A 56560-nucleotide genomic window follows, 5' to 3' on the forward strand; every position below is an offset into this window, starting at 1 on the left:
TGCGCTTCATCACCGCAGGCAGCGTCGACGACGGCAAGAGCACGCTGATCGGCCGCCTGCTGTACGACAGCAAGGCCGTGCTGTCCGACCAGCTGTCCGCGCTGTCGCGTGCGAAGAACAAGCGCACGGTCGGCGACGAGCTCGACCTCGCGCTGCTGACGGACGGGCTGGAAGCCGAGCGCGAGCAGGGCATCACGATCGACGTCGCCTACCGCTATTTCGCGACCGCGAAGCGCAAGTTCATCATCGCCGACACGCCGGGCCACGAGCAGTACACGCGCAACATGGTGACGGGTGCATCGACCGCGCATGCGGCGATCATCCTGGTCGACGCGACGCGCGTGACGATCGAGAACGGCGTCGCGGAACTGCTGCCGCAAACGAAGCGCCACAGCGCGATCGTGAAGCTGCTCGCACTGCAGCACGTGATCGTCGCGATCAACAAGATGGACCTCGTCGACTACAGCGAAGCACGCTTCAACGAGATCCGCGACGCGTACGTCGCGCTCGCGAATCAGCTCGGCCTGAAGGACGTGCGTTTCGTGCCGGTGTCGGCGCTGAAGGGCGACAACATCGTCGGCGCGAGCGAGCGCATGCCGTGGTACGCGGGCGAGCCGCTGCTCGACGTGCTCGAATCGCTGCCGGTCGAGACGCAGGCGCATGACGCGCTGCGCTTCCCGGTGCAGTGGGTCGCACGTCAGGACGGCAGCTCGGCCGACGATTTCCGCGGCTACATGGGCCGGATCGAATCGGGCGAGGTGAAGGTCGGTGACGAAATCGTCGTGCTGCCGTCGAATCGCACCGCGACGATCGCCGAGATCGTCGCGCCGGTGCCGGGCGGCACGGCGTCGGTTGCGCACGCGTTCGCGGGCCAGACGGTGACGATTCGCCTCGAACAGGACGTCGACGTGTCGCGCGGCGACATGTTCGTCACGACCGCCGAGACGGTCGCGCCGGCGAAGAAGCTCGAGGCGGACCTGTGCTGGTTCGACGAGACGCCGCTGTCGCCGCAGCGCAAGTACCTGCTGAAGCAGACCACGAGCACGGTGTTCGCGAAGATCGGCGCGGTCAAGGAAGTGCTCGACGTGCATACGCTGTCGCACGCGACCGACCGCCAGGAACTGAAGATGAACGACATCGGCCGCGTCGCGCTGACGCTGCAGAAGCCGATCGTCTGCGACACCTACGATGCGCACCCGGGCACGGGCGCGTTCGTACTGATCGACGAGGCGACGCACCACACGGTCGCCGCCGGCATGATTCGGGCGTTCTCGGCGTAACCGGCATAACCGGCGGTCAGCGCCGCCCGCGCGGCGGCGCGGGCCGGCCGCCGTCCGCACGAGCAGGACCCAAGCGAAGCGACAAACATGGGCAAGGTATATCTGATCGGAGCAGGGCCGGGCGCCGCGGACCTCATCACGGTGCGTGGCGCGCGGCTGCTCGAGCAAGCCGACGTCGTGCTGCACGACGCGCTCGTCGAGCCGGCGATGCTCGACTACGCACCGAACGCGCGCAAGATCGCGGTCGGCAAGCGTTGCGGGCAGCGTTCGACCGCGCAGCATTTCATCAACAAGCAGATCGTCGACGCGGCGCGCGAGCACGCGTGCGTGGTGCGCCTGAAGGGCGGCGACCCGATGCTGTTCGGTCGCGCCGAAGAGGAAATGCGCGCGCTCGACGCGGCGGGCATCGACTACGAGGTCGTGCCGGGCATCACCGCGGCGCTGGCCGGCGCGGCGACGCTGAAGCGCTCGCTGACGTTGCGCGGCGTGTCGCGCAGCGTCGCGTTCGCGACGCACAGCCGCGCACCGGGCAGCGACGAGATTCGCGAGGCCGCGCGCGCCGATTCGATCGTCTACTACATGGGCCGAGACAGCGCGCCGGGCATCGCGCAGGAACTGATCGACGCGGGCCGTGCGAGCGCGACGCCGGTGGCGATCGTCGAGGCTTGCAGTACCGCGCGCGAGCGCACGCTGACGCTGACGCTCGGGCAGATGGCGGCGGGCGGGGCGCAGGCGTGGCTCGACCCGGCGGAACCGAGCCTGCTGATGATCGGCGATGCGTTCGCCGAACGCGTGCGGCGCGTGAAAGAGGGCGATGCGTTGCAGGATGCGGCTTGAGTCGAACGCGCGATCCGCAGGCAAAAAAAGCGCCGGCTTCCGAAGCCGGCGCTTTTTTGTTTGGGCTCGCCGCTTCGGCCAGCGATTCGCTTACGCGTCGCGGCCGACCTGGTCGATGCAGTAGCGCGCGATCGCATCGAGCACGCCGTCGTCTTCCCCGACGGCCGTCGCGCAACGGATCTCGACGCCCGGATGCGTGGCCCGGCACGCGTCGACGAGCTGCGGCAGGTCGCGGCGGACATGCCCGCCCTGACCGAAGAACACGGGTACCACGGTGATGCGCGTGCAGCCGGCCGCGACTTGCGCGGCGACGGCCGTATCGAGCGACGGCGTCATCAGTTCGAGAAACGCGAGCGACACGTGCGGAGCAGGGGAGCCGGCCCCGCGCAGCCGCGCGGCGAGCCGCTCGAACGGCTCGGCCCAGCGCGGATCGCGTGCGCCGTGGCCGAACAGGACGATGCCGTGCGAACTCATGTCGAAGCCTCCGTCGTGACGGCGCTCAGTGCCGGTCGACCCACTTGAGCGCGAACAGGCCGAGCGCGAGATAGATGAGGCCCGGCGTCGCCGCGGTCAGCGGTGCGGGCCACGTGTTCAGCGTGCCGATGTGCGAGAACAGCGTGTTGAGCAGCTGGAAGCTCATGCCGAGCATGATGCCGCCGAACACCTTCACGCCGACCACGCCGGCACGCGTGTGCAGGTACGCGAACGGCAGCGACAGTACGAGCATCACGAACACCGCGAACGGGTAGAGCAGCTTGCGCCACAGCGCGATGTCGTAGCGCTGCGTGTCCTGCTGGTTTTCGCGCAAGTGCTGGATGTAGCGGAACAGGTTGATGAGCGACATCCGTTCCGGCGACACGAGCAGCACCGACAGGATCTGCGGCGTCAGGTCCGAGCGCAGCCGGTATTCGGGCAGCGTCACCTGCTGCGACCGGTACACGGGGTTCAGCGCGTCGGCCGGTGCGCCGCCGACCGGCTTGATCGGCGTCAGTTCGGTTTCCGTGACGCCCTTGAGCAGCCAGTGGCCGGGCGGCTCGTAGCGGCCCGTCTGCGCGATCCGCACGTTCTGCAGCTGGAATTTCGAGTCGAACTCGTAGATGCGCACGTTGCTGATCGTCGAGTCGGGCGACAGGCTGCCGACGTTGACGAAGCGCGTGACCTGCTCGCCGTTCTCGCGGGCCGCGAGCGTGTCCTTCACCCACACGCCCGACTGGAAGTTCGACGACACCGACGCGCCGAGCGCCTGCAGCCGCACGCGTTCGGACAACTGGTCGGCGTACGGGCCGACGAATTCGCCGATCAGGTAGGTGATGATCACGAGCGGGACGCCGATCTTCAGCAGCGAGCGCAGCGCCTGGTTGGTCGCGAGGCCCGACACGCGGAAGATCGTGAATTCCGAGTTCGCGGCCATCTGCGCGAATACGTAGATCGCGCTGATGAGCGCGGCGACCGGGATGATCTCGTAGAAGCGCGACGGGGTCTGCAGCGCGACGCGCAGCACCGCGTAGCCGAACTTGTAGTTGCCGTGCCCGACCGAGTTCAGTTCGCTGATCAGGTCGAAGAAGAAGAACAGGCCCGAGAACGCGAACAGGATGAAGATGAACGTGACGTAGATCTGCCGCGCGAAGTATTTTTCATAGAGCCGCATCGATCATGCTCCCGAGCGGCCGAACAGCGCGCGTGTAAACAGCGGACGATTGCGCACGCGCAACCAGAAGATGAACGCGACGATCGCCGCGACGACCAGGTGCAGGCCGACGAGGCCGACGCCGAACGACATCTTGCCCTGCTCGATCTGTGCCTGCACGACGTTCAGCAGGTTCGAGTACGTCAGGTAGATCAGCACGGCCATCACGAGGTTGATCGTGCGGCTGCGGCGCGGGTTCTGGTACGACAGCGGAATGCCGAGCACCATCAGGTTGATCGCGATCAGCGGCAGCCCCGCGCGCCACGCGAATTCCGCGAGGTTGTCGCGCGTCGGGTTGCGCAGCAGGTCCGGTGTCGGCGTGCTGTTGGTGGTCGGCACGTTGGTGACCGGGGTGCTCGTGATCTTCACGCCGTAGCGCTGGAACTCCATGATCTTGAAGTTCGGCTGGCCGGGCGTGCCGTCGTAGCGGCGGCCGTCTTCCAGTACGACGAAGCGATCGCCGTCCTTCGTTTCCGTGTGGCCGGTGTGCGACACGACGACATTGACCTTGCCGTTCTCGGTCGACGTGACGAACACGTTCTGCACCTTGCTCTGGTCCGGCGACATCTTCTCGATGAAGAACACGCGATGGTTCGAGGCTGATTCGCGGAACTGGCCCGGCGCGAGCAGCGAGATCTCGTCGCGCTGCTGGAAGCGCGCCTTGATCAGCTTGCTCTGCTGGTTCGACCACGGCCAGCCGACGAACGCGAAGAACGCGATCAGCAGGACGATCGGCGTGGCGAACACGCCGATCGGCTTGATCAGGCGCGTGAGGCTCACGCCGGATGCAAGCCAGACCACCATTTCGGAGTCCCGGTACCACCGGGTCAGCACGAACAGGATCGACACGAACAGCGTGACGACGAGCATCACGGCGAGGTAGCCGATCACGGTCAGGCCGATCAGCACGAGCACGTCGCGCGGATCGATTTCGCCGGACGCGGCATAGCCGACGATGCGGATCATCATCGTCGTGAGCATGATCGTGAGCAGCACCATGAACACGGCGCCAGCCGTATACGCAAGCTCGCGCTGGAGGGAGCGTTCGAAGATCATTCTTGATGAGAAGAGGGCGGGAGGCTGCGCACGCGTGGTGGAGCGCTCGCGCCGCCACGGGAAAAATAGCGGATAATTGCGGCTTTCATCCTTAGCCCAGATTTTATCCGAGGACAAGCGCGATGGACTTTAGCATAAAAGGCTGTGATTGGAGCAAAGGCGAGGCCAAGGGGTTCCTGACCGGGAAGTCCGACTGCATCGTGCTCGGCATCTTCGAGGCGCAGACTCTCTCGGGCGCGGCGCTCGACATCGACACGGCCACCAAGGGGCTGATCTCGCGCGTGGTGAAGGCCGGCGACATGGACGGCAAGCGCGGCAAGACGCTGTTCCTGCACGAAGTATCGGGCATCGGCGCGTCGCGCGTGCTGCTCGTCGGCCTCGGCAAGCAGGATGCTTTCAATCAGAAAGCCTACAACGATGCAGTGACGGCCGCGTGGCGCGCGCTGCTCGCGACCAAGGTCGGCCAGGTCACGTTCACGCTCGCGCAGCTGCCGGTCGACGAGCGCGGCTCCGACTGGGGCGTGCGTGCGGCGATTCTCGCGCTGCGCAACGAAACCTACCGTTTCACGCAGATGAAGAGCAAGCCGGAACCGGCGTCGCATACGCTCAAGCGCGTCGTGTTCAGCGTCGATCCGGCCGATGAAAAGGCGGCGAAGCTGGCGGTCAAGCAGGCCGTCGCGCTGGCGAACGGGATGGACCTCACGCGCGACCTCGGCAACCTGCCCGGCAACGTGTGCACGCCGACCTATCTCGGCAACACCGCGAAGAAGATCGCGAAGGATTGGGGTCTGAAGGTCGAGGTGCTCGGCCTGAAGCAGATCCAGGCGCTCAAGATGGGCTCGTTCCTGTCGGTCGCGCGTGCGTCGGTCGAGCCGCCGCAGTTCATCGTGCTGCACTACCAGGGCGCCGCCGCGAAGGCCGCGCCGGTCGTGCTGGTCGGCAAGGGCATCACGTTCGACACGGGCGGCATCTCGCTGAAGCCGGGCGAGGGCATGGACGAGATGAAGTACGACATGTGCGGCGCGGGTTCGGTGCTCGGCACGATGCGTGCGGTCGCCGAAATGGGCCTGAAGATCAACGTCGTCGCGATCGTGCCGACCTGCGAGAACATGCCGGGCGGCAACGCGACCAAGCCGGGCGACATCGTCACCAGCATGAAGGGACTGACGATCGAGGTGCTCAACACCGACGCCGAGGGCCGCCTGATCCTGTGCGACGCGCTCACTTATGCGGAGCGCTTCAAGCCGGCTGCGGTGATCGACGTGGCGACGCTCACGGGCGCCTGCGTGATCGCGCTCGGCGCCCACAACAGCGGCCTGTTCTCGAAGGACGACGCACTCGCGGGCGAACTGCTCGATGCATCGCGCGAAGCGAACGATCCGGCGTGGCGCATGCCGCTCGACGACGAGTACCAGGATCAGCTGAAGTCGAATTTTGCGGACATCGCGAACATCGGCGGGCGTCCGGCCGGTGCCGTGACGGCGGCGTGCTTCCTGTCGCGCTTCACCGACAGCTATCCGTGGGCGCACCTGGACATCGCCGGCACCGCATGGAAGGGCGGCGCGGCGAAGGGCGCGACCGGCCGTCCGGTGCCGCTGCTCGCGCAGTTCCTGATCGACCGCGCCGGCCAGTGATGGCAGGTCTCACGACGATGCGGGTACGCGGGCAATGACGCGAATCGATTTCCATTCGAACGTCGGCGATTCGCTCGCATACGCATGCCGGCTGCTGCGCAAGGCCTACCTGGCCGGGCAGCCGGTCGTCGTGCTCGCGGAGCCCGCGCGCCTGCGCGCGCTCGACGAGCGGCTCTGGACGTTCTCGCCGCTCGATTTCATTCCGCACTGCGGCGTCGACAGCGCGCACGCGGCCGGCACGCCGATCGTGCTGGCCGCCGATCTCGACCAGGCGCCGCATCATCATGTGCTGCTGAACCTCGGCGCAGCCGTACCCGCACAGTTCGCCCGCTTCGAGCGTCTGCTCGAAGTGGTCGGCAATGCGCCGGACGAGCTGGCCGCGGGCCGCGACCGCTACCGCTTCTATCGCGATCGCGGCTACGCGCTGAACAACTACAAGCAGGGCAGCTAGCCGAAACCGTCGACGGAGCGTTCCCGTGACACAAGCCGAATCCTCTTCGATCCCGACGCTGACCGACGTGCTGGTGCCGGGCAAGCCGGTGCCGGCGCGTTCGTCAGCGGCCGATGAGCTGCCACACGACGTTGCCGCCGTGCCGGTGCTGACCGACGTGCTGGTATCAGGCCATCCGGCCCTGGCGTCCGCCGCGCCGGAGCAGCCGGGAACCGACCCCGAATTCGTGATCGTCGAGCCGGTGCCGACGCCGGACATCCCGACCGTCGAGTTGCCGGGCGACAGCGATGCGCCGGCGCAACCCGGTGCCGCCGGGCACGTCGTCGCGGAAGAGTCGGCTGCGGCGCAGGCGCCGCTGCGCTCCGCGCTGGCCGCCGACGACGCGCAGCAGGCCGGCGTTGCCGCGATGCCGCGCGATGCTGGCGAAGCGATGCTGTCCCACCACGCGATTGCACCGGCTACCGGCGGGCTGGCTACTGCTCAACTCACCGGCGCGTCGCATCCGGACGCGCAGGCGGCCGCCGCGCTGACGGCGGAGGACACGCAGCATATCGCCGAGCGTCTGCGCAATCGGCTGACGAATTATCTGACCGGGGAAGGGCGCGAGGCCATCGAGGCCCGCTGTCGCGACGCGCTGCACGACCATACGGCCTGGCTCGTCGGCCAGATCACGCGCGAAGTGGCGCTGGCGCTCGAAACCGAAGTGATGGAGTGGGTTCGCGACGCGGTCGACGCGGAGATCGCCCGCCGCCGGACCGGTCATTCAGGCTGAGCGCACCGCACGTTTCGTGCGCAGGAGCCGCGGGCGCGGCTCCAGTCATCGTCGTTGACGATTGCCGGCCGGGTTGCAACGACAAGCGCGGAACGCTGCCGGGCGCAAAGCGCGGCGCGCGGTGCACGCACCCGGTCATCCGGTTCAGCGCAGCGACAGCACCCATTGCGAGAGCGTGTGCGCTTCTGCGCTCGTCAACTGCGTATTGGCGGGCATCGGCACGCCACCCCACACCCCGACGCTGCCTTTCACGATCGATTGCGCGAGGTAATCGACGGCGTCGGCGCGTGCCACGTACTTGCCGGCGATGTCGTGGAACGACGGGCCCATCAGCGGCTTGCCGACCGCATGGCAGGCCATGCAGTTCTTGCGCTGTGCGAGCGCGAACCCGTCGCCGGCCGGGTCGGCGTGTGCCGCCGCCGCGCTGCCGGTCAGCAGCGCGACGAGCAGCGCGCGCAATATCGTCTGTTTCATGCGGTTCTCCGCCGGCGGAGACGGCCGGCTTCACGGTCCGCGCATTATAAAAGCAAAGGGAAAGCGCGTTTTGCGCGTTTCCCCGGCGGCCGTTCGCAATGGGGTCGCATGCCCCGCGCGCCGCATCAGCCGGTGACGGCGCCCTGGTTCGCCGGGCGGGCGAGGGCCGCGAACTTGGCGAGCACGCCGCGCGTGTAGCGCGGCGCCGGCTGCTTCCACGCGGCGCGCCGGCGCGCGAGCTCCGCGTCGTCGACGTTCAGCTGCAGCACCAGCCGGTGCGCATCGATCGTGATCGAGTCGCCTTCCTGCACGAGCGCGATCGTGCCGCCGACGAACGCTTCGGGCGCGACGTGCCCGACCACCATCCCCCAGGTGCCGCCCGAGAAGCGGCCGTCGGTGATGAAGCCGACCGATTCGCCGAGCCCCTTGCCGATGATCGCCGACGTCGGCGCGAGCATTTCCGGCATGCCGGGGCCGCCCTGCGGGCCGAGATAGCGCAGCACCAGCACGTCGCCCGCGCGGATCCGGTCGCCGAGGATCGCGTCCATCGCGCTTTGCTCGTCGTCGAACACGCGCGCCGGGCCCGTGATCACCGGGTTCTTCAGACCGGTGATCTTCGCCACCGCGCCGTCTTCCGCGAGGTTGCCCTTCAGGATCGCGAGATGGCCTTCCTTGTACAGCGCGCGATCGATCGGGAAGATCACCTTCTGGTCCGCGCGCGGCACGCCCGGCACGTCCTTCAATTCGTCGGCGAGCGTGCGGCCGGTGATCGTCATGCAGCCGCCGTGCAGCAGCCCCGCATCGAGCAGGATCCGCAGCACCTGCGGGATGCCGCCGGCGTGGTGCAGGTCGGTCGCGACGTACTGGCCCGACGGTTTCAGGTCGCAGATCACCGGCACGCGCTTGCGGATGCGCTCGAAGTCGTCGATCGTCCAGTCGACCTCGGCCGCGTGCGCGATCGCGAGATAGTGCAGCACCGCGTTGGTCGAGCCGCCGGTCGCCATGATCAGCGATACCGCGTTCTCGATCGACTCCTTGGTGATGATGTCGCGCGGCTTCAGGTCGCGCTTCACGGCCTCGACCAGCACGCGCGCCGATTCGGCGGCCGAGTCGACCTTCTCCTGATCGGGGTTCGCCATCGTCGACGAGTACATCAGCGACATGCCGAGCGCCTCGAACGACGAGCTCATCGTGTTCGCGGTGTACATTCCGCCGCACGACCCCGAGGTCGGGCACGCGTTCTTCTCGACCCCTTCGAAATCTTCCTGCGACATCCGGCCCGCGGTGAACTCGCCGACCGCCTCGAACGACGACACGATCGTCAGGTCGCGGCCCTTCCAGTGGCCGGGGCGGATCGTGCCGCCGTACACGTAGATGCCCGGCACGTTCAGGCGCGCCAGCGCGATCATCCCGCCCGGCATGTTCTTGTCGCAGCCGCCGACCACCACCACGCCGTCCATCCACTGGCCCTGTACGCAGGTCTCGATGCAGTCGGCGATCACTTCGCGCGACACCAGCGAGTACTTCATGCCCTCGGTGCCCATCGACATGCCGTCCGAGATCGTCGGCGTGCCGAAGATCTGCGGGTTGGCATCGGCCGCCTTCACCGCCGCGACGGCCGCGTCGGACAGCCGCTGCAGGCCCGAGTTGCACGGCGTGATCGTCGAGTGGCCGTTCGCGATGCCGATCATCGGCTTGTCGAAATCGTCCTTCTGGTAGCCGAGGGCGTAATACATCGAGCGGTTCGGCGAACGGGCCACGCCTTGCGTGATGTGCTTCGAGCGACGGTTGTACGGCATGGGGGACTCCATCGTTGGATTGGCGACGCCCGCGATCGGCGCACCGGTTCGGATCAATCAAGCATGGAGTTTCCGGTTTGGGATGTCCAATATATTATTTGTCGCTTATTAAGTCATTTTGCGAATGAGTGAAGCATGGCCGATCCGACGCCCGACCTGCGCCAGTGGCGCTATTTCGTGACCGTTGCCGACGAGCGCCATTTCGGCCGCGCGGCCGAGCGCCTGTCGATGACGCAGCCGCCGCTGTCGCAGGCGATCCGGGCGCTGGAGGACGCGCTCGGCGTCGCGCTGTTCGCGCGCACCAAGCGCTCGGTCGCGCTGACGGCGGTCGGTGCGGCGCTGTTGCCCGACGTGCGCCGGCTGCTCGCGTCGGCCGACGCGCTGCCGCCGCTCGCACGGCGCCTCGCGCGCGGCGAAGCCGGTTCGCTGTCGCTCGCGTTCGTGTCGACCGCCGATTACGGGCTGCTGCCGTCGCTGCTGCGCGCGTTCGGCGCGCGTTATCCGCAGGTGCGGCTGCAGCTCGCGGAGGCGACGAGCGACGTGCAGATCGACGAACTCGTCGCGGGCCGCATCGACGCGGGGCTCGTGATTCCGCCGGTGCCGCCGCGCCACGCGGTCGGGCTGTCGTACCTGCCGGTCGTGCGCGAGCCGCTGGTGGTCGCGATGCCGGCGGCCGCGGCGCACGGCGTGTCCGAAGACGAACCCGTGCATCTGGCCGACCTGGCCGCGCTGCCGCTCGTGATCTTCCCGCGTCGTTTGGCGCCCGGCTTTTATGACATCATTACGGGCTGCTACGGCGCGGCGGGGGAAACCCCGCGCATCGGCCAGGAGGCGATCCAGATGCAGACGATCGTCAGCCTCGTGTCGGCCGGCATGGGCGTCGCACTGGTGCCGCAGTCGTTGCGTAACCTGCGGCGTACCGGTGTGGTCTACCGGCCGCTCGCCGGCGACGCGCCGGTCGTCGAAACCGGCCTCGTGTGGCGCACGGGCGACGTCAGCCCCGTGCTCGCCGGCTTCATCGACGTCGTGCGCGCGCAGGGGCTCGCCACGTGACGCGAACGATGGCGCGCCGGCGCCGTCCAATGCGCGGTGCGGCGCCGGTGCGAGCGCCGTACCGCATTCGAAAACTTCATCGCTAACCCATGATCATTCACCCGAATTTCGACCCCGTAGCGATCCACCTCGGGCCGCTGGCCGTGCGCTGGTACGGCCTCATGTATCTCGTCGGCTTCATCGCGGCGATCGTCGTCGGCCGGATCCGCCTGAAGCTGCCGCACGTCGCGGCGCAGGGCTGGACCGCGAAGGACATCGACGACATGATGTTCTACGGCGTGCTCGGCACTGTGCTCGGCGGCCGGCTCGGCTACGTGCTGTTCTACAAGGCCGACTTCTACTTCTCGCATCCTCTCGACGTGTTCAAGGTGTGGGAAGGCGGGATGTCGTTCCACGGCGGCTTCCTCGGCGTGACGCTCGCGATGGCGCTGTTCGCGTGGCAGCGCAAGCGCCACTGGCTGCAAGTCACCGACTTCGTCGCGCCGATGGTGCCGACCGGGCTCGCGGCCGGGCGGCTCGGCAACTTCATCAACGGCGAGCTGTGGGGCCGCGTGACCGATCCGAACGCGCCGTGGGCGATGCTGTTCCCGGGCGCGATGCGCGATGACGCGGCATGGCTGCCGAAGCATCCGGTGCTCGTCGAGAAGTGGCATCTGGCCGACGTGTTCATGCAGTATCAGATGCTGCCGCGCCATCCTTCGCAGCTCTACGAAATCGCGCTCGAAGGCATTGCGCTGTTCTTCGTGCTGTTCTTCTTCTCGCGCAAGCCGCGGCCGATGGGTGCGATCTCCGCGCTGTTCCTGATCGGCTACGGGCTCGCGCGTTTCACGGTCGAATTCGCGCGCGAACCGGACGACTTCCTCGGCCTGCTCGCGCTCGGCCTGTCGATGGGGCAGTGGCTGTCGCTGCCGATGATCCTCGTGGGCGTCGCGTTACTGGTGTGGGCGTATCGCCGTCGCGCGGCGAATGCGGTCGCGTGATGTCGCGGCGTGATGCGGTTGCGTCACGCGCGAGTCGTGTGACGCGTGGTGCGTGATCTCTGATGCGATGCGGACGCGCACGATCGGCGTGCGCGTCGATCGCAGGATCGCAAACGAAAAACGCCGGCCCGAGGGCCGGCGTTTTCACATCTGCCGCGCGTTGCGCGATGCGCGTTACTTCATCTGCACCGAGCCGTTGACCGTAACCGACACGGTCGCCTTGCCGCCTTCGACCGAAATCGGCGCGCTCATCTTCGCGCTGTCCATCGGTGCGGCGGCCATCGCCATCATGCGCGGGTACGGCTGCACGTTGCGGCTGCCGCCGACGTTCACGTCGCGAATCGAGTAGCTGTTGTAGCCGAACGCCTTCGCGGCTTCGTCCGCGCGTGCGCGGAACGACTTGATCGCTTCGGTCGTGAGCTTCTGCTCGGCCGCGCGCTGCGCTTCGGGTGACAGCGAGAACTCGACGTTCGCGATCTGCATCTGGTTCGACAACTGGCCCGCGAGCTTCGACGCCGCCGCGAAATCGCGCGATTCGAGCACGACTTCGGTACGACCGCGCCACGCGGAGATCTTCCCGTCGCGATCGGTGCTCGGATAGACGGAGAACGCGCCGGTGTGCGCGGTGACGCCCGTCACGCCCTTCGTCTGCGCGAGCGCCGCGTCGGCGCGCTGGTTCAGTGCCGACGTCAGGCTGCCCGGGTCTTTCGCCTGCTGTTCGTAGAACAGCGTGATGTGGATGATGTCCTGCGGCACGTCGGCGCTGGCCTGCGACGACAGCGACAGCACGCCTGCCGGCTCCGGGAAGTGCGGGTTCGCGGTCTGTGCGTGCGCGGCGGGCGACGCGAGCGTCAGCGCGACGGGCAGGGCGGCGGCGAGGGCGAGCGACAGCGCGAGTGCGGATTTCTTGGTCATTGTTGGATTCCTTGTGCGAGGGCGCGCAGGCGGATCACGCGTGCGCGACGCGGGCGTACCGCGCGACGAAAAACGGCCGCCGCCCGATCGGGCGACAGCGGTTGCTTAGGCTGCGCGAACGCGCCGCGAGTTCCGTGGCGGTGGCGCGTGTTGACCGGATTTGACCTTTGGCGTCTGCTTGCCGCGCACGCCTACTTCATCAGCTTTTCGGTGATGAAGCGCCACTCGGCACGCGTGACGGGCGTGATCGACAGCCGGTTGCCGCGTGCGAGCACGCGCATGTCGGCGAGTTCGTCGTGTTCGCGCAGCGCGGCGAGCGGCACGAGCGGCGCCTTCTTCACGAAGCGCACGTCGACGAGCAGCCAGCGCGGTGCTTCCTGCATCGACTTCGGATCGTAATACGGGCTTGCCGGATCGAACTGGGTGGGGTCGGGGTAGGGTGTCGACGAGACTTCGGCGAGGCCCGCGATGCCCGGTTCCGGGCAGCTCGAGTGATAGAACAGCACGCCGTCGCCGATCTTCATCGTGTCGCGCATGAAATTGCGCGCCTGATAGTTGCGCACGCCGGTCCACGGCAGCGAGTGCTGCGGCGCGTGCGCGAGATCGTCGATGCTTGCTTCGTCCGGTTCGGACTTCATCAGCCAGTATTGCATGGATCGTGATCGACGCAGAAAGGGCTGCTACAAAAGGAAACGGCATCGGGACTTCCCGATGCCGTTGAATAGGCCCCCGCCTTGGCCGCTAGGCCGGCATCCTGAACCTGGGGTTCAGAATTGGTCGCAGTTAGCAGCACTTCGGGTACATCAGACAGAGTGACGCGCGCGCCCGTGCTACAAATTTCCGCAACCGTGCACATGGCATTGGTTCAAGGAATATATGACCTTGGCGAACCAGGCAGGGAAGCTGACTGAACTGTGTTTCGTTGCGCCAATTTGACCACCGTTGATCGCCGAGATCAAGGGGAATCGACGCATCGATCAAACGTTACTGCGTCTCGTGCTGTGCGAGCACCGCGCCGAGTTGTTCGTTCATCTGGTGCATTGTACGACGGATTTCTTCCGCCGGAAATGCTTCACCGTGACGCACGCTCGTTTGCAGCCGCAGCAATTCGGACGCGAGCGACAGCGCGGCCATTACCGCGATGCGGTCGGTGCCGCGCACCGAGCTGTTCGCGCGGATCTTCGACATTTCGGCGTCGACGCGCGCGACGGCCTCGAGCAGCGCCGCTTCGGTCTCGGCCGAACAGGCGAGCCGATAGGGCTGACCGAGAATCGAGACTTCGATCTGCTTGGTGCTCATGCATGTTCTCCGTGGCTGGCCGCGTCGTCGCTATCCGTGCGCGCCTGCGCATCCAGCAGGTCGAGCTGGTTGTCGGCTTGCTCCGCGCTCTTCGTGCGCGGCAGCTTTTCGAGAATCGCATTCAGTTTGACCTGGGCGTCGTCGATCTTTGCCGACAGCGTGTCGCGCTCGGCCGCGAGCGCATTGCGTTCGTCGCGCAGTTGCGCGAGTTCCGCGCGGACCGTGTCCGCTTCCGCGCGCAATTGCGCGACCTGCTCCTCGAGCGCGAGCCGTTCCGAGTGATAGCGCTTGTTCAGCGAGATCAGACGGCCAATATTTTGAGATAAAGTTTCGAGTTCGTTGAGCATTTGCTGCGTCCTCTAAAGACCCAGCATTTTAGCGCGGAATAACGCGCATTCCGACATCTGTATCGTTTCCAGTCGTAACACCCCGGCTTCTTGCCGCGAATACACGGGTCCGGCACGTGTTCCGCATGCGTCCGGCCGCTTTCTTGACGCTCGCGCGGCCCGCTCCTAAACTGGCGCCGCCTCGGTGCTCGCGCGTGTGTCGCGCGGTTAAACGGGAAGCAGGGCGCGTGCTCCGCCCGGAGTTCGCCAACCTGCGCTGCCCCCGCAACGGTAAGCGGCCGCGTCGCATGACGCAGGCCGGCTCGGGCGCGTTTCGCGTGCAGGTCGCACGCTGGCGCGGGCCACTGCGCGTGATACGCGCGGGAAGGCGAGCCGGTACGCCGCCAGCCCGGATACCGGCCGAGGCGAGGAGCCTGCACGGCTTCATGACGCGCGGCCTGCGGGGAAGCGGGGCGCGCAGTGCTTCACGGGACTTGTCTTCGATGCTGACCCCAATCGTCCGCACGGCGTGCGGCGCACGCCGCGGAATATCGCCTGCCGCCATCGCGCGGAGCGCAACGCACGCCGATTCGTCCGGATCGGCGACGACGCGCGGCACCGCGCCCGGTTGCGTGGCGCGACCCTGCCCCCTTGCTGCCGGACGTCGTGGTTGCCGCACCGAGCGTGCCTGACGGTGACGCAAGCGCGATGGCGATCGACCCGATGCGGCGGCTTCCACTATATTGCGCAGAATGTCGGCCGCGCGAGGATGCGGCTCGACGGATCGCGCGCGTGTCACGTCGGTGCGACCGACACGCGGCCGGCCGCCGCATTGCGGGACCCGAGCGACGAAATGCGGAATCCGGGTGCCGATCGTCGCGCGCGGTATGGGGCGTCGCTGGCCGTGAATCATGCGTTATGCCGCGCATGGCATCCGGGCCGTGCGCGCGACGACATCACCGGGGCACGGTTCGTCCGTGCACGCATCAACCACCTGTTCGACGAGGATGACGAGCTTGCGTATGCCTACGACACGCCGGAGCGCGACGCCGGTGCCGAGCCCGGCCGGCCGTGACGGTCAGCGAAAGCGTCACGCGTCATGCGCGATGCCGTGCGGCGCATGAGCGCCGCGCGTGCCGCCGCGATCTGGGTCGCGCTCGCGGCCGTGGTCGCGTTGCTGTTCGTCGCGTCGCTGTCGATCGGCAGCGTGCCGATGTCGCCGTGGCAGGCGCTCGCGTCGCTCGTGCCGCACGGCGGCGACGCACTGCTCGCCGACATCGTGCGCACGTTGCGGCTGCCGCGTGCGCTCGCGGGCTTCGCGTGCGGCGCGCTGCTCGCGCTGGCCGGTGCGCTGCTGCAGGTGCTGTTGCGCAATCCGCTCGCGGAGCCGTACGTGCTCGGCGTGTCCGGCGGCGCGGCCGGCTTCGCGCTCGTCGCGATGATCGCGGGCGCCGCGTGGTGGCTCGTCGATGCGGCCGCGTTCGCCGGCGCGTTCGTGTCGGTCGCGCTCGTGCTCGGGCTTGCGCGCCGCGAACTGTGGCGCGGCGATGCGCGCGACGCGTCGCCGCGGCTGCTGCTCACGGGGGTCGTGATCGCGGCCGGGTGGGGCGCGCTCGTCACGCTGCTGCTGTCGCTCGCGCCCGAGGCGCGGCTGCGCGGCATCATCTTCTGGCTGACGGGCGATCTGAACGGCGTGACGGCGCCCTGGTTCGCATGGGGCGCGCTGCTGCTCGCCGCCTGCGTCGCGCTGCCGGCCGCGCCGCAGCTCAACGTGCTGCTGCGCGGCGACGCGACCGCGCTCGCGCTCGGCGTGCCGGTCGCGCGGCTGCGCATGCGGATCTACCTCGTCGCGTCGCTGGCCGCCGCGGCCGCGGTGACGACGGCCGGCACGATCGGTTTCGTCGGCCTCGTCGTGCCGCACGCGCTGCGGCTCGCATTCGGCAACGACCAGCGCATGCTGCTGCCCGCCGCGATGCTCGCGGGCGGCGGCGGCGTGATGGCGGCCGACCTGCTCGCGCGCACCGCCATCGCGCCCGCGCAATTGCCGGTCGGCGTGATGACCGCGTTGATCGGTGTGCCGGTGTTCCTGTGGATGTTGCTGAGGAGACCGATGCGATGACGCATGCCGCACCGCACACCGCCGGCGACATGACCTATGCGGCGGTCGACCTCACGCTGAGGGCCGGCGCACGGACCCTGCTCGACGGCTTCACGCAGGTGTTCCGGCCCGGCGAGATCTGGTGCGTCGCGGGGCCGAACGGCGCCGGCAAGACGACGCTGCTCGCGACGCTCGCGGGCCTGCAGCGGCCGGCCGGCGGGCAGGTCGAGATCGACGGCCGGCCGCTCGCCGCCTGGCCGCCCGAACAGCTCGCACGGCGTCGCGCGCTGATGCCGCAGCAATTGCACGACGCATTCAGCGCGACGGTATTCGACACGGTGCTGCTCAACCGCTTTCCGTATCTCGGCGGCTGGGGCTGGGAGCACGAGGGAGACCGCGCGGCCGCGCGCGACGCGCTCGCGACGTTCGGGCTGAGCGCGCTCGCGTCGCGCGACGTGCTGTCGCTGTCGGGCGGCGAGCGGCAGCGTGTCGCGCTGGCCGCGACGCTGTGCCAGGACGCGCCGCTGATGCTGCTCGACGAACCGCTCGCCCATCTCGACCTGCATCACCAGATCGACGGCCTGACCGCGCTGAGCGTTTGGCTCGACGCGGGCCCACGCACGGTGCTGTTCTCGTGCCACGACCTGAATCTCGCGCGGCGTTTCGCGACGCACGCGCTGTTGCTCGACGGCCGCGGCCATGCGTGGGCGGGCCCCGTGCTCGATGTGCTGACGCCGGCGCGCGCGAGCGACGCGTTCGGCTACCCGCTCGTGCTGATCCGCGAGAACGGCCGCGATGCGCTGCTGCCCGCGTGGCCCGAGCGACGATGAATTTCCTTCTTTCGATGCGCGGCAGCGGCCGCACCAACGAGGCAACCTTCCGATGACGAACCCGACCGACTTCCCGCCCGCGATCGCGCCGCTCGACGACACGCTGCGCAAGCGTCTGCAGCATGTGATCGATCACAAGACCAAGCCGCCCGGCAGCCTCGGCCAGCTCGAGGCGCTCGCGCTGCAGATCGGCCTGATCCAGCGCACCGAGCGGCCGCACGTGCAGCGTCCCGTGACGATCGTGTTCGCCGGCGACCACGGGATCGCAGCCGAGGGCGTGAGCCCGTATCCGCAGGCGGTCACCGCGCAGATGGTCGCGAACTTCCTGGCCGGCGGCGCGGCGATCAATGCGTTCTCGGGCGTCGCGCAGAGCGTGCTCGAGATCGTCGATGCGGGCGTCGCGTCGCCGCTGCCGGTGTCCGACCGGCTCGTGTCGCTGCCGGTCGCGCGCGGCACGCGCAACTTCGCGGTCGAACCCGCGATGACGCACGACGAGGCGAAGACGGCGCTCGCCGCGGGTGCCGCGCGCGTGCGCCTGCACGCGTCGCTCGGCACGAACGTGATCGGCTTCGGCGAAATGGGGATCGCGAACACGTCGTCGGCCGCGTGCCTGATGAGCCGTCTGCTCGACGTGCCGATCGATGCGTGCGTCGGGCGCGGCACGGGTCTCGACGACCAGGGGCTCGCGCACAAGCGCGCGGTGCTCGGCCGCGCGCTCGTCCGGCATTCGCACGCGATCGCGCCGCTCGACGTGCTCGCGACGTTCGGCGGCTTCGAGATCGCGATGATGACGGGCGCGTATCTCGCGGCCGCGAGCGAGCGAATGACGATCCTCGTCGACGGCTTCATCGCGACGGCCGCCTTGCTCGTCGCCGAGCGCATCGCGCCCGGCGTGCGCGACTACTGCGTGTTCTCGCATGCGTCGCACGAGGCCGGGCACCGGCGCATGCTCGATCATTTCGGCGCGAAGCCGCTGCTCGCGCTCGATCTGCGGCTCGGCGAAGGCACGGGCGCCGCGCTCGCGCTGCCGCTGGTGCGCGCGGCGGCCGCGTTCCTCACCGAGATGGCGAGCTTCGAATCCGCGGGCGTCGACAATCGTGACGCCTGAACGCGCGCAGGGCGTACGCGCCGAACTGCGCTACTTCTTCGTCGCGCTCGGCTATTTCACGCGCGTGCCGGTGCCGCGCGCGATCGGCTACGCGGCCGGCGATCTCGATCAGGCCGCACGCTACTTCCCGCTGGTCGGCGCGTGCGTCGGCGCCTGGGGCGCGCTCGTCTATCTCGCGGCGCTGCGCGTGCTGCCGGCATCGATCGCGGTCGGGCTGTCGATGGCCGCGACGCTGCTCGCGACCGGCGCATTCCACGAGGATGGCCTGGCCGACAGCTGCGATGCGTTTGGCGGTGGCTACGCGCGCGACGACGTGCTGCGCATCATGCACGATTCGCGCATCGGCACGTTCGGCGCGGCCGCGCTCGTGATCGCGCTCGGCCTGAAATGGCAGGCGCTCGCAGCCATGCCGCCGCTGCGCGCCGCGTGGACGATGATCGCCGCGCATGCGGCGAGCCGCGCGGGGGCCGTGAGCCTGCTGATGTCGCTCGACTACGTCCGGCCGGAAGGCAAGGCAAAACCGGTCGCACGGCGCATGGGCGCGCGCGCGGCCTGCGTCGTGGCCGCATTCGGGTTGCCGTGGCTGTTCTGGCCGGACTGGCGCGCGGGCGTCGCGGCCGTCGTCGCACTCGTGCTCGTGCGCGCATGGGCGGCCCGCTATTTCGTGAAGCGGATCGGCGGTTATACGGGCGACTGTCTCGGCTTCGCGCAGCAGTTGAGCGAGCTGGCGATTTATCTCGTGGTGCTCGCATGGATCTCGTCCTGATTCGCCATCCGGCCGTCGCGGTCGAGCCGGGCGTGTGCTACGGACGCAGCGACGTGCCGCTCGCCGCACCGGCCGAGGCGGGGGCGCGGACCATGCGCGAGCGTCTGGCCGCGCTCGGGGCGCCGTTGCCCGCACAGGTCTGGACGAGCCCGCTGACGCGTTGCGCGTCGGTCGCCGAGCGGCTCGCGCAGGCGTTCGACGTGCCGCTGCGGCGCGACGCGGGCTGGCAGGAAATGGACTTCGGCGCGTGGGAGCTGCAGCGCTGGGACGATATCGATCGCGCCGCGCTCGATGCGTGGGCGGCCGACCTGATGCATGCGTGCGCGCATGGCGGCGAAAGCGTCGCGCGGTTCGCCGCGCGTGTCGCACGGATCGCGGATGCGGTCGCGCAGGCCGACGCGCCGCAATGGGCGATCACGCACGCAGGCGTGATTCGCGCTTTCGCATCGCATGCGCTGCGCGTGCCGCTCGATACGCTGCTGTCACGACCGGTGCCGACGGGCGGCGTCGTCTGGTTGCGGATGGACGATGCCGCCCGCACGTGGGAAGTCGTCCACTGGGACGCGTAGGTAGTCGAGTGTTCGTCTGACGCGCGCAAGGGCACCAAGGCCCGAAATCAGCGTCGGATGGAGGATGCCGCCCGCACTTGGGAAGTCGTTCACTGGGACGAATAGGCAGCCGCGTGTGCGTCTGACGCGCGCGAGGGCATCAGAGCCCGAAATCAGCGCGCCGGCCGCCGCGCCCGCGCGGTGTCGAGATCCTCGCACAGCGCGGTCGCGCCTTGCGCGATCCGCGGCGACGGCCGCGTCAGCAGATCGCCGTCGATCGCGAACAGGTTGTTGCGCGCCACGGCCGTCAGCGCGGGCCACGCACGCCAGCGCGCGAGGCTCGGCAGCGGCGCGTCCGAGCGTGTCGCGCCGGCGCTCGTCGTCACGATCGCTTCCGGATTCGCTGCAAGCACGGCCTCGTCGGTGACGGTCGGCGCGAGCGGCTTCAGCGCCGCGAACACGTTTCGGCCGCCGCACAGCGTGACGACGTCGTTGAACAGATGCGCGCCATTGAGCGTCGTCAGCGGCCGGTCCCATACCTGGAAGAACATCGTGACGGGCGGGCGCGCCGCGTAACGCGCGCGCAGCGCCGCGATGTCGCGCGAAAACGATGCCGCGTCCGCGTCGGCGACGGGTTCCGTGCCGAGCAGCGTGCCGAGCCGGCGCAGCGACGTCGCGACGTCGTCGAGATGCTTCGGTTCGCTGAAGAACAGCGGAATGTGCAGCGCGCGCAGCGCGTCGGTCTGCCGCTCGGCATTGCCGTGCCGCCAGACGACGATCAGGTCGGGCTTCAGCGCGGCGATCCGCTCGAGGTCGAGCGCCTTGTTGTCGCCGACGCGCGGCACGGCCTGCGCGGCGGGCGGATAGTCGCTGTACGTGACCGTGCCGACCAGCTTCGCGCCGCCGCCGGCCGCGTAGACGAGTTCGGTCGCATGCGGCGCGAGGCTGATCACGCGTTGCGCCGGTGCGGGCAGAGTGATCGCGTTGCCGGCATCGTCGCGGGTCGTGACGTCGGCGTGAGCGAAGGGCGCGAGCGCGACCAGCATCGCGAGCACCGGCAGCCGGCGCAACGGGCGGGCGTTCATGCGGATGCCCGTTGCAGCGTCGGAACGCATTGCGCGAGCGCGTCGGCGACGCGCTGCCATTCGGCTTCGCTGCCCGGCAGGCCGACGCGCACGCTCGACGGTTGCGCGAAGTGCCGCGTCCAGATCCCGTGCGTGGCGAGTGCCGTATGCAGCGCGGCGGCGCGCGGGTCGTCGGTCCAGCTGAACAGCGGCGTCGCGTGCACCGCGAAGCCGTGCGCGCGCAGCAGCGCGGCGAGGCGTGCGCCGTCGGCCGCGAGCCGCTCGCGCGCGGCGGCCTGCCATGCGCGGTCGGCGAACGCGGCGGCGACCGCGTGACGCGCGGGGCCGCTGACGGTCCATGCGCCGAGCATGTCGCGCAGCGCGGCGATCAGCTCGGGACGCGCGAGCACGAAGCCTGCGCGAATGCCGGCGAGCCCGAAGAACTTGCCGACCGAGCGCAGCACGACGAGGCCCGGACGATCGGTGTACTGCGCGAGCGATGGCGTGGCGCCCGTATCCGCGAAGGCCTCGTCGACGATCAGCGTGCCGCCGAGTGCCGACAGCTGCGCATGCCAGCCGAGCAGCCGTTCGGTCGGAACGAACTCGGCAGTCGGATTGTTCGGATTCCCGACGATGACGTGACGCAGCGTTGCAGGCAACGCGTCCGAGGCGATGTCGAGCGGGACGACCCGATGGCCGTGGCGCGCGAAGGCAGGCGCGTATTCGCCGTACGCGAGCGGCGCGACGCCGGCGTCGCCGGCCGGCAGCAGCGCGGGCAACGCGCGGATCGCGGCCTGGCTGCCGGCGACCGGCAGCACGTGCGCGGCATCGGGTGCGCCGTAGTAGCCGGCCGCGCATGCGGCGAGCGTGTCGCCGTCGTCGGGCAGCCGGCGCCATGCGTCGGCCGGGACCGGCGGCACCGGATAGCCGACCGGATTGATGCCGGTCGACAGGTCGAGCCAGGCGTCGTACGGAATGCCGTGGCGGCGCGCGGCTTCGTGCAGGTTGCCGCCGTGCGGGATGCGTGCGTCAGACATGATGGGTAGCGAGGATGAGTGCGCCGCTCGCGACGAGCAGCGCGAGCCACAGCGCGAGCGTGCGCGTGACGAGCGACAGCGCGGCGACGACGTGCGCGGCCGTCGCCGGTGCGCCGGTGCCGAGCGCGGGACGGTCTTCGATTTCGCCGTGATAGACGGCCGGGCCGCCGAGCTGCACGTTCAGGCTGCCGGCGCCCGCGGCCATCACGGGGCCCGCGTTCGGGCTGTCCCAGTGGCGCGCCTGTGTGCGCCAGCAGCGCCACGCGGCGCCCGTGTCGCCGAGCAGCGCGTAGCTCGCGGCGGTGAGGCGTGCGGGAATCCAGTTGAGCGCGTCGTCGAGGCGCGCGGCGGCCCAGCCGAAGGTCAGGAAGCGCGGCGTGCGGTAGCCCCACATCGCGTCGAGCGTGTTCGCGAGCCGGAACAGCAGCGCGCCGGGGCCGCCCGCGACGACGAACCAGAAGAGCGCGCCGAAGATCGCGTCGTTGCCGTTCTCGAGGGCCGATTCGACGGCCGCGCGCGACAGCGCGCCTTCGTCGGCTGCGCTCGTGTCGCGCGACACGATCCGCGCGGTCAGCGCGCGCGCGGCGTCGAGATCGTGCCGCAGCAGCGCGGCGGCGATCGGCGCGACATGGTCGGCGAGGCTCTTCGCGCCGAGCGCGAACCACAGCAGTGCGACGTGCAGCGCGGCCGCGAGCGGCCAGGGCAGCACGGCCGCGAGCCACGCGGCAACGGCCACCGGCGGCACCACGGCCGCGACCCATGCGGCGACGCCGACCGCGCGGCCGCGCCGGCCCGTGTTCAGTGCGCCTTCGATGCGCGCGGCGAGCCGGCCGAACGCGACGAGCGGATGCCAGCCGGCCGGTTCGCCGATCACACGATCGACGATCGCGGCCGCGACCGCGAGCATCGCGACGAGCGGCAGCGACAGCATCAGCATGACGGCGCTCCGGCCTTGAGTTCGAGCGGCAGCCCGGCGACCAGCAGCGTCACGCGCGTCGCGAGCGCGGCGACGCGCTGGTTCAGGCGCCCGAGTTCGTCGACGTAGCGGCGCGTGACCGACCCGAGCGGCACGACGCCGAGCCCGATTTCGTTGCTGACGACGATCACCTTCGCACGCGCGCCGCGCAATGCGTGCTCGAGCCGCTCGACCTGCGCCGCGTACTGCGCATCGTCGAGCGGTTCGCCGTCGAGCGGGCACAGCAGGTTCGTGAGCCACAGCGTCAGGCAGTCGACGAGCAGGCACGCGTGCGGATCGTCGAGCCGCGCGAGCGTGCCGGCGAGATCGACGGGGGCGTCGGCGAAACCCCAGTCGGCCGGCCGGCGCGCGCGGTGATGCGCGATGCGCCGTTCGAATTCGGCGTCGGCGGCCGTCGCGGCCGCGGTCGCGATGTAGGTGACGGGGCGGCCGCTGTCGGCGGCGAGCCGCTCGGCGTGCGCGCTCTTGCCCGAGCGCGCGCCGCCGAGGACGAAGGTGAGGTCGTGCGGAATCATCGCGTGATTGTAACGGCGCGGGCGGCCGCACGCGGGCGATAATGCGCGTTTGCTTCGCCACGACTTTGCACACGATGAACGCACCCGAACCGCAGCCGCACGGCACGTTGATGATCCAGGGCACGACGTCCGACGCGGGCAAGAGCACGCTCGTCGCGGGCCTGTGTCGCCTCGCGCGCCGCGCGGGCGCGCGCGTCGCGCCGTTCAAGCCGCAGAACATGGCGCTGAACAGCGCGGTGACGGCCGACGGCGGCGAGATCGGCCGCGCGCAGGCGCTGCAGGCGCTGGCCGCCGGCGTCGCGCCGCATACGGATTTCAATCCGGTGCTGCTGAAGCCGACGAGCGACCGCGGCGCGCAGGTGATCATTCACGGCAAGGCGCGCATGAACCTCGACGCGCGTGCTTACCACGACTACAAGCCGGTCGCGTTCGACGCGGTGCTCGAGTCGTACGCGCGGCTGCGCGCCGGCTACGACACGGTGCTCGTCGAAGGCGCGGGCAGCCCGGCCGAAATCAACCTGCGCGAAGGCGACATCGCGAACATGGGCTTCGCCGAGCGCGTGGACTGCCCGGTCGTGCTGGTGGCCGACATCGACCGCGGCGGCGTGTTCGCGCACCTGGTCGGCACGCTCGCGTGCCTGTCGGACAGCGAGCGCGCGCGCGTGCGCGGCTTCGTCATCAACCGCTTTCGCGGCGACATCAGGCTGCTCGAACCGGGCCTCGACTGGCTGCGCGCGCAGACGGGCAAGCCGGTATTCGGTGTGCTGCCGTACCTGCACGGGCTGATGCTCGATGCCGAGGACATGCTGCCGTCGCAGGCGCGCAGCGCCGCCGCGCGCGGCGATGCCGGCGTGCTGCGCGTGGTGGTGCCCGCCTTGCCGCGGATCAGCAACCATACCGATTTCGACCCGCTGCGTGCGCATCCGCAGGTCGAGTTCACGTACTGGAAGAGCGGCCCGGTGCCGGACGCCGACCTGCTGATCCTGCCCGGCTCGAAGAGCGTGCAGCGCGATCTCGCGTGGCTGCGCGACGCGGGCTGGGACGCAGTGATCCGCCGGCACCTGCGCTATGGCGGCAAGGTGATCGGCATCTGCGGCGGGATGCAGATGCTCGGCCGCACGCTGGACGATCCGCTCGGCCTCGAAGGCGCGCCCGGCAGCGTGGCGGGGCTCGGGTTGCTCGATTTCGACACGACGCTGCAGCCGGACAAGACGCTGAAGAACGTGACCGGGCATCTCGCGCTGCCGGGCGCGGCCGCGGTGCACGGCTACGAAATCCACATGGGCGACACGCGCGGGCCCGCGCTCGCGGCGCCCGCGCTGGAACTGGCGGCGGACGACGCACCGGGCGGCGTGCGCCCGGACGGCGCACGCTCGGCCGACGGGCAGATCCTCGCGACCTACGTGCACGGGCTGTTCGACGCGCCCGACGCGTGCGCGGCACTGCTCGCATGGGCGGGGCTCGACGGCGCGGAACGCATCGACTATCCGGCGCTGCGCGAGGCGTCGCTGGAGCGGCTGGCCGATTCGTTCGCCGAGCATCTCGACCTGCGCGCGCTGTACGCCGAGTTCCGCTGACGCATGGCGTGCCGGCCTGGCATTTTGCGGCGGATCGCGTACAACTCAGATGGGCGGAGGTCCGCCCGAAGGAGCGCGACGATGAAGGCTCGATGGTGGTTGAGTGTGCTGCTCGCGGTGCTGCTGGGCGCGTCGGCGCTTGCGCACGCGTGCGATTCGTACGCACCGGGCGGCGGGCCGGCCGGCTCGGGCGACGCCGCCCAAGGCAAGAGCGGCGGCTGAGGTTCGCAGCGGGGTGCAGGCCGGGGCATGGTCGGTCATGCCCTTTTTCATGATCCGATTCGTTCCATTCAGGAATCAGTTAAAGCCGGAATGCATGTTTATTGGCCGAATCGATTCGAATAGAGTGCGATCCATTCTCATCCACTCACGAAGGAATTCGCCATGAACCCCAATCGCCTGAACGATCTCGGCGCGACGCTGCTGCGTGTCGCACTCGGCGTGCTGTACCTTGCGCACGTCGCGCAGAAGGTGTTCGTCTTCACGCTGCCCGGCACCGCGCAGTTCTTCGCGTCGATCGGCCTGCCGGGCTGGCTCGCGTATGTGACCGCCTTCGTCGAACTGGCCGGCGGCCTCGCGCTGCTCGCGGGCTTCCGCGTGCGGATCGCCGCGCTCGTGCTGCTGCCGTTCATGCTCGGCGCGGTGTCCGCACATCTGCCGAACGGCTGGAGCTTCGCGTCGCCGAACGGCGGCTGGGAATACCCGGCGTTCTGGGCCGTCATGCTGGCTGTGCAGGCGCTCCTCGGCGGCGGCGCATTCGCGCTCGGCGCACCGCGCGCCGCGACGTGCACCGCATAAACGGGGCGGGCTTCGGCGCAACCCGTTCCGGTGACACCCCGTTTGCCGATATCATCGCTCCCTGTATCCGCAATCGAGCGGCGCGTGCCAGGGCGGCAGGCGCCGCACGGCTTTTTCGGGGGAATTCATGACGGTCATCGTGGTGGCGAATCCGAAGGGCGGCGTGGGGAAGAGCACGCTGTCCACCAATCTTGCCGGCTATTTCGCGGCGCAGGGCGCATGGGTCGCGCTCGCCGATCTGGACCGGCAGCAGTCCGCGCATGCGTGGCTCGACCTGCGGCCGGCCGGCCTGCCGCCGATCGAGGCGTGGGAGCTCGACCCGGATGCGCCGTCGAAGCCGCCGCGCGGCCTCGAATATGCGGTGATCGACACGCCGGCCGGGCTGCACGGCAACCGGCTCAACGTCGCGCTGCAGCTCGCCGACAAGGTGATCGTGCCGCTGCAGCCGTCGATGTTCGATATTCTCGCGACCCAGCAGTTTCTGGAGCGCCTCGCCGGCGAGAAGGCGGTGCGCAAGGGCAGCGTCGAGGTCGGGATCGTCGGGATGCGGGTCGACGCGCGCACGCGCTCGTCCGACCAGTTGCACCGTTTCGTCGAAGGGCTCGGGCTGCCGGTGCTCGGCTACGTGCGCGACACGCAGAACTACGTGCAGATCGCCGCGCACGGCCTGACGCTGTGGGACGTCGCGAAGAGCCGCGTCGAGAAGGATCTCGAACAGTGGCGGCCGATCGTCGAATGGGCCGAGCGCCGCGCGCCGAAAGCGGAGAAGGTCGCCAAGGCGTCCTGAGCGCGCGGGGCGGATGCGCGAGGCGAACCCGCGCGGCGCAGCCGGTCGAATTCGGTCGGTTCCCGCTCCAATGAAGAAGGGCCTGATCCGGCAGCGTGCCGGATCAGGCCCTTCGTACGTATACGGCCGCGCAGCTTCGGCCGCCCCGGCGCGCGGGGCGCCGCGGCAGCGATCCGGCGCGTCGCGACACGCCGGCCGCCGCGTGAATCAGGTCCAGTTCTGCGTCGGCACGTGGTCGCGGTGGCCCTTGATCTTGTTGCCTTCGTCGATGAACACGAGCCTCGGCTTCCAGCCGGCCTGCAGCTCGGCTTCGTCGACCATCGCGAACGCCGCGATGATCACCAGATCGCCGAGCTGCGCGCGGCGCGCGGCCGAGCCGTTCAGCGAGATCATCCCGCTGCCGCGCTCGCCCTTGATCGCGTAGGTCGAGAAGCGCTCGCCGTTGTTGATGTTCCAGATGTCGATCCGTTCGTTTTCGATCAGGCCCGCCGCTTCGAGCAGGTCTTCGTCGATCGCGCACGAGCCTTCGTAATGCAGCTCGCAGTGCGTGACGGCCGCGCGGTGGATCTTCGATTTGAGCATATGGCGCTGCATGGTATCTCCGTGATGCGTGTGAGGCGAGGGCGGGCGGCCCGTCAGATTTCCAGGTTGTCGATCAGGCGCGTCGCGCCGAGCTTCGCGGCCGCGAGCACGACGAGCGGCTCGCCGGCTTCGAGTTCGGCGGCGCTCGGCGCGATCAGGTTCGCGCGGCGGCGGATCGCGATGTAGTCGGGCGCCCAGCCGCGCTCGGCCAGGTGCGTGCGCGCGTGCTGCTCGAGCTTGCCGAGGTCGCGCTCGCCGCCGAGCACGCTGTCGCGCACGCGCTGCAGCGTCTTCGCGAGCTCGGGCGCTTCCTTGCGCTCGTCGGTCGTCAGGTAGCGGTTGCGCGACGACAGCGCGAGGCCGTCCTCGTCGCGCACGGTCTCGGCCGCGATGATCTCGACCGGCAGCGCGAGCTGCTGGCACATGCGGCGCACGATCATCAGCTGCTGGTAATCCTTCTTGCCGAACACGGCGACGCGCGGCTGCACGCAGGACATCAGCTTGGTGACGACCGTGCACACGCCGGCGAAGAAGCCGGGGCGGAACTCGCCCTCGAGAATCCCGCCGAGGTCGTCGGGCGGCAGCACGCGGTACTCCTGCGGCTCCGGATACATGTCGCGCTCGGTCGGCGCGAACAGCACGTAGACGTTGTCCTTCTGCAGCTTCTCGATATCGTCCTGCAGCGTGCGCGGATATTTGTCGAAATCCTCGTTCGGGCCGAACTGCAGCCGGTTGACGAAGATGCTCGCCACGACCGGGTCGCCGTGCTGGCGCGCGAGGCGCATCAGCGACAGGTGACCTTCGTGCAGGTTGCCCATCGTCGGCACGAACGCCGTGCGGTTCTGTCCGCGCAACTGGTCGCGCAGTTCCTGGATCGAGCTGATGACTTTCATGATCGGGTAGCGGGTTCCTCGCGCATGCGCGCGTTGGCGCCGCAACAGCGGCGTCGGGGTCGAAGCGGAGAACGCCGGCGCGCGGGCGGCGCATCGGGCGTCGGCGGATTGTAGAGGATTTGGCCGCCGGACGCATCGAAAAAAGTACGATCGTTCACTTTTTAATCGGGCGCGCCGCGAGCGACCCACGCGGGCGGGGCGGCGCTATGCGGGAACGAGGCGGGGGCGCCGCGGCAGCGGCACCGTGGCGGCGCGCTACGCGGGCAGGTAGGCGAGGCGCACGTAGATCGGCGCGAACGGTTCGGGCTGCGTGATCTCGACGAGCGATTCGCGCGCGAGCTCGAGCATCGCGATGAAGTTCACGACGACGACCGGCACGCCGCGCGACGTGTCGAACAGGTCGGCGAACTCCATGAAGCGCGCGTTCTGCAGCTTGCGCAGGATCAGGCTCATGTGCTCGCGCACCGACAGCTCCTCGCGGGAGATCTTGTGGTGCTGGACGAGCTTCGCGCGCTTGAGCACGTCGGCCCACGCGGCGCGCAGGTCGTCCGAGTTCACGTCGGGAAAGCGCGGCGTGACGCTCTGCTCGATGTAGACCTCGGCGCGCAGGAAGTCGCGGCCGAGCTGCGGCAACTGGTCGAGACGTTGCGCGGCGAGCTTCATCTGCTCGTATTCGAGCAGGCGGCGCACGAGTTCCGCACGCGGATCCTCGGCTTCCTCGCCGGTGTCGGCCTTCTTGACCGGCAACAGCATCCGCGACTTGATCTCGATCAGCATCGCGGCCATCAGCAGGTATTCGGCGGCCAGCTCGAGGTTCGACGTGCGGATCTGGTCGACGTAACCCAGATATTGCGCGGTGACCTGCGCCATCGGGATGTCGAGCACGTTGAAGTTCTGCTTGCGGATCAGGTACAGCAGCAGGTCGAGCGGGCCTTCGAACGTCTCGAGGAACACCTCGAGCGCATCGGGCGGGATGTAGAGGTCCTGCGGCAGCTTGAAGAGCGGCTCGCCGTACAGGCGTGCGAACGCCGCGACACCGTCGACCGTGTCGGGTGTCGAATCGGCGCCCGCGGGCGCGGCGATCGCGTCGTCCTGCCGGGCGGCGCTGGCCTCGTCGGCGGCGCTCACGTCGTCAGAAGTTCTGGTAGTAGACGTAGGACGTTTGCTTCACGCGCGATTCCTGCTGCTCGGCACGCTCGTCGAGGTCGATCGGCTGCTTGTCCCACAGCAGGGACCGGCCCTTGCGCTGCTCTGCTTCGAGCGTCGGCTTCTGTTGCTTGAGCTGGTTCAGGAATTGCGTGACGTCGGACTGGTACGGCATGGCTTGGCTTTCCGTTTCGGGCGGCGCACGATGCGCCGGATTCGCGATGGCGGGATTTTACCGCATCGCGGGGAACAGCCGGCGGCAATCGCGCGTCGAATCCGCTGGCCGGTGCCCGCGGCGCGACCGGCCGGGCCCGTGCGCGCGTCGTTGCGCGCAAGCGTCAAAGCGGGGACCGCGCGGGCAGGGCCGCCGCCCTGTGGTCAAATACAGGGTTTTCCACGGAATCACGACAACCGAGGGTGAGGTCATATTTGGCGGGTCAGGCGAACCAGCAAGCACACACGACGCATGAGGCGAGCCCGCGCGCGGCCCGACACCCCGGTCGTCGCGCACGGCGCGGCGCCGGTGCGGCGGCCCGGGCAGCCCTCGTGGGCTGTCTCGCCGCGTTCGTCGTGCTGCCGGCCTACGCGAAGTACGACGTCGACATCGACGCGCCGCGCTCGATCCGCAAGCTCCTCAAGGCCCATCTCGACATCGCGCGCTTCGCGAAGCGCGACGACATCAGCGACGACCAGTTCGACTTCCTCGTGACCGCGACACCGCAGCAGGTGCGCGACCTGACCGCGACGGCCGGCTATTTTTCGCCGGTCGTGCGCACCGACGTGCGCACGCGCGACGGCAAGCGTGACGTGCGCGTCGCCGTCGATCCGGGGCCGCAGACCGTCGTGTCGACGGTCGACCTGACGTTCAAGGGCCCGGTCGGCACCGAGGATCCGAAGCAGGAGGCCGCGACCCGCTTCGCGTTCTCGCTGAAGCCGGGCGACCCGTTCACGCAATCGGACTGGGACGTCGCGAAGGGCGCGGCGCTCAGGCAATTGCAGGCGCGCCGCTACCTGGGCGCGAAGATCGCGTCGTCGGAGGCGCGCATCGACCCGCGCACGCAGCGCGCGACGCTGGCCGTCACGTTCGACAGCGGCCCGACATTCACGATCGGCAAGGTCGATGTCGACGGCGTGCGCCGCTACCCGGAGAAGATCGTCACGAACGTCAATCCGCTGTCGGAGGGCGAGATCTACGACGTGCAGCGGATCACCGAGCTGCAGCGGCAACTGCAGAACACACCGTACTACGCGAGCGTCGCGATCGACGTCGGCGACGATACGTCGAAGCCCGAGCGCACGCCCGTGCATGTGAAGGTCAGCGAGTTCCCGTACAACAACATTCGCGGCGGCGTCGGCTACGCGACCGATACGGGCCCGCACGTGCAGGGCTCCTACACGTATCTCGACACGTTCGGCGCCGCGTGGCCGTTCACCGTGTCGGGCCGGCTCGACCAGATCCAGCAGTACGGCCAGGTCCAGCTGTCGATGCCGCCCGGCGCGAAAGGGTGGACCAACAGCGTGCTCGCGTCGTACACGAACACCAACGTGTCGGACACGCGCATCTACAGCGCGCGGGTCGGCGTGCAGCGCACGCGCACCGGCCAGTTCATCGACTACGCGTACTCGCTGATGTTCTACCAGGACCGGCTCGACCAGAACGGCGCCGGCCCGACCACGAGCCGCGCGCTGGTGCCGCAGTGGGCATGGACGCGCCGCAACGTCGACGATCCGCTGTTCCCGCGCTCGGGCAACCTGATCCACGCGGAGGCCGGCTTCGCGATCAAGGGCGTGTTGACCGACCAGACCTTCATCCGCGGTTACGCGCGCGGCCAGCAGTACGTGCCGATCGGCAAGCGCGACCTGTTCGTGTTCCGCGCGGAGCTCGGCGGCGTGTTCACGAGCGGCAGCTCGACCGGTGTGCCGGCGTCGCTGCTGTTCCGCGCGGGCGGCTCGAACTCGGTGCGCGGCTACGGTTACCAGAGCATCGGCAACAGCGTCGCCGGCTCCGTGCTGCCGACCAAGTACCTGATGACGGGCACCGCCGAATACCAGCACTGGTTCAACCGCGACTGGGGCGCCGCGACCTTCTTCGACATCGGCACCGCGACCGATGCGTGGGGCGAGCGCGTGTTCTACCCGGGCGTCGGCATCGGCGCGCGCTGGCGCAGCCCCGTCGGCCCGATCAACGTCGACGTCGCGTACGGACTGCGTAACCACAGCGTGCGCCCGTACCTGACGCTCGGCATCGCCTTCTGACCTTCTGACCTTGTTGCACGAGCCACGACGAACCGCATGACGAAGGACCCGAACGACACGCCGCCGAACGATCCGGACTCGCCCGAGCGCGCGCCCGGTGCGCCGCCGCGCGCGCCGCGGCGCGGGCGTGCGGGCCGGATCGTCGCGTGGACGCTCGTGACGGCCGTGCTGCTCGTCGTGCTGGCGGCCGGGCTCGTGCTGGCCGCGGCGACGACCGAGCGCGGCACGCGGCTCGCGTGGCAGACGGCCGTGCGCGTACTGGGCGGCCGGCTGGCGGGCACGCTGGACGGCGGCGCGCTCGCGACCGGCGTGCGGCTGCGCGGCTTCGCGTGGACGAGCCCCGGCGGCACCAGCACCGAAGTGCGGATCGACCGGCTCGACGGCCGCTGGGCGCTGACCCGCGCGCCGTGGCGGCTGTCGGTCGCTTACCTGCGCGCGGGCACGGTCGACGTGCGGATCGTGCCGGGGCCGTCGACGCCGGCCGCGACGCCGCAGGACCTGAGCCTGCCGCTGCAGTTGCGGATCGACGACCTGCGTGTCGACCATCTGGCGATCCACGAAGGCGGCTCGACGACGCAGCTCGACCATCTCGCGCTGAACGGCCGCAGCGACGGCCGTCACCATGAACTCGCACTCGACGGCGTCGACACGCCGTACGGCGCGCTGACCGCGCGCGCGAAGCTCGACGGCGTGAAGCCGTTCGCGCTGACGGGCAACGCGACCTACGTGGGCAAGCTCGCCGACGAAGCGGTCAACGCGAGCGCGAACGTATCGGGTTCGCTCGACGCGCTCGTCGCCGACGTCACCGCGAGCGGGATGAAACTGAACGGCCGCGCGCACGTCGAGGCTGTGCCGTTCGGCGCGGTGCCGCTCACGCGCGCGTCGCTCGCGTTCGATCACGTGAACCCGCACGCGCTCGCGCCGGGCGCGCCTGCCGCCGATCTCGCGGTGCGCGCGGAGCTGGCGCCCGTGACCGCGCCGGCCGGCACTTCCCCGGCGAAGGGGTTCGCGGTGACCGGCCCCGTGTCGATCGTCAACGCGAAGCCCGGCACGCTCGGCGAGCACCTGCTGCCGGTGATCGACGCGCGTGCGACCGTCAATCTCGACGCGCACGCGCAGCGAATCGACGGCCTCGCGCTGAAACTGATCCGCGACGGCAGCGTGACCGGCAACGGCACGCTGACGGGTGGCAAGGGCCGCTTCGACCTGAAGGTCGCGAATCTCGACCTGAACGCCTTCGTCGCCGAGTTGCGGCCGATGCGCCTGGGCGGGCCGCTCGGCGTGACGCTCGCCGGCGACGTGACGACCGTCGATTTCGACCTGAACGATCCGAAGCTCGCGCTCGGCGCGCGTGCGAAGGTCGCGCTGACGCCGCAACAGACGGTGCTGACCGATGCGCGCGTGACGGCGGGCAAGGGCCGTATCGACCTGACCGGCGTGTTCCGTCACGACGCGCATTCGAGCTACGACGCGAAGGCGACGCTGACCGCGTTCGATCCGCTGCTGCTCGCGGCGATGGGCGCGCCGAAGGCCGGTAGCGGCAAGCCGGCGGCAAAAGTGGCCAAGACGGCGGACAAAACAGCGACCAAAACCGCCGCCGCGGCCAAGGCGCCGGCCAGGCGCGGCGAGACGCGCGTATCGGGCACGCTGACGGCATCCGGCGCGTTCGCGCCGCAGGTATCGACGAAGGCGACCTTCAAGCTCGGCGACAGCCTGTACGACGGCGTGCCGCTGACCGGCGCGGGCGTCGTGCAGTTCGCCGGCTCGCGGATTTTGCCGAGCACCGCGACCCTGTCGATCGCGGGCAACCACGTCGACCTGCGCGGCAGTTTCGGCGCGCCGGGCGACCGGCTGCGCTTCGTCGTCGACGCGCCGGAGCTCGACCGGCTCGGTTTCGGCGTGCAGGGGCTCGTGCAGGCGCAGGGCGAGCTGACCGGCAGCTTCGCGCATCCGAACGTGACGGGCACCTACAAGGCCCAGCACGTCGTGGTCGGCTCGAACCGGATCGGGGCCGCGCAGGGCCGCGCCGACATCCGCGACGGCGCGCACGGCGCGCTCGTGTTCACGGCCGACGCGACCGACATCGCACTCGGCTCGCTGCAACTGAAATCGCTGCGCGCGAACCTCGGCGGCACGCGCGCGAAGCACACGCTCGACGCATCGGCGATGGGGACGGCCGGCGGCCGCGTGATCGACCTGACGCTCGCGGCGAACGGCGGCGTGGTCGAGAGCCGCGACGGAACGCGCTGGGACGGCACCGTCACGCGCCTCGCGAACCGCGGCACGCCGGCGGTGGCGCTGCAGGCGCCGCTTGCGGTGTCGGCCGGCGCCGGCCGCGTGACGCTCGGCGCGACGCGGCTCACGCTCGAAGGCGCGGCGATCGACCTGAAGTCGTTCGTGTTCGACCACGGCCAGATGCGCTCGGCAGGCGCCGTGCGCGATGCATCGGTCGCCCGTTTCCTCGAGATCCGCCAGGAACTGACGGGCCAGCGGCCGCCGGTGCGCACCGACGTCGTGCTCGATGCCGACTGGGATTTCTCGCTCGGCGCGAACGCGACGGGCTACGTGCAGGTGAAGCGGCGCGGCGGCGACGTGACGGTCGAGACCGGGCGCGGTATCGCGTCGCTCGGGCTGACCGACCTGTCCGCGCGCGCGAGCTTTGCACCCGGCAACCGGCTCAACGTGGTGGCGCTCGCGAAGGCGAACCGGGTCGGCACGCTCGACGCGAACGTCACCGTGCCGTTCGCGCTGCGCGACGGCGTGTTCGGCGTCGTCGACGACGGCCCGCTGTCGGGCCGCATCGACGCCGACATTCCGTCGCTGAAGGCGACCGGCAACCTGTTCGGGCCGAGCTATCTGCTCGGCGGGCGCGCGGCGTTGAAGCTGACGGTCGCGGGCACGCCGGTGAAGCCGAACGTGTCGGGGATGCTGACGGGCGACGACCTGTCCGCGACGCTCGTCGATCAGGGCGTACAGCTGAAGGACGGCATCGTGCGCGTGAAGCTCGCGGAGAACCTCGTCGAATTCCAGCAGGTCGAGTTCCATGGCGGCGACGGCACGCTGCGCGCGATCGGCCGCGTGCGTCTCGACGGCGAGGCGCCCGACCTGACCGCGAGCATCGTCGCGGACAAGCTCGAGCTGTTCGCGGCACCGGATCGCAAGCTGTCGCTGTCGGGCAAGGCGACCGTCGCGAACGACGGGCCGCGCGGCGCGCTGTCGATCGACGGCAAGTTCGTCGTCGACCGCGCGCTGTTCGACCTGCCGGAGGAGTCGGCACCGCACCTGTCCGACGACGTCGTGATCGTGCGCCCGGACGGCACGGTGCGCGGCGACGTGCAGACCGGTACGGCGGCCGCGAAGCCGCAGAAGGTCGAGGACAAGCCGGCGCCGTCGCTCGCGCCGCGCGCGAACATCGACATCGGCCTCGGCAACAACTTCCGCTTCAAGGGCCACGGCGCGGATCTCGGCCTGCGCGGCACGATCACCGTGATGAGCGCGCCGGGCGTGCCGCTGCGCGCGGTCGGCAACGTGCGCGTGACGGAAGGCTCGACGTATACGTCGTTCGGCCGCAAGCTCGCGGTCGAGAACGGCTTCTTCACGTTCAACGGCCCGGTGTCGAATCCGGGCGTGAACATCCTCGCGATGCGGCGCAACCAGGAGGTCGAGGCCGGCGTGCAGGTCACCGGCACGATCCAGTCGCCGACGGTCAAGCTCGTGTCCGAGCCGAACGTCACCGACAACGAAAAGCTGTCGTGGCTGCTGTTCGGGCACGGCACCGACCAGGGCAACAACGTCGGCCAGCAGAACGCGATGACCGCCGCGCTCGGGCTGCTTGGCAGCGCGACCGGCAAGCGCGTCGCGCAGAGCATCGGTCTCGACGAATTCTCGATCGGCCGCAGCGACGTCGGCCTGACCGATGCGCAGGTCGTGCAGATCTCGAAGGCGATCAACGAGCGCTTCGTGCTCGGTTACGAGCAAGGGCTGCAATCGGCGAGCAACGCGTTCAAGGCGACGATCAACCTGACGCGCTTCTGGTCGGTGTCCGCGTATGGCGGCACGTTCCAGGGCGTCGACCTGAACTACACGCGGCGTTTCGATCGCTGGTTCAGCCAGCGGTGACGAAGCGGGCGCCTGGCCGGTCGGCCAGGCGCGCCGGCGCCCGGGTTCGCGCGTGCGCACGCACCGAATCCTGCCCGCGTAGCGGCGAGCGTCACGTCGACCTGTAACCGCCGGCCGCGGCGCCGCTCGCTGCCACCCATGAAAAAGCCCCGCACGTGGTGCGGGGCTTCTGGTGCAAGCAGAGGTGCGTGCGGCTTACTTCACGCGCATGCCGGGCTTCGCGCCGCTGTGCGGCTCGAGGATGTAGAGGCCCGGCTCGGCCTTCTCGTCGGCCGCCGACGCGGCGAGCACCATCCCTTCGGACAGCCCGAACTTCATCTTGCGCGGCGCGAGGTTCGCGACCATCACCGTCAGCTTGCCGACGAGCTGCTCGGGCTGGTACGCGGACTTGATGCCCGAGAACACGTTGCGGGTCTTTTCCTCGCCGACGTCGAGCGTGAGCTGCAGCAGCTTGTCGGAGCCCTCGACGGCCTGGCACGCGACGATCTTCGCAATGCGCAGGTCGATCTTCGCGAAATCGTCGATCGAGATCGGACCGTCGTCGGCGCCGTTCGCCGCAGCCACCTTCGCGTTCGCCTTGGCGTTTTTCGCGTCCTTCGCGGCGTTGGCGGCGGTTGCCCCCGCGGCAGCGGCGCCGGCGGCCTCGGCCTGCAGCGAATCGCGGTTCGCGGCGAGCAGCGCGTCGATCTGCTTCGGATCGACCCGCGTCATCAGGTGCTGGTACGCCTTGATCGGCTGCGCGGACGACAGCGGCTTCGCGGCGTCGGCCCACGTGAGCGGCGCGATCCCGAAGAAGGCCTCGACGGCTTCGGCCACGCGCGGCATCACCGGCTTCAGCGCGAGCGACAGCAGGCGGAACGCCTCGAGGCTCACGCTGCAGGTTTCGTGCAGCGCGACCGCGTTGGCCGGATCCTTCGCGAGTTCCCACGGCTTCGCGCCGTCGACGTACGCGTTCACTTCGTCCGCGAGCTCCATCGTCTGGCGCAGCGCGCGGCTGTATTCGCGCGCTTCGTAGTGCGCGGCGATCGCCGGAATCGCATCGCGCAGCGTCGCGACGAGCGGATGGTTCATCGCGCTGTCCTGTACGCGGCCGTCGAAACGCTTGAGCAGGAAGCCGGCCGCGCGGCTCGCGATATTCACGTACTTGCCGACGAGGTCGCTGTTCACGCGCGCCTGGAAATCGTCGAGGTTCAGGTCGATGTCTTCCATCGTCGCGTTCAGCTTCGCGGCGAAGTAGTAGCGCAGCCATTCCGGGTTCAGGCCCGTGTCGATGTAGCTCTGCGCGGTGATGAACGTGCCGCGCGACTTCGACATCTTCGCGCCGTCGACCGTCAGGAAGCCGTGCGCGAACACGTTGGTCGGCGTGCGATGGCCCGAGAACTCGAGCATCGCCGGCCAGAACAGCGTGTGGAAGTACAGGATGTCCTTGCCGATGAAGTGGTACTGCTCGGCCTTCGTGCCCGGGCGGATCCACGCATCGAAGTCGATGCCGTTGCGGTCGCACAGGTTCTTGAAGCTCGCGTAGTAGCCGACCGGCGCGTCGAGCCACACGTAGAAATACTTGCCGGGCGCGCCCGGGATCTCGAAGCCGAAGTACGGCGCGTCACGCGAGATGTCCCAGTCGGCGAGCTTGGCCTCGCCGGCGTCGCCGAGCCATTCGCGCATCTTGTTGGTCGCTTCGGGCTGCGCGAGTCCGCTCACCCATTCGCGCAGGAACGACTCGCAGCGCGGATCGGACAGGCGGAAGAAGTAGTGCTTCGACGTCTTGCGCACCGGCGTCGCGCCCGACACGACCGAGTACGGGTTCAGCAGTTCGGTCGGCAGGTAGGTCGAACCGCACACTTCGCAGTTGTCGCCGTACTGGTCCTTCGCGTGGCACTTCGGGCATTCGCCCTTGATGAAGCGGTCCGGCAGGAACATTTCCTTGACCGGGTCGTACGCCTGCTCGATCTCGCGCTCGGCGATCAGGTCGTTGTCCTTCAGCGCGAGGTAGATCTTCTCGCTCAGCACACGGTTCTCGTCCGAGTCGGTCGAGTAGAAGTTGTCGAACGACACGCCGAAGCTGTCGAAGTCGCGCTTGTGCTCGGTCCACACGCGCTCGATCAGCTGCTTCGGCGTCAGGCCTTCCTTCTCCGCGCGCAGCATGACCGGCGTGCCGTGCGTGTCGTCGGCGCCGATGTAGTAGACCTCGTGACCGTGCATTCGCAGCGTCCGCACCCAGATGTCGGTCTGGATGTACTCGACCAGGTGGCCGATGTGGATCTGGCCGTTGGCATAGGGCAGTGCGGACGTAACGAGGATCTGGCGGCTGCCTTGCGGCGCCGCAGCCTGCACGGAAGTGAGGTCGGATGCGGACATAGGGTCTGTAGAAGAACGGCGGAAACGACGGAAACTGCGATTCTAGCAGGGGCGCGGGCAGGTCAGCCGGCGCGGGCGCCATGGATCGGGCGCCGGAAGGGGCGGGGCCGCTGCGGCGGCGTGCCCGGCGGTGCGATGCTGCGACGCAGCAGGCGAATTCCGGGCAAAAAAAACCGGGGCGAATTCGGCCCCGGAGCAACAACGACAAGAGGAGAATGGTGACGCGCCGGCAGCGCCAGCCGCGTACCGTAAAGACAGACCGCGGGTCGCGACAGAAGTTCGAAATTTTTTTCGATTTGTTACGGAGCCCGCTGAAAGCCTTGTGCGGCGGGGGCGCGCGCCCCCGTTTCCTCTCGCGACGATGCTTACTGCTGGGCGGCGCGCAGGTAGATCTCGACGCGGCGGTTTTGTGCGCGGCCGGCTTCGGTCGCGTTGTCCGCGATCGGGTTCGACGGGCCCATGCCCTGTGCCGCCAGGCGACCGCCGGCGACGCCACGCTGCACCAGCGCGTTGACGACGCTCTGCGCACGGTTCTGCGACAGCGTCTGGTTCAGCTGCTGCGAACCCGTGCTGTCCGTGTAGCCGACGACCGATGCCGTCACTTGCGGGTTCTGGTTCAGCGTCGTCGCCAGGTCGTTCAGCAGCGGCGTGAAGGCCGGCGTGATCGCGTACTGGTTGGTCGCGAACGTCACCGAGCTCGGCACGTTCAGCTTCAGCGAGCCGTCCGGCTGCTCGGTCACCTGCGTGCCCGTCTTGGCTGCCGACGGCGCGAGCTTGTTCTTGATCGCCTGCCAGTTGTAGCCCGTCACGCCGCCGACCAGTGCGCCGACGCCCGCGCCGATCGCTGCGCCCTTGCCGCCGCCGGCCAGCGCGCCGATGCCTGCGCCGAGCGCTGCGCCCGTGCCGGTCCCGACGGCCGTGTTGTTGCCTTGCTGCGTGGCGCAGCCTGCCAGCAGTGCGCCGGCCAATGCGAAGACGGACAGGCGAGTCGCGATTTTCATGTTCATCTTGAATTCCTCTCTTGGTTGAACGAGTCGACAACGACGACAAACAACAGTTACGGCTCCCGGCACGGACGCCCGAAAAAGGCGGGCAGGCCCGTGCCCGCGGCAGCCGCCGAGGCGGCCGCATGCCCCGTTCGCCAGCGTGGCTGTTCCGGACAGGGCGACGCGTCAGCCTCTACAATATAGGCGGATCGTAGCCGATTTGGCCCCATAGCATGCCGCACGCGAAGATTGCTCCGCCGCGCGCGTTCGCGCAATGGCATGCAACAGATTCTTTCACTTTTCCCGATTTTCGCAGCGTTATTTGATATTTCTTGACGTTTGCACGAGAGAAAAACGTTTTCACGGAGTTTCGATGAGCATTGACCGGGCACAAGTCGACGCCGCACTGGCGGCTGTCGTCGACCCCAATACGGGCCGTCCTTACGCGGCGAACAAGGGCGTGCGCAACGTCGCGATCGACGGCGACGCCGTGGCGGTCGACGTGGTGCTCGGCTATCCCGCGCGCAGCCAGCACGACGACGTGCGCGCGCGCATCGCCGATGCGCTGAAGGCCGTGTCGGGCGTGCGCGACGCACGCGTCGCCGTGTCGCAGGAGATCGTCGCGCACACGGTGCAGCGGGGCGTGAAGCTGCTGCCGAACGTGAAGAACATCGTCGCGGTCGCGTCGGGCAAGGGCGGTGTCGGCAAGAGCACGACGGCCGTCAACCTCGCGCTCGCGCTCGCCGCGGAAGGCGCGTCGGTCGGCATTCTCGACGCCGACATCTACGGTCCGTCGCTGCCGACCATGCTCGGCATTCACGGCGAGCGGCCCGAGTCGCCCGACAACCAGTCGATGAACCCGCTGGTCGGCCACGGGCTGCAGGCGAACTCGATCGGCTTCCTGATCGAGGAAGACAACCCGATGGTGTGGCGCGGCCCGATGGCGACGTCGGCGCTCGAGCAGCTGCTGCGGCAGACCAACTGGCGCGAGCTCGACTACCTGATCGTCGACATGCCGCCGGGCACGGGCGACATCCAGCTCACGCTCGCGCAGCGCGTGCCGGTGACCGGCGCCGTGATCGTGACGACCCCGCAGGACATCGCGCTGCTCGACGCGAAGAAGGGCCTGAAGATGTTCGAGAAGGTCGGGATTCCGATCCTCGGTATCGTCGAGAACATGAGCATCCACGTGTGCTCGAACTGCGGCCACGAAGAGCACATCTTCGGTGCGGGCGGTGCCGAGCGGATGGCGCAGGACTACGGCGTGACCGTGCTCGGCAGCCTGCCGCTCGACATCGCGATCCGCGAGCGCGCCGACAGCGGCACGCCGACGGTCGCGGCCGAACCGGACGGCGCGCTGGCGCGGCGCTATCGCGACATCGCGCGCGGGGTCGCGCTGGCGATCGCCGAGCGCGCGCGCGACATGACGTCGAAGTTCCCGTCGATCGTTGTTCAAAATACGTAAAACCCTTGCGGGGCGGGGCCTCACGCTGTTTACGGCGCCGCGAGGCGCGGTATCATGGCGACTTTTCCCGGGTCCCTTTACCCGCCCGGCATGGCCGCCGTGTCGAACGGCCGCCAGCCGGCATGAGGATCGAATGAACCAACGACATCACGGCGTGCGCGCCGGCCGCGCGCGGCGCGCGCTGCTGGCCGCCGCCGCGCTGGGCCTGCTGGCCGGCTGTACCTCTTTTTCCTCGTCGCACGAAAAGCGTGCCGACGCGCAGTTGCAGCCGACCGTCGGCTCGCAGGCACGCGGCGCGGTGACGTTCGTCGAACGCCCGGATGGCGTCCAGGTCACGTACAACCTGGCCGGCCTGCCGCCGAACAGCGATCACGCGCTGCAGGTGCACGAGCGCGGCGACTGCAACGCGGGCGACGGCTCGAGCGCCGGCCAGGTGTTCGCGCCGGCCGCCGACCGGCTGCGCGCGGGCGCGCGCGTCGCCGGCGATCTCGGCAACATCCATGCGGATGCGAACGGCGTCGCGGCCGGTTTCATCGTCGCGCCCGATCTGGCCCTCGACGGCGTGCGCTCCGCGCTGAGCCGCGCGGCGCTGGTGCACCGCGACCCGAGCGATCCGGCGTTTCCGCAGCATGGCGCGGGGCCCGCGCTCGCCTGTGGCGTGATCCGTTGACGGCCGCCGCGTACGCGCGCCGATGATCGCGTAAAATGTGCGCCTTTCCGGGTCGCCGCGTCGCGAGCGGCCCTTCCTGACTGTCACGCAGCGTTTCCTGGCGCCCCGATATGAAACGACCCCAACGCTCACTTCGTTCGCTGTCCCCCGAGGGGACGGCCAGCCTTCTTGGGACGGCCCGGCGGAGGCTGGCATGAGCATCAAGTCCGACAAGTGGATTCGGCGCATGGCCGAAGAACACAAGATGATCGAGCCGTTCGTGCCCGATCAGGTCCGCGCGTCCGAGGACGGCCGCCGGATCGTCAGCTACGGCACGTCGAGCTACGGCTACGACATCCGCTGCGCGGACGAATTCAAGATCTTCACGAACATCAACTCGACGATCGTCGATCCGAAGAACTTCGACGAGGGTTCGTTTGTCGATTTCAAGGGCGACGTGTGCATCATCCCGCCGAACTCGTTCGCGCTGGCCCGCACCGTCGAATATTTCCGCATCCCGCGCACCGTGCTCACCGTCTGCCTCGGCAAGTCGACGTACGCGCGCTGCGGGATCATCGTCAACGTGACGCCGTTCGAACCCGAGTGGGAAGGCTACGTCACGCTGGAATTCTCGAATACCACGCCGCTGCCCGCGAAGATCTACGCGAACGAAGGTGTCGCGCAGGTGCTGTTCTTCGAAAGCGACGAAGTGTGCGACGTGTCGTACGCCGATCGCGGCGGCAAGTATCAGGGTCAGCGCGGTGTCACGCTGCCGAAAACCTGATCTGGTTGCATAACGTCTCACCAGTTTCCGGGTGACCGCTGCGCGTGACGCGCCGCGGTCGTTCTTTTTGGAGAATCGCCCATGAAGTTTCGTTTCCCCGTCGTCATCATCGACGAAGATTTCCGCTCCGAGAACATCTCGGGCTCCGGCATCCGGGCGTTGGCCGAAGCGATCGAGAAGGAGGGCGTCGAAGTCCTCGGCCTCACGAGCTACGGCGATCTGACGTCGTTCGCGCAGCAGTCGAGCCGCGCGTCGTGCTTCATCCTGTCGATCGACGATGACGAACTCATGCTCGGCGAGACGGGCCCGGACGGCGAGCTGCCCGAGCTCGCGACCGCGATCATCGAGCTGCGCGCGTTCGTCACCGAAGTGCGTCGCCGCAACGCGGACATCCCGATCTTCCTGTACGGCGAGACGCGCACGTCGCGGCATTTGCCGAACGACATCCTGCGCGAACTGCACGGCTTCATCCACATGTTCGAGGACACGCCGGAGTTCGTCGCGCGCCACATCATCCGCGAGGCGAAAGTCTATCTCGACTCGCTCGCGCCGCCGTTCTTCAAGGAACTGGTGAAGTACGCGGACGAAGGCTCGTACTCGTGGCACTGCCCGGGCCACTCGGGCGGCGTCGCGTTCCTGAAGAACCCGCTCGGCCAGATGTTCCACCAGTTCTTCGGCGAGAACATGCTGCGCGCCGACGTCTGCAACGCGGTCGACGAACTCGGCCAGCTGCTCGATCACACGGGCCCGGTCGCGGCGTCCGAGCGCAATGCGGCGCGCATCTTCAGCGCGGACCACCTGTTCTTCGTGACCAACGGCACGTCGACGTCGAACAAGATCGTCTGGCACGCGACGGTCGCGCCAGGCGACATCGTGCTGGTCGACCGCAACTGCCACAAGTCGATCCTGCATGCGATCACGATGACGGGCGCGATCCCCGTGTTCCTCACGCCGACGCGCAACCACTTCGGCATCATCGGGCCGATCCCGCGCGACGAATTCAAGCCGGAAAACATCCGCAGGAAGATCGAGGCGAACCCGTTCGCGCGCGAGGCGATGCGCCAGAACCCGGACATGAAGCCGCGGATCCTGACGATCACGCAGAGCACGTACGACGGCGTCGTCTACAACGTCGAGATGATCAAGGACCTGCTCGGCGACCTGCTCGACACGCTGCACTTCGACGAAGCGTGGCTGCCGCACGCGACGTTCCACGACTTCTACCGCGACATGCACGCGATCGGCGACGGCCGCCCGCGCACGGGCGCGCTCGTGTTCGCGACGCACTCGACGCACAAGCTGCTCGCGGGCATCTCGCAGGCGTCGCAGATCGTCGTGCAGGATTCCGAGAACCGCACGTTCGACAAGCACCGCTTCAACGAGGCGTACCTGATGCACACGTCGACGAGCCCGCAGTACGCGATCATCGCGTCGTGCGACGTCGCGGCCGCGATGATGGAGCCGCCGGGCGGCACCGCGCTCGTCGAGGAATCGATCGCCGAGGCGATCGACTTCCGCCGCGCGATGCGCAAGGTCGACGCCGAATACGGCGACGACTGGTTCTTCAGCGTGTGGGGTCCGGACGACCTCGCGCAGGAAGGCATCGGTTCGCGCGAGGACTGGATGCTGAAGCCGAACGACCACTGGCACGGCTTTGGCCCGCTGGCGGAAGGCTTCAACATGCTCGACCCGATCAAGGCGACGATCATCACGCCGGGGCTCGACGTCGACGGCGAGTTCGGCGAGACGGGCATTCCGGCCGCGATCGTCACGAAGTACCTGGCCGAGCACGGGATCATCGTCGAGAAGACCGGCCTGTACTCGTTCTTCATCATGTTCACGATCGGCATCACGAAGGGCCGCTGGAACTCGATGGTGACCGAGCTGCAGCAGTTCAAGGACGACTACGACAACAACCAGCCGCTGTGGCGCGTGCTGCCGGAATTCGTCGCGCAGCATCCGCGCTACGAGCGCGTCGGCCTGCGCGACCTGTGCACGCAGATCCACGACGTGTACCGCGCGAACGACATCGCACGCCTGACGACGGAGATGTACCTGTCGGACATGGAGCCGGCGATGAAGCCGTCGGACGCGTTCGCGAAGCTCGCGCACCGCAAGATCGACCGCGTGCCGCTCGACGAGCTCGAAGGCCGCGTGACGAGCATCCTGCTGACGCCGTACCCGCCGGGCATTCCGCTGCTGATCCCGGGCGAGCGCTTCAACAAGACGATCGTGAACTACCTGCGGTTCGCGCGCGACTTCAACGAGCGCTTCCCGGGCTTCCACACCGACATCCACGGCCTCGTCGCGGAAGAGGTGAACGGGCGCGTCGAGTACTTCGTCGACTGCGTGCGCGACTGATGGCGACGCAGGGACGAATCCGGACGATGCGCGCGGCGCTGGCCGCGCTCGTCGCCTGGGCGAGCTGGTCGGCAGGGCCGGCGGGGCTGAACGTCGCGCATGCGGAAGTGGCGGCGGCCGATCCGATCGACGTCGCGATGCGGCAGTGTCTCGCGCGGCGCGACCGGTCGTCGACGGCCGGCCAGATCCAGTGCATGGGCGAAGCGCAGCAGCAGTGGCAGACGGTGATGGACGGCGCGTACCAGCGCCTGTCGAACGACGCGCCGGCCGACGCGAAGCGCGGCTGGCAGGACAGTCAGCGCCGCTGGGTCACGTGGCGCAAGGATGAAATTCATCTGCTGAAGGCCGTGTACGACACGACGCGCGGCACGTCGTACGCGATGTCGAGCGCCGACATGCAGCTGCAGCCGGTGCGCGATCGCGCGTTGGCGCTGCGCGCGGCGGCCGACCGTTATGCACCGCCGCCTGCCGCCGTGCCGGTGGCGGCCACGAGCGGTGCGCAGGGCGGCACCCGCGGCGGGGCGGTCGCGGCGCCGGGCGCCGCCGCGGCAGCCGGCGGCAAGCCGGCGAACGCGCCGCGCGATCCGGCGATCCGCCGCGTGCGGCCGTGCGTGCAGGATGCCGCATGCGAGCACGCGCTGTTCGACTTGAACCGCTATTACCAGAAGCTGCGTCGCAAGATGCCTGCGCATTCGGCCGCGACGCTCGTGCGCGCGCAACGCGCGTGGGAGGCGTTCCGCGATTCGACTGCGCCGCTCGTCGGCGAGGACGGCCGCGTCGACCTGATCGGCGCGCGCATCGCGACGATGAAGCGGCTGTCGGAGACGGCCGGTAACGACTGAGGGTCGCCGCGATGCCGGTCATCCGGCGCGGCAACGCAAAACGGGCACCCGCGGGTGCCCGTTTGCATGTGGTGCGCCGCGTGGCGCTTACGCGGGCTGCTGCGTGTCCAGACGGCCGAACCACGACGGCACGAGCGCGACCGCATCGTCGAGCGACGCGAGCACGTGCAGGCTCAACGCGACGATCTCGGGCGTCGGCGCCTTCAGGTCGGGCACGGTGACGACCGATGCGCCGGCGCCGGCGGCCGATTGCGCGCCGAAGTCGCTGTCCTCGAACGCGACGCACGCGTGCGCCGGCACGCCGAGGCGTTCGGCCGCGAGCCGGTACACGGCCGGGTCGGGCTTGCCGCGCGCGACTTCGTCGCCGCCCGCGATCGCGCGGAAGAACGGCAGTACGCCGACCGCGTCGAGCCGCGCACGGATCACGTCGCGCGCGGACGACGACGCGACCGCGCACGGAATGCCGGCCTGCGCGAGCGTCTCGAGCAACGCCAGCGCGCCGGACTTCAGCGGAAACTTCGGATGGGGTTCGGGCGCGGCGAGTTGCTCGCGCACGCGGATGCGCACGGCGTCGAACGTGTCGGCGTGGCCGATCAGCCGCGCGAGAATCACCTGGCCTTCGGCGAACGAGCGGCCGACGATCTGCAGGTAGTCGATCTCGGTCAGCACGACGCCGTGCGCGTTCGACACGTCGATCCACGTGTTCATGATGGTCCGCTCGGAATCGACGAGCAGGCCGTCCATGTCGAAGAGCGCGGCGGAGAAGGTCATCGGCGGTGTCCGGAAACGGGAAAACGGAAAAGCGGGGAAGGCGTCGGGCGGCGCGACGGCCGCCCGAATGAGGAACGGACGCCGAAGGCGTCCGTCCGCGACGGCAGGCTTACTTGCCGAGCGCGGCGCGCGCGGCCTTGACCGCCGCACGCACCTGATCGGGGGCGGTGCCGCCCGGGTGGTTGCGGCTGGCGACCGACCCTTCGAGCGTCAGGTAGCCGAACACGTCGTCGCCGATCAGGTGCGCGACGTTCGGCAGTTCCTGCTTCATTTCGTCGAGCGTCAGGTCGGCGAGGTCGATCCCGCGGTCGTCGCAGATCTTTACCGCGTGCGCGACGGCTTCGTGCGCATCGCGGAACGGCAGCCCGCGCTTCACGAGGTAGTCGGCGAGGTCGGTGGCGGTCGAGAAGCCCTGCAGCGCGGCCGCGCGCATCGCGTCCGGCTTCACGGTGATGCCCGCGACCATCTCGGCGAAGATCCGCAGCGTGTCGGCGACGGTGTCGACCGTGTCGAACAGCGGTTCCTTGTCTTCCTGGTTGTCCTTGTTGTACGCGAGCGGCTGGCCCTTCATCAGCGTGAGGAGCGCCATCAGGTGGCCGTTCACGCGGCCGGTCTTGCCGCGCGCGAGCTCGGGCACGTCCGGGTTCTTCTTCTGCGGCATGATCGAGCTGCCGGTGCAGAAGCGGTCGGCGATGTCGATGAAGCCGACGCGCGGGCTCATCCACAGCACGAGTTCTTCGGAGAAGCGCGACACGTGCGTCATCACGAGCGCGGATGCCGCCGTGAATTCGATCGCGAAGTCGCGATCCGACACCGCGTCGAGCGAGTTCGCGCAGATGCCGTCGAAGCCGAGCGTCTTCGCGACCGCGTGGCGGTCGATCGGATAGCTGGTGCCGGCGAGCGCGGCCGCGCCGAGCGGCAGGCGGTTCACGCGGGTGCGGCAGTCGCGCATGCGCTCGGCGTCGCGCGTGAACATCTCGACGTACGCGAGCAGGTGGTGGCCGAACGTGACCGGCTGTGCGACCTGCAGGTGCGTGAAGCCCGGCATGATCGTGTCCGCGTTCTGTTCCGCGAGGTCGATCAGCGCACCGCGCAGGTCGTTCAGGAGGCCACCGATGCGGTCGATCTCGCCGCGCAGCCACAGACGGATGTCGGTCGCGACCTGGTCGTTGCGCGAGCGGCCCGTGTGCAGGCGCTTGCCGGCGTCGCCGATCAGCGCGGTGAGGCGCGCCTCGATGTTCAGGTGGACGTCCTCGAGATCCAGCTGCCATTCGAATTCGCCGCGCTCGATCTCGCCCTTGATCTGCGTCATCCCGCGTTCGATCGCGGCGAGGTCGTCGGCGCTGATGATCTTCTGCGCCGCGAGCATGCTCGCGTGCGCGAGCGAGCCGGCGATGTCGACGAGCGCGAGGCGCTTGTCGAAAAACACCGACGACGTGTAGCGCTTGACCAGCTCCGACATCGGTTCCGAGAAGCGGGCCGACCAGGCCTCGCCCTTTTTGTGCAGTTGGGACGTCATGGCGATTCTTCGAAGGGGAGTTGGGCGGCGTGCGCCGCCGAGGGAATCCCGCGATTCTAACATTCGCGGGGCGGGCGGCCGGCCTTCGCGGGCGCGGGCCGGCCGCGTCAGTCGCGCACCAGCACGACCAGCTTCAGGTCCTCGCGGTGCGCGGGCTTCAGCGTGATCTGCTGGTACACGAGGCGGCCGTCGGCCGGATGGTCGAATTCGCGCAGGCCGCCTTCGCGCTCGAACACGTCCTGCGACGCCCAGTACTGCGCGAAGGCATCGCTGCCGGCCATCAGCGCGTCGATCAGCGCGCGGGTCGGCGCATCGGCGAGGTGGCGGATCGAGTCGGCGCGGAATTCGGCCGCGAGCCGGCGCGCGCGGGTTTCCCAGTCGACGATCAGCGTGCGCGCGGCCGGCGCCATGAACGTGAAGCGCAGCAGGTTGCGGTCGTGCTCGCCGTCGAGCCAGCCCGTGAACAGCGCGGCGGCCGGCGCGTTCCAGGCGAGCGCGTTCCATTGCCGGTCGAGCACGTACGCGGGCGTGGCGATCGCGGCGACGGTGGCGGCGAGCGTCGGCGGCAGGTCGCCGGCCGCGACGTCGGGCTCGGCCGGATCGCGCTGTGCGGCCAGTTCGAACAGGTACGCGCGCTCGGCCTTCGACAGCTGCAGCGCGACGGCGATCCGCGCGAGCGCGTCGGCCGACGCCGACACCGGGCGGCCCTGCTCGATCCACGTGTACCAGGTCGGGCTGACGCCGCACAGCTGCGCGACTTCCTCGCGCCGCAGCCCCGGCGTGCGGCGGCGCGGGCCGGGCGGCAGTCCGACGGCCTGCGGCGACAGCCGCTCGCGGTGTGCGCGGATGAATTCGCCGAGTGCGCGGGCGGGCGTCGCATCGAGGGGCGGGGTGGGGGCGGAGGACGGCTGGTTCATGCGGAAACGGCTGAATCGACTGAATCGACTGAATCGATTGAATCGAGGAAAAGGGGGCGCCGGGGCGCGACGAAGATCGGGGCAGAGATCAGGCAGGTGTAACAAATACCAGAATAACTGCTTAACTTGTACTGGTACAAGCGCGGCCCTATTGTAGCGATTCGCGCGCTGACAGGCAGCGAGCGCCCCACCCAAAGAAGGAGCGAACGATGAAACACCACGACCAGGTCGCCGACGCATTCGGCACGACGGCCGCCGCCTACCTGACGAGCACGGTCCACGCGACGGGCGCCGACCTGCAGGCGCTGGCCGACGCCGTGCGCGCGACGCCCGAAGCCGCGGTGCTCGATCTCGGTTGCGGCGCCGGCCACGCGAGCTTCGCGGTCGCACCGCACGTGCGCGACGTGGTCGCGTACGATCTCGCCGCGCCGATGCTCGCGACCGTCGACGGTGCCGCCCGCGAGCGCGGGTTCGCAAACATCCGCACGCAGCAGGGCCCGGCCGAGCAACTGCCGTTCGACGCGGACACCTTCGACTGGGTGGTCAGCCGGATGAGCGCGCACCACTGGCACGACGTGCGCGCGGCGCTTGCCGAGGTGCGCCGCGTGCTGAAGCCGGGCGGCCGCGTGCTGATGATCGACATCGCGGGCAACGACCATCCGCTGCTCGACACGTATCTGCAGGCCGCGGAAGTGCTGCGCGACGCGTCGCACGTGCGCGACTATCGTGCCGACGAATGGCTCGCGATGTTCCGCGGCGCCGGTTTCGACGCGCATGTGCAGAGCCGCTGGCGCCTGCCGATCGATTTCGCTACCTGGGTCGAGCGGATCCGCACGCCGGCCGACAGCGTCGCGGGCATCCGTGCGCTGTGGGCGCATGCACCCGACGAGGTGTGCGGCTACTACGCGGTGCAGCCGGACGGGTCGTTCGAGCACGACGCGTTGCTGATCGACGCGCAGTGAGCGCAAGGGACGGCACGGCGGCCGGTGCCGTCGCGCCGTTCGATGAAAAAAGCCGCGATACGCGTGGTCGCGTATCGCGGCTTTCGTTTTGCGGCTTTCGTTTCGCGATGACGGCGCGGCGCGGGGCAGGCCCGCACCGCGCGCGCATCAGCCCGTGTTGCGCAGGCCGGCCGCGATCCCGTTGATGGTCAGGTGAATCCCGCGGCGCAGCCGCGCGTTCGTGTCGCCCGCGCGGTGACGCTTGATCAGCTCGACCTGCAGGTGGTTCAGCGGATCGAGATACGGGAAGCGGTTCTTGATCGAGCGCGCGAGCAGCGGGTTGGTCGCGAGGCGGCCTTCGTGCCCGGTGATTTCCGCGAGCGCCTGCGCCGTGCGCTCCCATTCCGCGACGATCCGCTCGAACACGAGCTTGCGCAGCTTGCGGTCGGCAACCAGCTGCGCATAGCGCGACGCGACCGCGAGATCGGTCTTCGCGAGCACCATGTCCATGTTCGACAGCAGGTTCGCGAAGAACGGCCAGGTCTTGTTCATCTTCCTGAGCAGCGCGACGCGCTTCGTGCGCTCGGCCGCGTCCTGCGCGCCGTCGAGATACGCGCTCACCGCGCTGCCGAAGCCGTACCAGCCGGTCAGCAGCAGCCGGCACTGGCCCCACGAGAAGCCCCACGGAATCGCGCGGAGATCCTCGATCTTGCGGTGCTTCGGATCCTGCAGCTTGCGCGAGGCCGGGCGGCTGCCGATGTTCAGCTCGGCGATCTCGGTGATCGGCGTCGACGAGAAGAAGTAGTCGGTGAAGCCGGGCGTTTCATAGACGAGCGCGCGATACGACGCCATCGCGGCGTCGGACAGCGTCTGCATCGCGGCTTCGAACGCGGGCAGTTGCGCGGGCGCGTTCGATTGCGGCAACAGCGACGCCTCGAGCGTCGCGGCGACCACCGTCTCGAGGTTGCGCCGGCCGATCTCGGGGTTCGCGAACTTGCTCGCGATCACCTCGCCCTGTTCGGTCAGGCGGATCTGGCCGTTCACGGTGCCCGGCGGCTGCGACAGGATCGCCTGGTAGGTCGGGCCGCCCCCGCGGCCGACCGTGCCCCCGCGGCCGTGGAACAGCCGCAGCGTGATCTTGCGTTCGCGGAACAGGTCGACGAGCGCGAGTTCCGCGCGATACAGCTCCCAGTTCGACGTCAGGAAGCCGCCGTCCTTGTTGCTGTCCGAGTAGCCGAGCATCACTTCCTGCTCGGCACCCTGGTGCGCGATCAGCGCGTCGATGCCCGGCAGTGCGAAGTATTCGCGCATGATGCGCGCGGCGTCGCGCAGGTCGGGAATCGTCTCGAACAGCGGAATCACCATCAGGCCGTTCTTCGCATGGTGGCCGAGCGTGCCTTCGAGCAGGCCCGTTTCCTTCTGCAGCAGCAGCACCTCGACGAGGTCGCTGACGGTTTCCGTGTGCGAGATGATGTAGTTGCGCACCGCACGCGCGCCGAACTGCGCGCGTACCTCGCGGGCTTTCTCGAACACGCCGAGCTCGCTCTGCGCGAGCGCCGAGTATTCGAGGTACTGCGAGCGCAGCGGGCGCGGATCGGCAAGCGCGGCCAGCAGCACGCGCAGCTTGTCTTCCTCGGCGAGCGCCGCGTAGTCGGCTTCGACGCCGGCGCGCGCGAACAGCTCGGCGACCACGGTTTCGTGGATGTCGGAGCTCTGGCGCAGGTCGATGCTCGCGAGATGGAAGCCGAACACTTCGGCCGCGCGCACGAGCGGCGCAAGGCGCGGTGCGGCGAGCGACGAGCCGTGATGTTCGTCGAGCGAGGCGGTCAGCACCTTCAGGTCGGCGACGAAGGCTTCGGAATCGGCGTACGGCACCGCGCGCACCGGCGCCGCGCCGCGGCCGGCGCTGCGTACCGGCACCGTGCCTTCGCCGAGCCGCACGCGCGCGCTTGCGGCGAGCCGCGTGTAGATGCCGATCAGCGCACGGCGATACGGCTCGTCGACGCGATGCGGCGACTGGTCGGGCGACGCGGCCGCGAGCGCCTTCACCGCGTCGTTCGCGCCGACCAGCAGGTTCGATACCGACAGCTCGGCGCCGAGCTTGTGCACCTGTTCCAGATAGTGTTCGAGGATCACCGCGGACTGGCGGTTGATCGCTTCTTCGAGCGTCGGGGCGGTCACGTTCGGGTTGCCGTCGCGATCGCCGCCGATCCAGCTGCCCATCTGGAAGAACGCCGGCACGCGCGCGGACAGGCCGTGCTCCGCGAGCGCGGCCTCGATGTCGCCGTACAGCGCGGGCAGTTCGTCGAGGAACGTCGCGCGATAGTACGACAGCGCGTTCTCGATCTCGTCGCCGACCGTCAGGCGCGCGTCGCGCAGCATGCGGGTCTGCCACAGCGCGGTCACGCGCGCGCGCAGCATCGATTCGTTGTACTGGCGCTCGCGCGCGGTCAGCTCCTGGTCGCGCTCGGCGAGCAGGCGTGCGATGTCGTGCTGCGCGTCGAGGATGCTCTTGCGCTGCACTTCGGTCGGGTGCGCGGTCAGCACCGGCACGATCAGCGCATCGTCGAAGAAGCGCTGCAGCAGGCGCTTCGACGCGTTGCCGGTCGTCTTCAGCTGCTCGAGCGCGTACGCGACGGTGCCGGGCTGCGCCGAGGAGCCGGCCAGCGCGTGGATGCGGCGGCGGCGGTTGTGGTGGCGGTCTTCCGCGATGTTCGCGAGGTGCGAGAAATAGCTGAACGCGCGCACGACGCTCACCGTCTGCTCCGGCGTCAGCTTGCGCAGCTTCTTCTCCAGCGTTTGCGCGGCCTCGCTGTCGTCCTCGCGGCGAAACTTCACCGCCGTCTGGCGAATGGTCTCGACGACGTCGAACACGGTGTCGCCTTCCTGTTCGCGCACCACGTCGCCGAGCAGGCGGCCGAGGTAGCGGATGTCCTCGAACAGCGGACCGTCCTTGTCCTCGCGCGTGCGGGCGCCGGGCTTCGCCGCGCCGGCCTTGCGGGCAGTCGGGGCGGCGGATTTGATCGCGCGTTTTGTCTGACGTATCGGGTCTTTCGGTTTCGTTGCCGTTTTCGCACGGCCGTTCGCGGCGGTGGCGATGGTGCCCGTCGGGGCGTCGGAGGAGGGCAAGGCAGCATTGCGGCGCGCCGTACGCGCCGATCCGGAAGACTTCACGATGGGTTTCCTTGGGAAAGCTCGAGTCAAAAGGGACTGCGGGGACTGCGGAAACTACGGGCACTGCGGTCAAGCAACCAGCTACGTGCGGCACATCCGCGCATCGGTGTCGCCGCCCGCGCCGAAGCGCGGCGGGCGCAGGCTCCGGGCCCGGGCGGGCCGGGGCGTGCGTGCTACCATTGTTCGATCTTCAATCCCGTCCTTCGATGTTCCAGCAATGAATTCCGAGACTCTTGCGGCACAAGCTCCCGCGACGCTGACGATCGCTTCGCGCGAGAGCCGCCTCGCGATGTGGCAAGCCGAACATGTGCGTGATGCGCTGCGCAAATTATATCCAGCTTGTGACGTGAAAATCCTCGGGATGACGACCCGTGGCGATCAGATTCTCGATCGTACGCTGTCGAAGGTCGGCGGCAAGGGCCTGTTCGTGAAGGAGCTGGAGAATGCGCTCGCCGACGGCCGTGCCGACCTGGCCGTGCATTCGCTGAAAGACGTGCCGATGGCGCTGCCCGACGGTTTCGCGCTGACCGCGATCATGGAGCGCGAGGATCCGCGCGACGCGTTCGTGTCGAACGACTACGCGTCGCTCGACGCGCTGCCGGCCGGCGCCGTCGTCGGCACGTCGAGCCTGCGCCGCGAGGCGATGCTGCGCGCGCGCTATCCGCACCTCGACGTGCTGCCGCTGCGCGGCAACCTCGACACGCGCCTGTCGAAGCTCGATCGCGGCGACTACGCGGCGATCATCCTCGCGGCCGCGGGCCTGAAGCGTCTCGGCCTCGACGCGCGGATCCGCGCGCTGATCGACGTCGAGGACAGCCCGCCGGCCGCCGGCCAGGGCGCGCTCGGCATCGAAATCGCCGCGCACCGCACGGACGTCGCCGGTTGGCTCGCGCCGCTGCACGACCCGCAGACCGCGCTCGCGGTCGAGGCCGAACGGATGGTGTCGCGCGCGCTCGGCGGCAGCTGCGAGGTGCCGCTTGCCGCGCACGCGGTGTGGCGCGCGGGCGAGCTGTACCTGACGGGCCGCGTGTCGACGACCGACGGCCGGCGCGTGCTGACCGCCGAGGAGTGCGGCGCCGTCATGACCGTCGCCGATGCGCTCGCGCTCGGCCGCGCGGTGTCCGACGAGCTCGAGGCGCAGGGCGCGCTCGACATCGTCAACGCACTGCTCGCCGGCTCGCAGGCCGGCAAGGGCGACGCCTGATGGCGGGCGGCGCGCGCGCGTTCACCGCCGTCCTGACGCGCCCCGACGGCCAGTCGGCCGCGCTGGCGGCCCAACTGGCCGAGGCCGGCTGCGACGTGCTCGAATTCCCGCTGATCGACATCGCGCCGGTCGACGATCCGGCGCCGCTCGACGCCGCGTTCGCGGCGCTCGCGGACTACGCGCTCGTGATCTTCGTGTCGCCGAACGCGATCGACCGCGCACTCGCGCAGTACGGCGCGATCTGGCCGAATGCGCTGCCGGTCGGCGTCGTCGGGCCCGGCAGCGTCGCGGCGCTCGAGCGCCACGGCATCGCGGCGCCCGCGCATCGCGTGATCGCGCCGCAGGCGCCCGCCGACGGCGGCGTCCCGCATTACGATTCGGAAAGCCTGTTCGCGAGCATCGAGGCCGCGTTCGGCGGTGCGCAGGCGCTGGCGGGCAAGCGCGTGCTGATCGTGCGCGGCGACGGCGGGCGCGAATGGCTCGCCGAGCGGCTGCGCGAAGCCGGCGCGGACGTCACGCTGGTGGCCGCGTACCGGCGCGTCGTGCCCGAGCCGCGCGTCGGCGCGTGGGAGCGCGTGCATGCGCTGCTCGCCGGCGTGCCGCACGCGTGGCTCGTCACGAGCTCGGAGGGCGTGCGCAACCTGCACGAACTCGCGCGCACGCACTTGAACGACGCCGAGATCGAGGCGCTGAAGCATGCGCCGCTCGTGACGCCGCACCCGCGCATCGAGCAGACCGCGCGCGCACTGGGTTTTGATAGGATTACGCTGACCGGCGCGGGCGATGAGCGCATCGTCCGCGCGTTTCGAACGATGGCCGACGAGGCCGTCCAACCGGCGACAGCCGCACCGGTGACTAAACGCATGACAGATACCAACGATTCCAAAAGCGTCGCTTCCCAGCCGGCCGCTGCTTCCGCACCGCCGTCCCGTCCTGCCTATATGGCGTCCGAACCGCCTGCGCGCCGCGGCGGCAGCGCGGCACTGTGGTTCGTCGTCGTCGTGCTCGGCTGCGCGGCGGGCGCCGGCGGCTATGCGCTGAACCGCAAGGTCGACCGGCTCGACGATTCGTTCGTCGCACGCCAGAAGGCGCTCGATGCGCAGACGGCCGAGACCCGCATGAAGACCGAGCAGGCGCTCGCGGGCACGCACCAGGTCGACACGCAGCTCGCGCAGCTCGACGGCAAGCTCGCCGACGCGCAGAGCGCGCAGCAGGCGCTGCAGCAGCAATACCAGGACCTGTCGCGCAACCGCGACGCGTGGATGCTCGAGGAAGTCGACCAGATGCTGTCGAGCGCGAGCCAGCAACTGCAGCTCACCGGCAACACGCAGCTCGCGCTGATCGCGCTGCAGAATGCCGACGCGCGCCTCGCGACGTCGCAGAGCGCGCAGGCCGTGACGGTGCGCAAGGCGCTCGCGCAGGACATCGAGAAGCTGAAGGCCGCGCCGTCGGCCGACCTCACGGGCCTCGCGATCAAGCTCGACGACGCGATCGCGAAGATCGACGCGCTGCCGCTGTCGGGCGAGGCGATCGTCCCGCACGCGTCGCCGAAGGCCGCGCCGGCCGAGGCCGCATCGCCGGTGGCAGCCGACACGCCGCGCTGGAAGGTGTGGTGGCATGACTTCTCGGCCGGGCTCGGCGAGCAGCTGAAGGGCCTCGTGCAGGTGCGCCGGATCGACAATGCCGACGCGATGCTCGCGTCGCCCGACCAGGGCTACTTCGTGCGCGAGAACGTGAAGCTGCGCCTGCTCACCGCGCGGCTGTCGCTGCTCGCGCGCAACGACGGCGCGATGAAGGCCGACCTGCACGCCGCGCAGGCGTCGCTCGGGAAGTATTTCGACCAGGCATCGAAGGACACGCAGACCGTCGAGGATCTGCTCAAGCAGGTTGACGGTGCATCGCTGACGGTTGCGGTGCCGAACCTGAACACGAGCCTGAACGCCGTTCAGCAGTTCAAGAGCCGGGGGTAACGATGACGCTTCGAGGAATCGTCTGGCTCGCGATCCTGTTCGCGATCGCCGCGGCACTCGCCACCGTCGGCCATTTCGACGCGGGGCAGGTGCTGCTCGTCTATCCGCCGTACCGGGTCGACGTGTCGCTGAACCTGTTCGTGATCTCCATCGTCGTGCTGTTCATCGTCGTGTACGCGCTGCTGCGCATCGTGCGCAACATCTGGCGCATGCCGCAGCGGGTCGCCGCGTATCGTGCGCGTTCGCGCAACGAGAAGGCACAGGCGTCGCTGCGCGACGCGATCGCGAACCTGTACGCAGGCCGCTTCTCGCGCGCCGAAAAGGCCGCACGCGACGCGCTCGCGGTCGATGCGAACCAGGGCGCCGCGAGTCTCGTCGGGGCCACCGCCGCGCACCGGATGCACGAGTACACGCGCCGCGACGACTGGCTGTCGAAGGTCGACGCGCCGGAATGGCAGGACGCACGGCTGCTCGCCGCGGCCGACATGCGCGCGGATGCGCGCGATGCCGACGGCGCGCTCGCCGCGCTGGCCGACCTGCAGGCGGGCGGCAAGCGCATCCATGCGCAGCAGGTCGCGCTGCGCGCACAGCAGCAGTTGAAGAACTGGGCCGAGGTGCTGAAGCTCGCAAAGGCGCTCGAGAAGCGCGAGGCGCTGCATCCGGCCGCGGCCGTGCGGCTGCGCCAGCAGGCGGCGGAGAACCTGCTGCGCGAACGCCGGCACGACCCGGACGCGCTGCTCGAGGTGTGGCAGTCGCTGTCGCCGCTCGAGCGCCAGTCGCCGCGCCTGGCCGATCTCGCGGCCGATCTGCTGGTGACGCTCGAGCGCCGCACCGAAGCGCGCCGCATCGTCGAGGACGCGCTCGCGCACAACTGGGATGCGCGCCTGCTGCGCCGCTATCCGGACACGGCCGGCGGCGATGCGCTGCCGCTGATCCAGAAGGCCGAAGGGTGGAAG

Annotated in this window: 51 protein-coding genes, 1 other RNA gene and 1 riboswitch (2 of these 53 only partly in view); of the genes, 28 read left to right on the plus strand and 24 right to left on the minus strand. The window is 69.2% G+C overall.

Annotated elements, in window-relative coordinates; translation table 11 throughout:
* On the plus strand, positions 1 to 1280 hold the 3' portion of the coding sequence (locus tag U4Y91_RS08640) for a sulfate adenylyltransferase subunit 1 (protein ID WP_321804724.1). 37 nt of this gene lie to the left of the window's left edge; 1280 of the gene's 1317 nt are visible here — the last part of the coding sequence; its start codon lies beyond the left edge, outside the window; it ends in the stop codon at positions 1278 to 1280.
* Between the two features lie 87 nt (positions 1281 to 1367).
* Positions 1368 to 2117, plus strand: coding sequence for a uroporphyrinogen-III C-methyltransferase (gene cobA / locus U4Y91_RS08645; protein WP_321804725.1), 750 nt, complete (start codon positions 1368 to 1370; stop codon positions 2115 to 2117).
* A 90-nt stretch (positions 2118 to 2207) separates the two neighbouring features.
* Here cobA and U4Y91_RS08650 read toward each other — a convergent pair whose 3' ends face one another.
* Genes U4Y91_RS08650 through lptF form a run of 3 tightly spaced genes read right to left on the minus strand, consistent with a single transcriptional unit; the run spans position 2208 to position 4860 of the window.
* Complete coding sequence (locus U4Y91_RS08650; RefSeq protein WP_124488473.1) at positions 2208 to 2591, minus strand: sirohydrochlorin chelatase; 384 nt, start codon at positions 2589 to 2591, stop codon at positions 2208 to 2210.
* A gap of 25 nt (positions 2592 to 2616) precedes the next feature.
* Positions 2617 to 3765 (minus strand): LPS export ABC transporter permease LptG, encoded by a 1149-nt coding sequence (gene lptG / locus U4Y91_RS08655; protein WP_321802827.1) that lies wholly within the window; start codon positions 3763 to 3765, stop codon positions 2617 to 2619.
* A 3-nt stretch (positions 3766 to 3768) separates the two neighbouring features.
* Positions 3769 to 4860, minus strand: a complete 1092-nt coding sequence (lptF, locus tag U4Y91_RS08660; RefSeq protein ID WP_321804726.1) for an LPS export ABC transporter permease LptF — start codon at positions 4858 to 4860, stop codon at positions 3769 to 3771.
* Between the two features lie 122 nt (positions 4861 to 4982).
* On the opposite strand from lptF, the gene U4Y91_RS08665 reads away from it, so the two are divergent.
* From U4Y91_RS08665 to U4Y91_RS08675, 3 genes are read left to right on the plus strand one after another with little or no spacing between them, the layout of a single operon-like run.
* Positions 4983 to 6494: a leucyl aminopeptidase gene (locus U4Y91_RS08665; RefSeq protein ID WP_321804727.1), complete on the plus strand. Its 1512-nt coding sequence runs from the start codon at positions 4983 to 4985 to the stop codon at positions 6492 to 6494.
* Positions 6495 to 6528: 34 nt separating this feature from the next.
* A complete protein-coding gene (locus U4Y91_RS08670) occupies positions 6529 to 6945 on the plus strand; it encodes a DNA polymerase III subunit chi (protein ID WP_044845627.1) in 417 nt (138 codons plus the stop codon).
* Between the two features lie 25 nt (positions 6946 to 6970).
* Positions 6971 to 7717 (plus strand): DUF2486 family protein, encoded by a 747-nt coding sequence (locus U4Y91_RS08675; protein WP_321804728.1) that lies wholly within the window; start codon positions 6971 to 6973, stop codon positions 7715 to 7717.
* 144 nt (positions 7718 to 7861) lie between these two features.
* Here the strand turns inward: U4Y91_RS08675 and U4Y91_RS08680 are convergent, their stop codons facing one another.
* Positions 7862 to 8191 (minus strand): c-type cytochrome, encoded by a 330-nt coding sequence (locus tag U4Y91_RS08680; protein WP_321804729.1) that lies wholly within the window; start codon positions 8189 to 8191, stop codon positions 7862 to 7864.
* 125 nt (positions 8192 to 8316) lie between these two features.
* The gene (gene ilvD / locus U4Y91_RS08685; protein ID WP_321804730.1) at positions 8317 to 9990 is read right to left on the minus strand and encodes a dihydroxy-acid dehydratase; all 1674 of its coding nucleotides are present in this window, start codon (positions 9988 to 9990) and stop codon (positions 8317 to 8319) included.
* Between the two features lie 135 nt (positions 9991 to 10125).
* Here ilvD and U4Y91_RS08690 point away from each other — a divergent pair, with 135 nt between their 5' ends.
* Both U4Y91_RS08690 and lgt read left to right on the plus strand, forming a co-directional pair.
* Complete coding sequence (locus tag U4Y91_RS08690) at positions 10126 to 11043, plus strand: LysR substrate-binding domain-containing protein (protein WP_321804731.1); 918 nt, start codon at positions 10126 to 10128, stop codon at positions 11041 to 11043.
* Between the two features lie 89 nt (positions 11044 to 11132).
* Positions 11133 to 12023, plus strand: a complete 891-nt coding sequence (lgt, locus tag U4Y91_RS08695) for a prolipoprotein diacylglyceryl transferase (protein ID WP_321804732.1) — start codon at positions 11133 to 11135, stop codon at positions 12021 to 12023.
* Between the two features lie 174 nt (positions 12024 to 12197).
* Here the strand turns inward: lgt and U4Y91_RS08700 are convergent, their stop codons facing one another.
* The 5 genes from U4Y91_RS08700 to U4Y91_RS08720 all read right to left on the minus strand — a co-directional run bounded on the left by U4Y91_RS08700 (position 12198) and on the right by U4Y91_RS08720 (position 14584).
* A complete protein-coding gene (locus U4Y91_RS08700; protein ID WP_321804733.1) occupies positions 12198 to 12938 on the minus strand; it encodes an SIMPL domain-containing protein in 741 nt (246 codons plus the stop codon).
* A 191-nt stretch (positions 12939 to 13129) separates the two neighbouring features.
* Entirely contained in the window at positions 13130 to 13591 is a 462-nt protein-coding gene (locus tag U4Y91_RS08705) for an EVE domain-containing protein (RefSeq protein WP_321804734.1), read from the minus strand.
* Between the two features lie 69 nt (positions 13592 to 13660).
* Positions 13661 to 13842: non-coding RNA, 6S RNA (ssrS, locus tag U4Y91_RS08710), on the minus strand.
* Between the two features lie 80 nt (positions 13843 to 13922).
* The gene (locus tag U4Y91_RS08715) at positions 13923 to 14237 is read right to left on the minus strand and encodes a cell division protein ZapA (RefSeq protein WP_011885730.1); all 315 of its coding nucleotides are present in this window, start codon (positions 14235 to 14237) and stop codon (positions 13923 to 13925) included.
* Positions 14234 to 14584: an ATPase gene (locus U4Y91_RS08720; protein WP_044845635.1), complete on the minus strand. Its 351-nt coding sequence runs from the start codon at positions 14582 to 14584 to the stop codon at positions 14234 to 14236. The genes U4Y91_RS08715 and U4Y91_RS08720 overlap by 4 nt, the downstream gene beginning before the upstream one ends.
* Before the next feature lie 165 nt (positions 14585 to 14749).
* Positions 14750 to 15003: riboswitch (cobalamin riboswitch) on the plus strand.
* An 89-nt stretch (positions 15004 to 15092) separates the two neighbouring features.
* Here U4Y91_RS08720 and U4Y91_RS08725 point away from each other — a divergent pair.
* From U4Y91_RS08725 to cobC, 6 genes are read left to right on the plus strand one after another with little or no spacing between them, the layout of a single operon-like run.
* A complete protein-coding gene (locus tag U4Y91_RS08725) occupies positions 15093 to 15638 on the plus strand; it encodes a hypothetical protein (RefSeq protein ID WP_321804735.1) in 546 nt (181 codons plus the stop codon).
* Positions 15639 to 15683: 45 nt separating this feature from the next.
* The gene (locus tag U4Y91_RS08730) at positions 15684 to 16682 is read left to right on the plus strand and encodes an iron ABC transporter permease (protein ID WP_321804736.1); all 999 of its coding nucleotides are present in this window, start codon (positions 15684 to 15686) and stop codon (positions 16680 to 16682) included.
* Entirely contained in the window at positions 16679 to 17491 is an 813-nt protein-coding gene (locus U4Y91_RS08735) for an ABC transporter ATP-binding protein (RefSeq protein WP_321804737.1), read from the plus strand. Before U4Y91_RS08730 ends, U4Y91_RS08735 begins: the two co-directional genes overlap by 4 nt.
* A gap of 52 nt (positions 17492 to 17543) precedes the next feature.
* On the plus strand, positions 17544 to 18599 hold the full coding sequence (gene cobT / locus U4Y91_RS08740) for a nicotinate-nucleotide--dimethylbenzimidazole phosphoribosyltransferase (protein WP_321804738.1): 1056 nt from the start codon (positions 17544 to 17546) through the stop codon (positions 18597 to 18599).
* Entirely contained in the window at positions 18589 to 19365 is a 777-nt protein-coding gene (locus tag U4Y91_RS08745) for an adenosylcobinamide-GDP ribazoletransferase (protein WP_321804739.1), read from the plus strand. Before cobT ends, U4Y91_RS08745 begins: the two co-directional genes overlap by 11 nt.
* Positions 19350 to 19934, plus strand: coding sequence for an alpha-ribazole phosphatase (gene cobC / locus U4Y91_RS08750; RefSeq protein ID WP_321804740.1), 585 nt, complete (start codon positions 19350 to 19352; stop codon positions 19932 to 19934). Before U4Y91_RS08745 ends, cobC begins: the two co-directional genes overlap by 16 nt.
* 152 nt (positions 19935 to 20086) lie before the next feature.
* Here the strand turns inward: cobC and U4Y91_RS08755 are convergent, their stop codons facing one another.
* Genes U4Y91_RS08755 through cobU form a run of 4 tightly spaced genes read right to left on the minus strand, consistent with a single transcriptional unit; the run spans position 20087 to position 23505 of the window.
* Entirely contained in the window at positions 20087 to 20998 is a 912-nt protein-coding gene (locus U4Y91_RS08755; protein ID WP_321804741.1) for a cobalamin-binding protein, read from the minus strand.
* On the minus strand, positions 20995 to 22014 hold the full coding sequence (gene cobD, locus U4Y91_RS08760) for a threonine-phosphate decarboxylase CobD (RefSeq protein ID WP_321804742.1): 1020 nt from the start codon (positions 22012 to 22014) through the stop codon (positions 20995 to 20997). Before cobD ends, U4Y91_RS08755 begins: the two co-directional genes overlap by 4 nt.
* Positions 22007 to 22951, minus strand: a complete 945-nt coding sequence (gene cbiB, locus U4Y91_RS08765) for an adenosylcobinamide-phosphate synthase CbiB (protein WP_321804743.1) — start codon at positions 22949 to 22951, stop codon at positions 22007 to 22009. Before cbiB ends, cobD begins: the two co-directional genes overlap by 8 nt.
* On the minus strand, positions 22945 to 23505 hold the full coding sequence (gene cobU / locus U4Y91_RS08770) for a bifunctional adenosylcobinamide kinase/adenosylcobinamide-phosphate guanylyltransferase (RefSeq protein ID WP_321804744.1): 561 nt from the start codon (positions 23503 to 23505) through the stop codon (positions 22945 to 22947). Before cobU ends, cbiB begins: the two co-directional genes overlap by 7 nt.
* Before the next feature lie 74 nt (positions 23506 to 23579).
* Here cobU and U4Y91_RS08775 point away from each other — a divergent pair, with 74 nt between their 5' ends.
* The 4 genes from U4Y91_RS08775 to U4Y91_RS08790 all read left to right on the plus strand — a co-directional run bounded on the left by U4Y91_RS08775 (position 23580) and on the right by U4Y91_RS08790 (position 26667).
* Positions 23580 to 25082: a cobyric acid synthase gene (locus U4Y91_RS08775; RefSeq protein WP_321804745.1), complete on the plus strand. Its 1503-nt coding sequence runs from the start codon at positions 23580 to 23582 to the stop codon at positions 25080 to 25082.
* Between the two features lie 81 nt (positions 25083 to 25163).
* Entirely contained in the window at positions 25164 to 25304 is a 141-nt protein-coding gene (locus U4Y91_RS08780; protein ID WP_185640879.1) for a hypothetical protein, read from the plus strand.
* 162 nt (positions 25305 to 25466) lie between these two features.
* Positions 25467 to 25880: a DoxX family protein gene (locus U4Y91_RS08785; protein WP_321804746.1), complete on the plus strand. Its 414-nt coding sequence runs from the start codon at positions 25467 to 25469 to the stop codon at positions 25878 to 25880.
* Positions 25881 to 26007: 127 nt separating this feature from the next.
* Positions 26008 to 26667 (plus strand): ParA family protein, encoded by a 660-nt coding sequence (locus tag U4Y91_RS08790; RefSeq protein ID WP_044849222.1) that lies wholly within the window; start codon positions 26008 to 26010, stop codon positions 26665 to 26667.
* A 207-nt stretch (positions 26668 to 26874) separates the two neighbouring features.
* Here the strand turns inward: U4Y91_RS08790 and panD are convergent, their stop codons facing one another.
* From panD to U4Y91_RS08810, 4 genes are all read right to left on the minus strand, one after another.
* Complete coding sequence (gene panD, locus U4Y91_RS08795; protein WP_060127403.1) at positions 26875 to 27261, minus strand: aspartate 1-decarboxylase; 387 nt, start codon at positions 27259 to 27261, stop codon at positions 26875 to 26877.
* Between the two features lie 41 nt (positions 27262 to 27302).
* Positions 27303 to 28142, minus strand: a complete 840-nt coding sequence (panC, locus tag U4Y91_RS08800) for a pantoate--beta-alanine ligase (RefSeq protein WP_124613507.1) — start codon at positions 28140 to 28142, stop codon at positions 27303 to 27305.
* Positions 28143 to 28397: 255 nt separating this feature from the next.
* Positions 28398 to 29270, minus strand: a complete 873-nt coding sequence (locus tag U4Y91_RS08805; RefSeq protein ID WP_321804747.1) for a ScpA family protein — start codon at positions 29268 to 29270, stop codon at positions 28398 to 28400.
* 4 nt (positions 29271 to 29274) lie between these two features.
* Positions 29275 to 29463: a DUF3460 family protein gene (locus tag U4Y91_RS08810; protein WP_006761252.1), complete on the minus strand. Its 189-nt coding sequence runs from the start codon at positions 29461 to 29463 to the stop codon at positions 29275 to 29277.
* Positions 29464 to 29717: 254 nt separating this feature from the next.
* Between U4Y91_RS08810 and U4Y91_RS08815 the strand changes: the two genes are divergently transcribed.
* Together U4Y91_RS08815 and U4Y91_RS08820 are read left to right on the plus strand one after the other, a co-directional pair.
* Entirely contained in the window at positions 29718 to 31544 is a 1827-nt protein-coding gene (locus U4Y91_RS08815) for an autotransporter assembly complex family protein (RefSeq protein WP_321804790.1), read from the plus strand.
* Positions 31545 to 31580: 36 nt separating this feature from the next.
* Entirely contained in the window at positions 31581 to 35663 is a 4083-nt protein-coding gene (locus U4Y91_RS08820; protein WP_321804748.1) for a translocation/assembly module TamB domain-containing protein, read from the plus strand.
* A gap of 195 nt (positions 35664 to 35858) precedes the next feature.
* On the opposite strand, the gene metG is transcribed toward U4Y91_RS08820, so the two are convergent.
* Together metG and U4Y91_RS08830 are read right to left on the minus strand one after the other, a co-directional pair.
* A complete protein-coding gene (metG, locus tag U4Y91_RS08825) occupies positions 35859 to 38021 on the minus strand; it encodes a methionine--tRNA ligase (protein ID WP_321804749.1) in 2163 nt (720 codons plus the stop codon).
* 365 nt (positions 38022 to 38386) lie between these two features.
* Positions 38387 to 39028, minus strand: a complete 642-nt coding sequence (locus U4Y91_RS08830) for an OmpA family protein (protein WP_044847722.1) — start codon at positions 39026 to 39028, stop codon at positions 38387 to 38389.
* Positions 39029 to 39380: 352 nt separating this feature from the next.
* Here U4Y91_RS08830 and apbC point away from each other — a divergent pair, with 352 nt between their 5' ends.
* The 5 genes from apbC (at position 39381) to U4Y91_RS08855 (ending at position 45108) form a co-directional block, all read left to right on the plus strand.
* The gene (apbC, locus tag U4Y91_RS08835) at positions 39381 to 40472 is read left to right on the plus strand and encodes an iron-sulfur cluster carrier protein ApbC (RefSeq protein WP_321804750.1); all 1092 of its coding nucleotides are present in this window, start codon (positions 39381 to 39383) and stop codon (positions 40470 to 40472) included.
* Between the two features lie 133 nt (positions 40473 to 40605).
* On the plus strand, positions 40606 to 41142 hold the full coding sequence (sodC, locus tag U4Y91_RS08840; protein WP_321804751.1) for a superoxide dismutase [Cu-Zn]: 537 nt from the start codon (positions 40606 to 40608) through the stop codon (positions 41140 to 41142).
* Between the two features lie 193 nt (positions 41143 to 41335).
* Complete coding sequence (gene dcd / locus U4Y91_RS08845) at positions 41336 to 41905, plus strand: dCTP deaminase (protein ID WP_006398615.1); 570 nt, start codon at positions 41336 to 41338, stop codon at positions 41903 to 41905.
* Positions 41906 to 41986: 81 nt separating this feature from the next.
* Positions 41987 to 44266, plus strand: a complete 2280-nt coding sequence (locus U4Y91_RS08850; protein ID WP_321804752.1) for an arginine/lysine/ornithine decarboxylase — start codon at positions 41987 to 41989, stop codon at positions 44264 to 44266.
* Positions 44266 to 45108, plus strand: coding sequence for a lysozyme inhibitor LprI family protein (locus U4Y91_RS08855; protein ID WP_321804753.1), 843 nt, complete (start codon positions 44266 to 44268; stop codon positions 45106 to 45108). The genes U4Y91_RS08850 and U4Y91_RS08855 overlap by 1 nt, the downstream gene beginning before the upstream one ends.
* 87 nt (positions 45109 to 45195) lie before the next feature.
* Here U4Y91_RS08855 and U4Y91_RS08860 read toward each other — a convergent pair whose 3' ends face one another.
* From U4Y91_RS08860 to U4Y91_RS08870, 3 genes are all read right to left on the minus strand, one after another.
* Complete coding sequence (locus tag U4Y91_RS08860; protein WP_044847727.1) at positions 45196 to 45879, minus strand: HAD family hydrolase; 684 nt, start codon at positions 45877 to 45879, stop codon at positions 45196 to 45198.
* A 109-nt stretch (positions 45880 to 45988) separates the two neighbouring features.
* Positions 45989 to 47398 carry an argininosuccinate lyase gene (gene argH / locus U4Y91_RS08865; RefSeq protein ID WP_044847728.1) on the minus strand — a complete coding sequence of 470 codons (1410 nt, stop codon included), beginning with the start codon at positions 47396 to 47398 and terminating at the stop codon, positions 45989 to 45991.
* A gap of 107 nt (positions 47399 to 47505) precedes the next feature.
* The gene (locus tag U4Y91_RS08870; RefSeq protein WP_011657642.1) at positions 47506 to 48315 is read right to left on the minus strand and encodes a helix-turn-helix transcriptional regulator; all 810 of its coding nucleotides are present in this window, start codon (positions 48313 to 48315) and stop codon (positions 47506 to 47508) included.
* A gap of 209 nt (positions 48316 to 48524) precedes the next feature.
* Between U4Y91_RS08870 and U4Y91_RS08875 the strand changes: the two genes are divergently transcribed.
* Entirely contained in the window at positions 48525 to 49277 is a 753-nt protein-coding gene (locus U4Y91_RS08875; RefSeq protein WP_321804754.1) for a class I SAM-dependent methyltransferase, read from the plus strand.
* Positions 49278 to 49424: 147 nt separating this feature from the next.
* Here U4Y91_RS08875 and ppc read toward each other — a convergent pair whose 3' ends face one another.
* Positions 49425 to 52430, minus strand: coding sequence for a phosphoenolpyruvate carboxylase (gene ppc, locus U4Y91_RS08880; protein ID WP_321804755.1), 3006 nt, complete (start codon positions 52428 to 52430; stop codon positions 49425 to 49427).
* A gap of 217 nt (positions 52431 to 52647) precedes the next feature.
* On the opposite strand from ppc, the gene hemC reads away from it, so the two are divergent.
* The 3 genes in view from hemC to U4Y91_RS08895 are tightly spaced (at most 2 nt apart) and all read left to right on the plus strand, a layout consistent with a single transcriptional unit that may run on beyond the window.
* The gene (gene hemC / locus U4Y91_RS08885) at positions 52648 to 53634 is read left to right on the plus strand and encodes a hydroxymethylbilane synthase (RefSeq protein ID WP_321804756.1); all 987 of its coding nucleotides are present in this window, start codon (positions 52648 to 52650) and stop codon (positions 53632 to 53634) included.
* Positions 53634 to 55604, plus strand: coding sequence for a fused uroporphyrinogen-III synthase HemD/membrane protein HemX (gene hemDX / locus U4Y91_RS08890; protein ID WP_321804757.1), 1971 nt, complete (start codon positions 53634 to 53636; stop codon positions 55602 to 55604). Before hemC ends, hemDX begins: the two co-directional genes overlap by 1 nt.
* 2 nt (positions 55605 to 55606) lie before the next feature.
* A protein-coding gene (locus tag U4Y91_RS08895) for a heme biosynthesis protein HemY (RefSeq protein WP_257772942.1) crosses the window boundary here: on the plus strand, positions 55607 to 56560 show its 5' portion. Its footprint extends 234 nt past the window's final position; only the first 954 of its 1188 coding nucleotides appear in the window; its start codon is at positions 55607 to 55609; its stop codon lies beyond the right edge, outside the window.

It is taken from the genome of Burkholderia sp. BCC1993 (assembly GCF_905339865.1).
In the GTDB taxonomy this organism is placed as follows: Bacteria; Pseudomonadota; Gammaproteobacteria; order Burkholderiales; family Burkholderiaceae; genus Burkholderia.

Bases quoted from the DNA above. Each gene is read 5' to 3' on its own strand.
- U4Y91_RS08785 (WP_321804746.1), top strand. From the start codon at position 25,467: ATGAACCCCAATCGCCTGAACGATCTCGGCGCGACGCTGCTGCGTGTC.
- U4Y91_RS08670 (WP_044845627.1), top strand. From the start codon at position 6,529: ATGACGCGAATCGATTTCCATTCGAACGTCGGCGATTCGCTCGCATAC.
- dcd (WP_006398615.1), top strand. From the start codon at position 41,336: ATGAGCATCAAGTCCGACAAGTGGATTCGGCGCATGGCCGAAGAACAC.
- sodC (WP_321804751.1), top strand. From the start codon at position 40,606: ATGAACCAACGACATCACGGCGTGCGCGCCGGCCGCGCGCGGCGCGCG.
- U4Y91_RS08705 (WP_321804734.1), bottom strand. From the start codon at position 13,591: ATGCAATACTGGCTGATGAAGTCCGAACCGGACGAAGCAAGCATCGAC.
- lptF (WP_321804726.1), bottom strand. From the start codon at position 4,860: ATGATCTTCGAACGCTCCCTCCAGCGCGAGCTTGCGTATACGGCTGGC.
- metG (WP_321804749.1), bottom strand. From the start codon at position 38,021: ATGTCCGCATCCGACCTCACTTCCGTGCAGGCTGCGGCGCCGCAAGGC.
- panD (WP_060127403.1), bottom strand. From the start codon at position 27,261: ATGCAGCGCCATATGCTCAAATCGAAGATCCACCGCGCGGCCGTCACG.
- U4Y91_RS08870 (WP_011657642.1), bottom strand. From the start codon at position 48,315: ATGAACCAGCCGTCCTCCGCCCCCACCCCGCCCCTCGATGCGACGCCC.
- U4Y91_RS08715 (WP_011885730.1), bottom strand. From the start codon at position 14,237: ATGAGCACCAAGCAGATCGAAGTCTCGATTCTCGGTCAGCCCTATCGG.
- U4Y91_RS08665 (WP_321804727.1), top strand. From the start codon at position 4,983: ATGGACTTTAGCATAAAAGGCTGTGATTGGAGCAAAGGCGAGGCCAAG.
- lptG (WP_321802827.1), bottom strand. From the start codon at position 3,765: ATGCGGCTCTATGAAAAATACTTCGCGCGGCAGATCTACGTCACGTTC.
- panC (WP_124613507.1), bottom strand. From the start codon at position 28,142: ATGAAAGTCATCAGCTCGATCCAGGAACTGCGCGACCAGTTGCGCGGA.
- cobT (WP_321804738.1), top strand. From the start codon at position 17,544: ATGACGAACCCGACCGACTTCCCGCCCGCGATCGCGCCGCTCGACGAC.
- cobD (WP_321804742.1), bottom strand. From the start codon at position 22,014: ATGTCTGACGCACGCATCCCGCACGGCGGCAACCTGCACGAAGCCGCG.
- hemC (WP_321804756.1), top strand. From the start codon at position 52,648: ATGAATTCCGAGACTCTTGCGGCACAAGCTCCCGCGACGCTGACGATC.
- cobU (WP_321804744.1), bottom strand. From the start codon at position 23,505: ATGATTCCGCACGACCTCACCTTCGTCCTCGGCGGCGCGCGCTCGGGC.
- U4Y91_RS08790 (WP_044849222.1), top strand. From the start codon at position 26,008: ATGACGGTCATCGTGGTGGCGAATCCGAAGGGCGGCGTGGGGAAGAGC.
- U4Y91_RS08820 (WP_321804748.1), top strand. From the start codon at position 31,581: ATGACGAAGGACCCGAACGACACGCCGCCGAACGATCCGGACTCGCCC.
- U4Y91_RS08720 (WP_044845635.1), bottom strand. From the start codon at position 14,584: ATGCTCAACGAACTCGAAACTTTATCTCAAAATATTGGCCGTCTGATC.
- U4Y91_RS08755 (WP_321804741.1), bottom strand. From the start codon at position 20,998: ATGAACGCCCGCCCGTTGCGCCGGCTGCCGGTGCTCGCGATGCTGGTC.
- ilvD (WP_321804730.1), bottom strand. From the start codon at position 9,990: ATGCCGTACAACCGTCGCTCGAAGCACATCACGCAAGGCGTGGCCCGT.
- argH (WP_044847728.1), bottom strand. From the start codon at position 47,398: ATGACGTCCCAACTGCACAAAAAGGGCGAGGCCTGGTCGGCCCGCTTC.
- U4Y91_RS08830 (WP_044847722.1), bottom strand. From the start codon at position 39,028: ATGAACATGAAAATCGCGACTCGCCTGTCCGTCTTCGCATTGGCCGGC.
- U4Y91_RS08680 (WP_321804729.1), bottom strand. From the start codon at position 8,191: ATGAAACAGACGATATTGCGCGCGCTGCTCGTCGCGCTGCTGACCGGC.
- U4Y91_RS08700 (WP_321804733.1), bottom strand. From the start codon at position 12,938: ATGACCAAGAAATCCGCACTCGCGCTGTCGCTCGCCCTCGCCGCCGCC.
- lgt (WP_321804732.1), top strand. From the start codon at position 11,133: ATGATCATTCACCCGAATTTCGACCCCGTAGCGATCCACCTCGGGCCG.
- cobA (WP_321804725.1), top strand. From the start codon at position 1,368: ATGGGCAAGGTATATCTGATCGGAGCAGGGCCGGGCGCCGCGGACCTC.
- hemDX (WP_321804757.1), top strand. From the start codon at position 53,634: ATGGCGGGCGGCGCGCGCGCGTTCACCGCCGTCCTGACGCGCCCCGAC.
- U4Y91_RS08730 (WP_321804736.1), top strand. From the start codon at position 15,684: ATGAGCGCCGCGCGTGCCGCCGCGATCTGGGTCGCGCTCGCGGCCGTG.
- U4Y91_RS08850 (WP_321804752.1), top strand. From the start codon at position 41,987: ATGAAGTTTCGTTTCCCCGTCGTCATCATCGACGAAGATTTCCGCTCC.
- U4Y91_RS08735 (WP_321804737.1), top strand. From the start codon at position 16,679: ATGACGCATGCCGCACCGCACACCGCCGGCGACATGACCTATGCGGCG.
- U4Y91_RS08650 (WP_124488473.1), bottom strand. From the start codon at position 2,591: ATGAGTTCGCACGGCATCGTCCTGTTCGGCCACGGCGCACGCGATCCG.
- cobC (WP_321804740.1), top strand. From the start codon at position 19,350: ATGGATCTCGTCCTGATTCGCCATCCGGCCGTCGCGGTCGAGCCGGGC.
- U4Y91_RS08855 (WP_321804753.1), top strand. From the start codon at position 44,266: ATGGCGACGCAGGGACGAATCCGGACGATGCGCGCGGCGCTGGCCGCG.
- U4Y91_RS08810 (WP_006761252.1), bottom strand. From the start codon at position 29,463: ATGCCGTACCAGTCCGACGTCACGCAATTCCTGAACCAGCTCAAGCAA.
- cbiB (WP_321804743.1), bottom strand. From the start codon at position 22,951: ATGCTGATGCTGTCGCTGCCGCTCGTCGCGATGCTCGCGGTCGCGGCC.
- U4Y91_RS08775 (WP_321804745.1), top strand. From the start codon at position 23,580: ATGAACGCACCCGAACCGCAGCCGCACGGCACGTTGATGATCCAGGGC.
- U4Y91_RS08875 (WP_321804754.1), top strand. From the start codon at position 48,525: ATGAAACACCACGACCAGGTCGCCGACGCATTCGGCACGACGGCCGCC.
- U4Y91_RS08690 (WP_321804731.1), top strand. From the start codon at position 10,126: ATGGCCGATCCGACGCCCGACCTGCGCCAGTGGCGCTATTTCGTGACC.
- U4Y91_RS08780 (WP_185640879.1), top strand. From the start codon at position 25,164: ATGAAGGCTCGATGGTGGTTGAGTGTGCTGCTCGCGGTGCTGCTGGGC.
- U4Y91_RS08860 (WP_044847727.1), bottom strand. From the start codon at position 45,879: ATGACCTTCTCCGCCGCGCTCTTCGACATGGACGGCCTGCTCGTCGAT.
- apbC (WP_321804750.1), top strand. From the start codon at position 39,381: ATGAGCATTGACCGGGCACAAGTCGACGCCGCACTGGCGGCTGTCGTC.